The following is a 56,436-nucleotide window of genomic DNA, read 5'->3' as shown; positions in this document are numbered from 1 at the left end:
TTCGACGCCAGCCCCGGCTTGCCCCACACGGTCACGTCCGTCAGCAAGGGGAAACGCTGCACCACCGCGTCGAAATCCACGGCCGGCATGGCGCTCAGCGACAGGCGCGCCAGCTGGTCGAGGCCATGGAATGGCGCCAGGGCGCCGGACAACTGCAGGCGCAGGAAGCGCCCCGCATGCGGGTCGGCGATGCGCAGCGCGGGCGACGGCGCGCCATTCAATATCAGCGTGCTCAAACCCTCGTTCAGGCGCAGCGAGCGCAAGCCTTCGGCATGCACGATAAGGCGGTCGACATTGCTGTTGCTCAAGTCGAGTTCGCTCACCGTCGATGACTGCCACTGCACTTCGTTGATGATGGGGTTGCCGTTGATGTAGGCGGCCAGCGCCGCGCTGCCGTGGCGCGTCTCGATCGCCGTCAGGCAAGGCAGCTGGTCCAGTTCGGACAGGTCGCCCAGCGCCTGCAGGATGCCGTCGCCGATGCGGCTCGTATTCTGGCGCAAGGCCTGGCCACCTATGCGCACTTCCTCGCTCGATGCCGCCTTGAAGCGCTGGCGCCTGGCCGGGTCGACCTGCTCCCAGCGGCGCTGGCGATACAGACTGTCGCCCATGTGCCAGCCGCCGCTGTAACTCTTCACTTGCGTATCCACCAGGGGCGCGATATTGGCCACCAAGGTGTAAGCCCGCGGCACCCTGGCATTGACGAAACTGTGGTCGTGGCGGCGGTTCCAGAAATAGTAATCGCACACCAGCGGGCGCATCGATTGCACGGCGGCCGCATCGGGCAAGGCGTCGCCCGCCCAGTCCAGCTCCAGGACGGCGGCCAGCGGCACCCTGCCGGACGACGCGTCATCCTCGATGGCCGTGACCTGGCAAGCCACATACTGCTGCAGCCTGGACGAAAACACACTGTAAATATCTCCAACCTTGGCAAGCACGCTAATTTCCTTATAGCAAACAATGAGGCCAGCACGATAGCAAAGATTGCCGGCGCGCGGCGTACGCGCCGCCAGGCTGGCTGCCCTGCTCAGTCCGCGTGCAGCTTGTGATGCATGCGGCGCAGCCCCAGCCAGACGGCCGCCGCCACGAACGGCACCAGCGCGCCGACGAGGATTTCCGGATTCACGGGCAGCCCCAGCACCTTGGCCGCCTTGCCCGTGTAGCTGAACAGGCCGATCACGTAATACGAGATCGCCGCCACGGACAAGCCTTCCACCGCCTGTTGCAAGCGCAGCTGCTGCGCCGCGCGGGCGTTCATCGATTGCAGGATTTGCCGGTTCTGCAATTCCTGCACGATACCCACGCGCGTGCGCAGCAAGTCATTCGTATTGGCGATGCGCTGCGCCATCGCTTCCTGGCGGCTGGACATCGCTGCGCAGGTATTCATGGCCGGCGTCAAACGGCGGTCCATGAATTCCTCGACCGTGGGGATGCCCTCGATGCGCTCTTCGCGCAGCTCCTCGATGCGCGCCTTGACGAGGCCCATGTAGGCTTTCGAGGCGGAAAAACGGTAGCTATTGTCGAGCGACAGCTTTTCAATGCGGGCCGCCAGGCGCGTGATGCGGTCCAGCAAAGTTTGCTCGGCCACGCCCTCGTCGCCGGCTCCCGGGGCGTCGTCCGTGTCGACCATGGCGGCGGCCAGGGTGGCCAGTTCGTTCTCGATGGCATTCAACGATGGCGCCGCCTGCATGGCGTAGGGCAAGCCCAGCAAGGCCATCATGCGGTAGGTTTCGATTTCCAGCACGCGCTGCACCAATCGCCCCGACTGCTGCGAGCGCATGCCCGCATCGCGGATGACGAAACGGCTGAAGCCATCCGACTGGATCGTGAAATCGGTCCACAATTCGCCGCCCTGCAATACTTTGCTGCCGGCCAGGGTATTGCCTTCGAACACGCGCGACAAGCCTTGCATGAAAATCTCGGCCGGCTCGGTCGCCTGTTCCAGCACCACGTGGGCGGCCACCATCAGCTTGCCCTTCAAGCCCGCCAGCCATTGCTGCGGCAATTGCGCCAGCGGCATGCGCTCGAACGCCTGCTCCAGGGGCAAGGCCGCACCCGGATGCTCGGCGAAGGTGAACGTGGCAAATTCCGTATGGCATTCCCATTTCAGGCGGAAGCGGCCAAAGTCGTAATAAAAATACTTGGCTTCGGCGGCGGGCGGCGTGACGCCGAAATGCGTGCACAGGGCCGCCAGGGTGGCGTGCTGGGCCGCCATATTCGAGGCACCGGGCGCCGCGCTGTCATCTTTATACACGGCCAGGTGGGTGATCAGCTCGGGGGCATCGAGCTGCAAAAACGGCCGCGAGTGGATTTCCGCAGCCAGCGGCACGCGCAAGGCGTGGTTCAAACTGGAGTTAATCAAGTGCATGATAGCCAAAGGTAAAGTTGCAAAACTGCTTAGACCCGCGCGCGTGCTGATGTGCCCGCAGCGGGGGTCTGATTGTCACAGTGTAACAAAGCAGAAAGCATGCCATCCTTTCCCAGGGCCGCTCATGCTGTTTTGATAAGTCCGCTTGCGCCCTGCCCCGCCCCCTCGCGGCTGCCCAGCCACCAGAAGACGGCGGCCAGCACCACGGCCGAAGCCTGGCCCAGCGCCAATTTAAAAGCGCTGTCGAACAGCAAAGGTGCGACAAAACCGGACACCAGCGCAAACACCAGCATTTGCACGAAATTCTGCAGCGAAGCGGCCAGGCCCCGCATCCGCGGGAAAATGTCGAGCGTGGACATGGTCATGCCCGGCAAGGCCAGCGACATGCCGAACGCGTACAGCATCACAGGCACGACGGCGAACGGGATGCCTGCCGCAAAACAGTGGTTGTAAGCAATATTGATCGCCCCCGTGGCCGCCATGGCCAGCAAGCCCCAGCGCACCAGCACGGCGCTTTTCACCACGTGGGCCAGCTTGCCCGACAGCGCCGAGCCCAGCACCAGTCCCGCCACCATGGGGATGAACATCCAGCCAAACGCCGTTTCCGGCAGATGCAGCAATTCCAGGATGAAATGCGGGGCCGAGGCGATGTACAGGGCAAAACCGCCAAAGGCAAAGGCTACGGCCAGCGAACGCAGCAGGAATGCCCGGTGGCGCAAGGCGAGCCAGTAATTGCGCGCGATGTTGCCTGGGTGGAAAGGCTGGCGATGCTCGACGGCTAAACTTTCCGGCAAGCCTTTCAGGCAGGCCAGCGCCAGCAGCACGGTGACGGAAAAGGTAAAGACGAACGTCGATTGCCAGCCGTAGGCCACGTGCAGCCAGCCGCCGATGATGGGGGCGATGGCGGGCGCGATGCCGAACACCATCATGATATTGGCCAGCATCTTTTGCGCGGCGGCGCCAGCCAGACTGTCGCGCACGATGGCCTGGCCAATCACCCTGCCCGCTCCCGCCGAGGCGCCCTGCATGCCGCGGAAGAACAGCAGCCAGCCAAAGCTGGGCGCGAACGCGGCGCCGATGGAGCCGGCGGCAAAGATCAGCAGCGAGGCGAGAATCACGGGACGGCGGCCGAACGAGTCGGACAAAGTGCCGTAGAACAGGGTCATGAAGGCATAGGCGGCCAGGTAGACGCTCAGGGTCTGCTGCACCAGCACGCTGCTGACGTCGAAATGCGTGCCGATCGCGGGAAACGATGGCAAGAAGGTATCGGTGGCGAACGGACCCAGCATGGCCAGCCCGGCCAGCACCAGGGTCAGGTTTCTGCTCTTCATGCAAGCTCCTGCGCAGCATATGCATATGGGCGGCGCAAGCCGTCGAGGGCCGCCAGCGAGAAGGCGGCAATATGCCGGGCGATGTCGGCGATGCCCGCCTCGTCATAGGTGATCTCCGGCACCACCAGTTCATGCACGATGCGCGAACGGGCATAGAACACCACCTGGCCAATCACGCTGAACACGCATTTCTGCACCACGTCGTCCGGCATGGCCAGCCCCACCACGCCACGGATCAGGCTAGTGAACAGGGCGTGCTGCGGACGCACATTGCGCTCGGCCAGCTTGTGGATGGCCGCCGTCGGTTCGATCAGTTCGCGCGCCACCAGGCGGCTGAACAGCGATGCCGGTCCGGCGCGCAGCATGTCGAAGACCAGCGCTTCAATGGCCAGGCGCAACTGCTCCACGGGCGGCAGCTGCGCCTGCGCACTGGCGGCGGCCACGTCCGCAGCCGAGGCGCGCGCCAGTTCGCGCGCATAGTCAAAGGCGGCCAGATGCAGCTCTTCCTTGCTATGAAAATAATAATTGACCATCGCCACGTTCACCCTGGCCGCTTCGCAGATGCGGCGCACGGAGGTGCTTTTGTATCCATCGTCGGCAAACAGCTCAGCTGCCACTTGCAGGATGCGCGCGCGCGCTGGTTCGTCTTCTTTATCTTCGATCATGCCTTGCCCAATATTTAAACAATTGTTTAATATTGTATCAAACAACTGTTTAATTTTCACGCTGACACAAAAAAGCCCGGCGAGCCGGGCTTTTCATCGAGGTTGCTGCAGGCTTAGTGCTTCATCGCCGGCATCGCGCTTGACGTCGAGGTGGCGCCCAGCGGACGGGCCACGGCGGTCACTTCGATGGTTTCGCGGTGCTTGTCCTCGCCCTCGACGACCAGGGTCAGCGGAATCTTGTCGCCCGCCTTCACCTGGCTTTTGAGGTCCAGCAGCATCACGTGGTAGCCGCCCGGCTTCAGTTCGACGGCTTTGCCGGCTGGCAAGGCGATTTCCTTGATCTGGCGCATGCGCATCATATTATCCGCCATGCTCATTTCATGGATTTCCGCCACGCCCGCCACGGGCGAGCGCACTTCCAGCAGGCGCATGGCTTTCGGCGCCGTGAGCTGCATGAAGGCGCCCGTGGCTTTTTGCTGCGGCACGGTGGCGCGCACCCACGGGTCGCTGATCTGCACGGAAGTCTGGGCAGCGGCGGAGAAGGACAGCACGGTCAGGGCCGTGGCCAGCAGGGTTTTCAGATGGGTCATGATCATTTCCTCGGTAGTTATAAGGTGTATTTCGATTTCATCAGGGTCTTGATGTCTTGCACGCACTCGTCGGCCGTCAACTGGTGTTTCAGCCCCAGGCGCATGCGGCCTTCGGTGTCGAGCACGTAGCTGATGGCCGTGTGGTCCATCGTGTACGAACTGCCGCTCGGCACGCGGCGGTAGAAAACCTTGTAATTGAAGGCCGTCTGCGCCGTGTCCTTCGGGTCCGTGCGCAAGCCCAGGAAGCTGGGGTCGAAGGCGCGCATGTATTCGCCCAGCAGCTCTGGTGTATCGCGCTCGGGATCGATGCTGATGAAGATCACTTGCAGTTTATCGGCATCGGCGCCCAGTTTCTGGCGGATTTCCAGCGCGCGCGACAGGGCTGTCGGACACACGTCCGGGCATTGCGTGAAGCCAAAGAAGACCATCACATACTTGCCCTTGAAGTCGGCGAGGGTGTAGACCTTGCCGTCGGGGCCGCTCAACTTGAAGTCGGGCTTGTAATCGCCTCCTGTCAGGTCGAGGCCGTTGTAATGGGGTTTCGGCGCTTGTTCGCAAGCGGCAAGCGTGAGCAATCCCGCCGTGCCGGCGAGAAGGAAAAGACGACGTTTCATGGCATTCTGGCCCGATGGGCGTAGTGGAGACGGTTAAGACGTGGAAAGCGTGCGTGCTGCGTTCAGGCAGCCGAAGGCGGACCGCGCGGGCTGGCGGCCAGCCACGCGAACGGCGCTTTGGGCGCCTGGTAAAACAATGGCGGATAGTGATCGTGGCCCGTGATGACGGCCAGCGGCGATGCGGACGACGGCGGCAAGCCCACGCTGCCCGCGTGGCTCATGCAGAACGGGCAATGCTCGATGTGGTGCAGCACGGAATCGGTGGTGGACTTGACGGCTGGCGCCAGGTCCGCCTGCGTGTAGACGGCGCCGCTGGCCGAGCAAATGTCGACGGCGGCATTGTTCGCGTTCGCATGCAGCGAGGCAAACGCATACGACAGGGACGGCGACAGCGCATTGAGCAGTATCGCCAGGCAGGCGAACCACATATGCCACTGTTTGCGTTTCAATAAAGATCCCATGGCCCCGATTATAACGGAGTCTGGCTATCCGGGCGCCTGTCCCCGCAGGAACAGGCTGGGGCGCACGCCGGCCACGTCCACGCAGGCGTCGCAAAACGCGGGAATCGAGGCAAAGCCGGAGCCGGCCGCCACCTGTGCCAGGTCGCGCTCGCCGTCTTCTCCATCGGCGTCCGCTTGCGCCGCCGTGTGCAGCGCGTGCGCCAGGCGCTGTTCGCGCACCAGGCTGAGCAATGCTTCGCCCTCGGCAAACAGGCGGGCACGCGCCTTGTGCGGCGTCACTTGCCACAGGGCCGCCAGGCGCGCCGCCGTCCATCTGCCTTGCGGCATAGCAAAAATATGCTGCGCCAGCGCCTGGCTCCAGCGCTTGCCGCCGCCGTGGCCGCCCACCGGCTCGTCGCCCTCCAGCGCCAGCATGAACACGGCCGGCTTGCCCCGCCCCGGCATCACGTCGCAGGCGAAGCGCAAGAAGGCCGGCACGACAAAACTGTCGCCGCTGGCCAGCTTCTTGGTGGTGATTTCATTATGCAAGGTCACAAAACCCTGGCGCACGGTGACGCGCAGCCGGAGCGGAAAGCGCAAGCCCAGCAAGTGCAAGGGATGATCGGAAACGAGTGCCATGCGTCAATTCAATGTCATAAGCCAGCCGCCAGCATGCCATACATCGCGCGCCCAGTCTGTCATCACAGCGACGCCACGCCATAACGGCGCAAGCCATCGAGGTCGACGACGCGGATCGATTGATAGGCGATGCTGATCAAGTTCAACTCGGCCAAATGCCCCAGTGCCTGGTTCACGCGCTGGCGCGAAATGCCGGTCAGCAAGCCGATTTCTTCCTGCGACAGCTCAAGCACGCGGGAGGTGCGCGGGTATAACATGGGGTGGAACAGCTGCGCGATCGCTTGCGCCACCTGCGCGTCGACGGCCAGCAGGCGCTGGTTCTGGATAGTGGCGATGAATTGCCCCATGCGCTCGTTCAGCTGGCGGATGACGAAGGCATTGAAGGACAGGCTCTCGGCCAGCAGCAGATGAAACAGGTCCACCGGCACGAGGATGATGCTCGATGCGCGCACGGCCACCACGTCGTAGCGGCGCAGTTCGCGCTTGAGCACGCTGCCCTCGCCGCTCCAGCCGCCGGCCGGCACGCCGGAAAACGTGGCGCCGCGCCCATCGGCGTTGTAGACGGCCAGCTTGATCAAGCCCGTGTGCACGCCGATCCAGTGCGCCGACGGTTCGCCGCGCCGCGTGATGAAGGCGCCCGCCTCGAAATGCCGGAGCACGCTGCCGGCGCGCAACAGGGCCTGATGCCGCGCATCGAGGGCCGCGAACCAGTCGTGGCTGTCGAGTTCCAGCATTGCAAGGTCTACACTATCGTTGCTATCCATTCCATCCTTCAGACCTGTCACTAAGATGACAGTGATTTTCCAGCGCCGGTGCTATGCTCACCGGTATCAATCCCGAAACAGGGAGCTACAGAATTTTATTTAACAGGAGACAAGCATGACTGCTGATTTCAACACCGGCCTCGGCAAAAACAGCGCCAACTACGCCGCCCTCACCCCGCTCGACTATATCGCCAGGGCAGCCGCAGTATATGGCAATCGCCTGGCAATTGCACATGGCGCCATCCGCCAGACGTGGCGCGAGACCTATGCGCGCACGCGCCGCCTGGCTTCCGGCTTGATCAAGCTGGGCGTGGGCACGGGCGATACGGTCGCCGTGATGCTGCCGAACACGCCCGCCATGGTGGAGGCGAGCTTTGGCGTGCCCATGGCCGGCGCCGTCCTCAATGCCCTCAATATCCGCCTCGACCTGGCCTCGCTGACCTTCATGCTGCGCCACGGCCAGGCGAAAGTCTTGCTGGCCGACACGGAATTTGCCGACCTGGCGCGCCAGATGGCGGCGCAGATTCCCGGCTTGCGCGTGATCCAGGTCAACGACGTGCTGGGCCCCGAAGTCGATGCGTTTTCCGACCTCGACTACGAAAGCCTGCTGGCCGGCGGCGACCCCGATTACGACTGGCAGCCGCCTGCTGACGAGTGGGACGCCATCGCCCTCAACTACACGTCCGGCACCACGGGCGACCCGAAAGGCGTCGTGTATCATCACCGCGGCGCGGCCCTGAACGCCCTGTCGAACATCCTGGAATGGGACATGCCCAGGCATGCCGTCTACCTGTGGACCTTGCCGATGTTCCACTGCAATGGCTGGTGCTTCCCGTGGACCATCGCCGCGCGCGCGGGCGTCAACGTGTGCCTGCGCAAGTTCGAGCCGAAGCTCGTGTTCGACCTGATGCGCGAATTGCGCATCACCCACTATTGCGCCGCGCCCATCGTGCATGCGGCGCTGGCCAACGCGCCCGCCAACTGGCGCGACGGCATCAACTGGACCGTACGCGGCATGGTGGCCGGTGCGCCGCCGCCGGCCGCCATGGTGGCAAAGATCGAAGCCATGGGCTTTGACTTGATCCACTCGTATGGCTTGACGGAAGTGTACGGCCCGGCCGCCATCTGCGCCGAGCAGGATGAGTGGGCCAGCTTGAGCCAGGAAGAACGCGCCGTATTGAAATCGCGCCAGGGCGTGCGCTACCACTTGCAAAGTGCCGTGGCCGTGCTGGACCCGGAAACCATGCAGCCTGTGGCGGCGGATGGCGAACAGATCGGCGAGATCATGTTCCGCGGCAACATCTGCATGAAGGGTTACTTGAAAAATGAAAAGGCGACGCAGGAAGCGTTCGCGGGCGGCTGGTTCCACACGGGCGACCTCGGCGTGATGTATCCGGACGGTTATATCAAGCTGAAGGACCGCAGCAAGGACATCATCATTTCCGGCGGCGAGAACATTTCCAGCGTGGAAGTGGAAGACGCGCTGTACCACCACCCGCAAGTGCTGGCCGCCGCCGTCATTGCCCAGCCGGACGAGAAATGGGGCGAGACGCCGTGCGCCTTCGTCGAATTGCGCGAAGGGGCGACGGTGACGGAAGCGGAATTGATCGCCTTCTGCAAGAACAACCTGGCCGGCTTCAAAGTGCCGAAAGCCATTTATTTCGGTCCCCTGCCCCGCACGTCGACGGGCAAGATCCAAAAGTTCGAATTGCGCAAGCGCATGCAATCGGACAAGGCCATCGACGTCTAGGCTTAACCGCCCTTGCCCGACAGCCACGCCGGCTGCGCCACCGCCAGGCGCGCAAAGCTGGCGATGCTGGCCACGGCGGCAAATCCTGCCGCCAGGCACAGCGCATACGTCGTGCCCCGGCTGGCCGACACCGTGAAGCAGTAGGCGACGAGCGCCGCGCCCGTCGCTTGCCCGATCAGGCGCGAGGTGGCCACCACGCCGCTGGCGCCGCCTGCCCGCTCGGGCGGCGCGCTGCCCATGATGGCTTTCAGGTTCGGTGCCTGGAAGAAGCCGAAACCGATGCCGCACAAGGCCATGCGCCAGCCGATGTCGAACGCGCTCGGATGCGCCGGTATCCACACCAGTGTCAGCAAGCCGCCGGCCAGCGCCGCCAGGCCGATGCCGCCCAGCACGCCCGGAGAATAACGGTCGCTCAGGCGCCCGGCCACGGGCGCCATCACGGCCACCAGCACGGCCCACGGCGTCATCAAGAATCCCGTCTCGACGGGAGAGCGGCCCAGGGTGACTTCAAAATAGAAGGGCAACGAGACGAAGGCCAGTCCCTGCGCGGCAAACGTGCAGATGGCCGTCAGCGACGACAGCAAAAACAGGGGGCGGCGGAACAGGTCGATGGGCAGCATCGGCGCCGCATGCCCCGCCTGGCGGCGCAGCAGCAAGACAAAAAACACCGCCACGGCCACCAGTTCCGGCAGCAAGGTCGAGGCGGCCGCGTGATGGGCAGCATCGCCGAACAGCAAGATGAGCAAGCCGAAGGCGCCCACGTTGTACAGTGCCGTGCGCGCGTCGAGCGTGTGACCGGACAGTTTGGTCGCCGGCAGCATGCGGCTGGCGAGGAAAAAACCAAGCACGCCCAGCGGCACATTGATGGCGAACAGCCACGGCCATGACGCCGTCGCCAGGATCAGCGAGGCGGCCGTGGGGCCAATGGCGAACGCGACGGCCACCACCAGCGCGTTGTTGCCAAACGCGCGGCCCAGCAAATGTTTGGGGTACAGGGCGCGCAGCAGCGCCGTATTCACGCTCATCATGGCGCTGGCGCCGACGCCCTGAAAAAGCCTGGCCGCCACCAGCGAAGGCAAGGACCAGGCCAGCGCGCAGGCGAGCGACGCCAAAGTGAACAGGAACATACCGGAGATAAACACCCGCCGGTAGCCGGCGATTTCGCCGAGGGCCGAAAACGGCAGCAAGGTCGCCACCATGGCCAGCTGGTACACATTCACGATCCAGACGGAGGCGGCCGGTGTCGCGTGCAGCTCGCTGGCGATGGCCGGCAAGGCCGTGTTGGCGATCGCCGTATCGAGCGAGGCCATGCCCACGCCGATGGCCAGCGCCAGCATGGCCCATAGCCGGGCATTCGGCGGCAAGCCGTCCTCGCCTACCATCACGGGTTGCGTGTGCCGCTGCTGCATAAATACACTACCTGTTCATCTAGCTGATCCGGCCAATACACTAGCATGGATGAACGAAAGCTGCAGGCCAGGCAAGCTTACTTCTGGCAATCGATCACTTTAAAATCTGTCGAATAGCAGATGCGCAACTCGCCCGAGTGCTTTTCATAGCCGAGCCAGCGGCCTTTCAGCTGCGGGTTATGCTGCTTCATCCACTGGAACAGCTCATTCTTCGGCATGGTACTGTCCGGCAATTTCAAGGCCTGGAACAGTTCGCGTTCCTTCTCGAAATACTGCTTGGCCGTATCGAAATCGCAGGCGCCATGCTTTTCCCATTCGCCCTGCAGCAAGGCTTCGCCGGGCTGCATGCACATGTACGGCAAAATTTCCGACGGCGCCAGCTTCGGCAGATTGCCCTTGCAGTAACGCGGATGCAGTTCCGTCTTGCGCGGCGGTGTCACGGAAATATCTTCGCAGCTGGCCGGATTGTTCGACTGCGCCCACAAGCCATGGACGATCCAGCCGAAGTGGTTGCTCTCGGCGCACTGGAAGGCGGCCTTTTTCGACACTTCGCCGCGGCGGCGCTGGCTGTCGCAAAAACCGGGCGACCACGACAGCGCCAGCATGAAGTAATCGGTGGGCACCTTCGTGCTTTGCTTGTAGCAGGTGTTTTTCTCGTCCGACGGCTTGACGTCGTAATCGACATAACTGACGTTGCGCGGAATGGCGCAACTGGCGTCGGCCGCGTGGACGGCACCGGCCGACAGACTGAGAAAAACGGCGGCCAGCGCCGGCAGTACAGTTCGCAATTGCATCAGGTTTCCCTTTCAGAATATAAAACGCCGACAACTGAGTGCCGGCGCGGTATCAATCAAACAAGTGGATCAGCAAACCTTGTGCATCCAGCCATGCGTATCGGCGGCCGTGCCATGCTGCAAGCCCAGCAGCGCTTCGCGCAGGGCCAGGGTGACGGCGCCGTTTTCATTGTTGTTGATGGTCATTTCAAAACCATTGGCCTTGGCCACGCCCACGGGCGTGATGACGGCGGCCGTGCCGCAGGCGAACACTTCGGTCATACGGCCCGAGGCGATGTCGTCGCGCCATTGCTGGACGGACAATTTACGCTCTTCCGTCGCATAGCCGAGGTCTTTCGCCATTTCCAGCAGGCTGCGGCGGGTGATGCCTGGCAACAAGGTGCCCGTCAATTCCGGCGTCACGACGGTGACTTTTTCGCCATCCTTGTAGACGAAGAACAGATTCATGCCACCCATTTCCTCGATGAATTCGCGGTGCACGGCGTCGAGCCAGACGACCTGGTCGCAGCCCTTCTCTTGCGCTTGCGACTGGGCCATCAGGCTGGCCGCATAATTGCCCGCGCACTTGGCTTCGCCCGTGCCGCCCGGCGCGGCGCGCACGAAGTCTTCGCTGATCCACACGGTGACGGGTTTCACGCCTTTCGGGAAGTAGGCGCCCGCTGGCGAGGCGAACAGCACGAACAGGTATTCTTCCGATGGACGCACGCCCAGGTAAGGGTCGGTGGCGATCATCAGCGGACGCATGTACAGGCTCTCGCCCGTGTTCTTCGGCACCCAGTTGCGGTCTTGCGCGATCAGCGCGTCGCCCGCTTCCAGGAACAGCTCGACAGGGATGGGCGGCATGGCCAGGCGCGCGGCGCTGCGGTTGAAGCGCTCGGCATTTTGTTCCGGACGGAAGGTCTTGATGCTGCCATCGGGCTGGGCAAACGCCTTGTAGCCTTCGAAGATGGCCTGGCCGTAGTGCAGCGACGAGGCGGACGGATCCAGCATCAAGGGGCCGTAAGCCTTCAGTTCGCCCTGCTGCCACTTGCCGTCACGATAAGGAATCACCACCATGTGGTCCGTGAATATCCGGCCGAAGGCGGGATTGACCATGCGCGCGGCGCGCTCGGCGTCGGACAGGGGGTGGGCGGATGGGGTGACGACGAGATTCGGTGTGGAAGTGGTCATGGCGGCAATGGGAACTAGTGAACAGTATCCCTATTGTAGCGCCTCCAGCGTCCGATCAGGCAAACGAGAATGGCCACCGCCCCGCGAAAACAGGGAGTCATCATTTGCGAATGATTCTCGTTTGCGTTATTATGTCAATCTTCCTTTTTCCCCGCCATGCCTGACGCCCCGCATGGCGGCGCTATCGAAAGCCGCTTCATGACGACCTCCTCCCTTCCACACCCCCTGCCGCGCGCCGGCGCCGACGATGCGACGCAGACTCGTCAGCTTGCCGTTCCGCAACATCGGCGCTGGCACTGGAACGGGAAGCAGCTGTGGTTTCAATTGCACTGGTTCATCGGCATCACGGCCGGCACGGTGCTGGTGATCATCGGACTGAGCGGCGCCACCCTGGCCTTCAAGGATGAACTGCTCGATGTCATGAACCCCGGCGTGCGCCATGTACCCGTGGAAACGCGCGCGCCGCTGACGCCGGCCCAGCTCGCCAGCATTGCCGCAGCCGAACACGGCCAGCGCGTCGCCTCGATCACCATGTACGCCGAAGCGGGCGCGGCGCCCCGGCTGTTTTTCGCGCCGAAGAACGGCCAACGGCGCGGCGAGTCCATTTATAGCCATCCCTACACGGGCGCAACCCAGCCGGCGCTGACGGGCGCGGGCTTTTTCGAGTGGACGGAATCGCTGCACCGCTGGCTGCTGCTGCCCCGCGATCCGGGCCGCCAAGTGGCGGGCGCGTTGGCCCTGTGCCTGCTGGGGCTGGCACTGTCCGGCCTGTACCTGCGCTGGCCCCGCCGCCCGCTGGACTGGCGCACGTGGCTGACCTTCGACCCTGCATTAAAAGGCCGCTCCTTTTTGTGGAATCTGCACGCCGTGGCCGGCACCTGGTGCCTGGTGGTCTATGTGGCGCTGACCCTGACGGGCATTTACTGGAGCTATGACGTGGTGCGCGACAATATCGATGCCTGGGCCGGCAAGCCGCCCCGGACGGCGCAGGCGCCCGGCAAGAAAGGCGCGCCGAAGGAGCCGGCGTCCACCGCCGACATCAGCCTGGCCTGGCACAGCTTCCAGCAGCACGCCCCCGGCTGGACCCTGGCCACGGTGCGCCTGCCCACGCGCCCCGGCGAAGCCGTGCAATTCACGTGGCTGGCCAGCGATGCGCCGCACGAACGGGCGCGCAGCCGCATGAGCATTGCGCCGGCTGATGGCACCGTCACGGAAAACGCACCGTACAGCCAGCAGGCGCTGGGGGCACGCCTCGTCAACATCATTTATCCGCTGCACATGGGCACGTATTTCGGCTTGCCGGGCCGCATCATCGTCACCCTGGCCAGCCTGGGCCTGCCCCTGTTCGCCATCACGGGCTGGATGCTGTACCTGGGCCGCCGCAAGTCCAAGCGAGCTGTACAGGCGCAGCGCGCTCTGCTGGCTGGCAATCCGGGCAAGCCGGACACAGGTTTACCGACCCTGGTGGCCTACGCCAGCCAGTCGGGACAGGCCGAGCGCCTGGCCCTGGAAAGCGCGCGCGCCTTGCAGCAGGCGGGCGTGGCCGTCGACGTGCAGTCGCTGGACCATTTCGATCCCGCGCAATTGCGCCAGTATGAACGGGCCCTGATCGTCGCCAGCACCTTTGGCGAAGGCGAGGCGCCGGACGGCACACGCCGCTTCGCGCGCCTGTTGCAGCACACATCAGGCGCGCCGCTGGCCGGCCTGGCATTCGGCATGCTCGCCCTGGGCGACCGCCATTACGGCGCTTTCTGCGGCTTCGGCCATGCGCTGGAACGGCAATTGCGCGCGCTGGGCGCCACGCCTATCTTCCCGCTGATCGAGGTGGACAAGCACGACCCCGCCGCCTTGGCCGCCTGGTCCACGGCACTGGCCCGTTGCAGCGGCAGCGCCATCGATGCCATCGGCGTGCAGGAAGAAGCGTCGTACGCCGAATGGCGTTTGGCGCGCCGCGTGCTGCTGAACCCGGGCAGCCTCGGTGGCGAACTGCATGAAATCACTTTGATAGGCCCCGCCGATGCTGCCTGGGAAGCGGGCGCGCTGGCGGACATCATCGCCTGCAACGCGGATGGCAGCGAAGGCGACGCGCAGAGTGCCCAGCATGCGCCGCGCAGCTATTCGCTCGCGTCGCTGCCGTCCGATGGCGAACTGCAATTACTGGTGCGCCAGGAACGCCATGCAGGCGAGAAGAACGCCGGGTACGGCCTCTGTTCCGGCTGGCTCACGCGCTTCGCCCCGCTGGGCGCCGGCATCCGTTTGCGCCTGCAAGCCAATCCAGCCTTCGCGCCCGCCCTGGTCGACGTACCCTGCATTTATATCGGCAATGGTTCCGGCCTGGCAGGCCTGCGGGCGCACCTGCGCGCGCGCTACCGGGCGGGACTGGCCCGCAACTGGCTGCTGTTCGGCGAGCGCCAGCAAGCTGTTGACAGCATCTGCGGCGCTGAGTTGCAAGGCTGGCTGGACGCTGGCCACCTGGCGCGCCTGGACAAGGTCTTTTCGCGCGATGGCGGACCAGGCCAGCGCGAATACGTGCAGGACCGCTTGCGCGCCAGCAGCGGCGAGCTGCGCCAGTGGCTGGCGCAAGGCGCCATCGTCTACGTATGCGGCAGCCTGCAAGGCATGGCGGCAGGAATCGATGCTGTACTGCAAGAGGTGCTGGGACAGGAGGGTCTTGACGCCCTGCTGGCGGCCGGACGCTACCGCCGCGACGTGTATTGATCTGCATCAGCCTGCCATCCCTCACCGTCCGGCAATGTGGTCCGCCGCACAGTCAGCGCCGGCCATCGGACTACAGTAGCGGCATGGTGGCATATCCGCGCCGCCCCACCCGTTGTTTGCGAGGCTAGCCATGAAAAACCCCTGGATGAGCATGTACCTGAGCGCCGCCAACCGCGTCGCCAACACGGCGCGCGGCCACGCCACGGCCGCCGTCAAGCGCGAAGCGGCGAAAAATACGCGGCAATTGACGCAAGTGTGGTTCGACTCCTTCCTGCCCGCCGCAGGCAAGCCGCGGCGCAGCCGCAAGGCCAAATAAAGGGCGTAACTGGTGCAGTGCGTCACAGCAACTAGTTGAAGTTTCAATCAGATGAACTAAACTGCAAGCATGGTAGTACATAGGAAGTGACCGGCAGGCGCCGCATCCCCGCGCCGCCGCCGGGACACCGGGAGACGACCATGTTGACGCTCAAAGTGCTGCTCTGCCTTGCCCTGTCGGCCCTGATGCTCGTACCGCTTGTGCTGAGGGATGCGATGCAGACGTCGGCCGGGCAGCAGTTGCAGGTGCCGAATGTCGATGCGCAGGCTCTGTGGGCCCGCTGGCCCAAGCAATAAGACGCGCGGCTGAGGGCAGTTGAACAAGCGCGCCGCTGGCTGCGTTGCTTTGACTTGCCGTACTGGCGTACTGTCTGCATCAAAGACGCCTTGCCAGCGGCGTTTTTCAGCGGCGCTCGGTAACCCGGCGCATCGTTAAACACCGCTTTGTTGCGGGTGGGGATTTGTTCTCTTCGCCGGCGGCTCTCCTGATCCCCTCTTCAGCATATTTTTGATCCAGGTCATGGATTTCGCCCTTCGCTGCGTCCACACTGGAACAGTCCGCTTCGCACCGCGACGGACTTCACCGGGAGCATCGGCATGGGTAAATCGCATTGGAAAGAGGACATGGCGCTGGGCATTCCCGCCATCGACGAGGCGCATGAGGCGCTGTTTCAGGAGCTGGCGCGGCTGGGGCAGTTGAGCGACCAGCATTTCAGCGTGGCGTTTCGCGAGCTGATCGCGGCCGTCGAACGCGATTTCCGCGAGGAAGAGGATTTGATGGAACAAATCGGTTTTCCCTCGCTGGCGAATCACCGCGAACAGCATGCGCGCGTACTCAGCGGCTTGCACCATGCCTGGGCCGCCGTCGATGAAGGCGACCTGGAACAGGGCCGCCATGCGCTGTCGCTGTTGCCGCAATGGCTGATCTTCCACCAGGCCACCATGGACCTGGCCCTGGCGGCGGCGCTGGAACTGGTGCAGCGCCAGCCTAACTAGCTTCTACAGCAGCAGCACCGTCGCCTGCTCGGGCATGACCACGCGGTAGTGTCCCGGGTATTTGTCTTCGCCGTCAAAAATCTTGCAAAACACGGGCTGGTTGATGTCGTTGACGGCCGGCTCGTTCATGGGCAGGGTCGCGATCAGCTGTTCTCCATCCATCAATTGCAAGGCGCTGCCCCGCTCGGCCGCGCAAAATGCCAGCGATTGCACGTCGCTGGCGAACGGCCGCTTGTACCACGGCGTGATGGCCCGCACGGCGCGCCGGGCGTCGTGCAAGACCTGCCCCACGCGCGTGACGTTCCACGCATCGCGCGCCACGGACGGCTGCAGCACGATATTGGCCGTCAGCTCGCCCCTGCCCTTGTTCACCAAAAACGTGCCGTCCTGCGCGGCGATATCATCGTTGAGCGGCACGACAAACACGCCGCCGGCAGACACCTTGATCGGCATGGGGGCGCCATTGCCTTGCAAGGCCACGCGCACATCGTCGATGGTGGCGCTCAGCTTGGCAGGAATCAGGCGCAGGGCCATGACCACGCTGCCGCTCGACACTTGCCACACTTTCCTGGCCGTCAGATAACTTTCACGGTATGCCGTGAACCGCACGTGCGGCGCCTTGGCATCGCTGGTGGCCGTGATTGTCACCGTTTGCGCCGGCAAGCCCTGGTCTGCTGGCGCCGGCACCTCTGGCGCCGATGCCGCGGCACTGGCCGGCGCGGCATCGGCGGCGGGCGGCACGCTGGCGCTGTGCAGCGGCGCGGGAACAGCCGGCGGCGGCGCGTGCTCCTGGGCCTGGCCCAGCGACACGAGACACAACCATCCGGCACAAGCGATCCATGTACGCATGCATTTCTTTCAATGTGGAAAATATTTTGTCAGCGCCTGCATTATCGCAGAAGGCCAGCCCATGCGCCGCCCTTGGCCTGCCTGCACTCCTTTGGTGCACACGCTTGATTATTTAGCAAATATCCCCTATATTGATAATGATTCCTATTCACAAAAAGTGACAGGGATCGCGCGCCTTTCTTTTCCACTGCCCGTCCGCGCCGGGCCTTGCGGTGGAACTGCTATCCAAGCCAGACCCCGGGCCAGCGTTACGCCATCCCCCAGCTACTGCGCAGCTCGCCAGACGAGATAGGAATACTCACGACTAAAAATATCCAGGAAAACAATGCAATCAACGACAGCCTTCTCATTTTCGCGCCAGCCCGCCTTGCGCCCCCTCCCCCGTTTATTACGCATCAGCCTCCTCAGTCTTGCCGCCGGCGTGGCCCTGCCGGCACAGGCCGCCGACGCCAGCGCCGCAGCGGCCGACGTGACCATGCCCGCCGTCACCGTGCTGGGCCAGTCGACCGCGACGACGGAAGGCACGCAGTCGTACACGGCCGGCGAAGCGCGCAGTGCCACGCGCATGGACCTGTCGCTGCGCGAGACGCCGCAATCGGTCAGCGTCATCACGCGCCAGTTGCTCGACGACCTGGGCGCCGTGCGGCTGGACCAGGCGCTGGCGCAGACGACGGGTATCCAGGTGGGGCAGAACGATACGGAGCGCACGCGTTTTTATGCACGCGGCTTCGGTATCAACAATTTCCAGATCGACGGCATGGCGCGCGGCGGCAATGCGCCGCTGCAAGACACGATTTTGTATGACCGCATCGAGGTCGTGCGCGGCGCCACGGGCCTGATGGGCGGCACGGGCGACCCGTCCGCCACCATCAATATGATACGCAAGCGGCCGACGAAGGACTTCCAGGCCAGCGCCGGCCTCATCATGAGCCGCTGGGATGACCAGAGGATCGAGGCCGACCTGTCCACGCCCCTGAACGCGAAGGGCAGCGTGCGCGCGCGCACGGCCCTGACGTGGCAAGAGCGCGATTCCTACCTGGACATGTATCACGAGCGCAAAACGGTGGGCATGCTCATCCTTGAGGCGGACTTGCGTCCCGGCAGCCTGCTGACGGCCGGCATCGACTTCCAGGACAACCAGCCCACGGGCGCGACCTGGGGCGCCGTGCCGTACTGGAATGCGGACGGCAGCCTGGCCAAGTTGCCACGCAACACCAGCCTCACGACGCCCTGGAGCACCTGGGCCAACAAGCAGCACACCATCTTCACGTCGCTGGACCAGCGCCTGCCCGGCAACTGGAATCTGCACCTCGGTTATGCGCGCACGGAAAGCACGAACCGCACCACTGTCGCCTACGCGGGCGGCGGCCATCCGGATCCGGCCACGGGCGCAGGCATGCTCCTGTGGACGGGCGCCTATGGCCCGGGCAAAACCACCAACGACAACTTCGACCTGTACGCCAGCGGCCCGTTTACCTTGCTGGAGCGCAAGCACACGGCCATCGTCGGCTGGAACGGCGGCAACCAGCGCGCCCGCTCGCTGGGCGGCGAGGCGGAAATCAATTACCCGAACTTCGTCCCCGATTACCGCAGCTGGACGGGCAACATCCCCCGTCCCGTCTTCCACCCGGACGGCTCGCACACGGAAACGGTGACGCGCCTGGCAGGCGGCTATGTGGCCACGCGATTGAGCCTGGCCGACCCGCTGCACCTGATCATCGGCGCGCGCAGCAGCACTTACCGCACCGATACGCGCAGCTACGATACGCGCGGCGCGTACACGGGCAGCGGCGACTTCGTGGAAACGCGCAATGAAGTCACGCCGTATGTGGGCGCCGTGTTCGATATCAATAAGCAGTATTCGGCCTACGCCAGCTTCACGCAGCTGTTCAACCCGCAATCGAGCAAGGACCGCAACAACCAGTTCCTGGCGCCGGAAACGGGAGACAATGCGGAACTGGGTATCAAGGGCGAATTTTATGAAGGCAAGCTGAATGCGTCGGCCGCCGTGTTCCATACGAAGAAAAAGAACATGGCCGAGCTGGACCGCGGCGTGCCGTCCGGCTTCTTGCTGCCCGACGGCGGCCAGGCAATGGTGGCCAATGGCGCCGGGGTGACGGCCAAGGGCGTCGAGTTCGACGTCTCCGGCCAGTTGACTCCCGCCTGGGAAGCGAGCGGCGGCTATACCTATCTGCACGCGGCCGAGGCCGATGGCCGCCGCGCCGCCACCACGCAGCCGCGCCATTTGCTGCGCCTGGCCACCAGCTACCGTTTCGATGGCCGCCTGGCCGGTTTGAGGGCGGGCGCCAGCATGACGGCGCAAAGCGCCACCTACAGCGAATCATGGTACGGCCGCCCGCCGTCGGGAACCATCACCGACATTCCGCAAGCGGGCTATGCGCTGGTCAACGCCATGGCCAGCTATGCGCTCAACCGCCACGCCAGCGTGCAGTTGAACGTGAATAACTTGCTCGATAAAAAGTACTACCGCAACGTCGGCTTCTTCGACGGCGTCTTCTGGGGCGAACCGCGCAACATCAGCCTGAGCTTGCGCACGATGTTTTAAGCGCGCCAGTGCGCGGGTGCCGGCAGGGTAAAGCCGTCGAGCAAGGGACCGCCCACGGGCGCCAGCACGGCGGCGACGACTTGCCTGAACGCGCGCTGGCCGGCCGGCAAGTCGCCGCTCGCCAGGCGCAGCGCGCCGTCGAGCTGTCCGGCGATGGCGGGATCGAAGGCCTGCAGGCGGCGGAACAAATGCTTGCCGCCGCCGCTCCATTGCCCCGCCGCGCGCAAGTGCAGGTCGGCCAGCGCTTCATACAGCTGGCAAGCGACGGCCAGCGCCTCGCCCGGGTGCATGCTGTCGACCAGGTCTTCCAGCGCGGTGGTGATGGCGTAGCGGCGGCGCTGCAGGTTTTCCGCGTCGAGCGCGGGCGGCCCGGCCGTGACGAAGGCGTGCGCCAGCGCGTGCAGCTGCGCGTAGGCATCGCCGGCGGCGACGATGTTTTCCCCTTCCACCACCATCATCGCCAGCGGCACCGTGCCGCCGGGCGCATCCATTTCCTTGCAAAAATACGTGAACGTGGCCACGTCGTGCGCGAACAGTTCCACCGTGCGCCCCTCGGCCACGATCGTGTCCCGCCAGGCCCAATCGACGTGGTCGAACAGCAGCAGCAAGTCGATATCGGAACTGGGCGTTTGCCGGCCCGTGGCGAACGAGCCGCCGATGATGGCCGCCACAGCCGTGGGATAGCGCTCGTGCACCAGCCGCTGGGCAATCGCGCGGATGGCGTCGTAGGTGGGGATCGTCGTCAAAGCCGGTGCTCCATGTCGATAAAACACTATCCTACACGCAATACGCAGGCTGCCGCCAGCCTGCTACACTGGCGCCATCTGATCAAGGAACCAGCATGGAATACGACTGCATCGTGGTGCCCTCGCCCGTGGGCGAGCTGACCCTGGTGGCGCGCGGGGAAGCCCTGGCCGCCATCCTGTGGGAAAACGACAAGCCGAACCGCGTGCGCCTGGGCGCGATGCGCGTCGATGACAGCTGTGCCGTGCTGCAGGAAACGGCGCGCCAGCTGCGCGCCTATTTTGCCGGCACGCTGCAATGCTTTGACGTGCCGCTCGATTTTGCCGGCACGCCATTTCAGCAGGAAGTCTGGCGCGCGCTGCTGACGATACCGTATGGCCAGACGCGCAGCTATGGCGAGATCGCGCGCCAGATCGGCCGCCCCGCCGCCGTGCGCGCCGTGGGCGCCGCCAACGGCAAGAATCCCATTTCCATCATCGCCCCCTGCCACCGGGTCGTCGGCGCCACGGGCGAGTTGACGGGCTTTGCGGGCGGCTTGCATGCCAAGGAAACCTTGTTGGCAATGGAAGGCATCGCCCTGTCGAGCGACCGCGAAGCACTGAAGACGGGCCACGCGCGCCGCCGCGCCGTGCAGGTCGATACGGCGCAAGGCTGTTTATTTTAGGCGGCGGCATCGCTTCCGGTGTGGGATACTCACGCCCTCCGCTCAAGCCACCACATCCTATGCCCTACCTTGTCATCGCCTTCTTTGTCGTTCTGTATTTGCTGGCCACCTTCTTTTTCCATATTTCCGCCCTGGTCGCCCTTGCGTATGGCGTGTTGAGCCTCGGCTGTTTCGTGGCCTATGCGATCGACAAGTCGGCCGCCAAAGGGGGACGCTGGCGCACCTCGGAGCGCACCTTGCTGCTGCTGGGACTGCTGTGCGGCTGGCCAGGCGCCGTGCTGGCCCAGCAATGGCTGCGCCACAAGTCCAGCAAGCGCTCATTCCGCGTGCTGTTCTGGATCACGGTCGCCATCAATATCGGCGCTTTCGTGTATTTCAGCATGCATTACGCGGCGCCCGATATCGGCACGGACGTCGCGCCCATCGAGTTATAAGGTTACTCGCCCAGCAGGCGCAGCGATTCGAGCCAGTCCGCCTTCCATTCGCGCAGCAAGGGCTGCGTGGCGAACGCCTTTTTCAGGTGCGCCATCGGCACGCGGTGCACATCGTGCAAGCCGAACGCCAGGGTCACCGGATGCCACAAATGGCTGTTCTTGCCGCCGCGCGAATTCTTGCGCACGCGCGCGCCATCGTCGCCAAAGATGCCCACGCCGCCGGCCATGCCCTTGTCCAGGTCGACCTTGCCCACGCCGGCAAAGGCAATCAAAATCTGCTCGCGCCCCAGGCCCTTCAAGGCGCTGGGCAAGACCACGGGCGCCTTCTCCGCCGTTTCCTCGGCCGGCTGCGGATGCTGCAGCTCCTTGAGTAAACGCAACAGATCGCGCTCCTGGAAGTGCAAGCCATCGAGCGGCACGCGCAAGCCGGGCGCCTTGAGTTCGATAGAAATATTGCTGGAGTCGCGCGTAAAACGCAGCCATACGTCGCCGGCGCCCGAGGCCAGGTGCTGCTTGTCCTCAATGAACACGACGGGCGCCGCATAGCGCGTCACGCCGTCATGGAACAGCTCGCTCCATGCCTCGCTGTAATCGAGCCAGACGTACGGCAAGCCCCCCTGCTCCAGCAAACGCGCCAGGGTCCACGGCGTGCCCGTCTGTTGCGCCAGCCAGGCGCAGGCGTCAAGGGCGGTGGCACGGTACGGCAGGGATAGGGAAGTCATGGCGGTTCCATCGATAAAAAGTGGAGCGCAGTGTAGCAGACGCCGCCCTCCGCCCTTGCGGCAGGCGCAGCGGGCGCGCTGTTTTTGCGCGATGTGCTAGGCTGGAAACATCAGTCCGCGCCATCGCCTACCGGCGACCTGGCGCACCACCGCGAGGGAGTCACCATGCATTCGAGCACCAATGCCGCCACCACACCCGCCCCGCCTCAGGAGCGCGATTCGCCCACGCCGGCCGGCGAAAGCCACGCCGAGGAAATCCTCGATGAAGCGCTGAAGGAAAGTTTTCCGGCCAGTGACCCGATCGCCATTGCCGTGCCAAAACCTGCGCCCAAAACACCGGCCTGAGTTCCATGTCGGTCTCGACCGACCGACCGGTCACCAAGGTCACGCCAGCAATTTGAACACGCGCATGTCCTGCATCATGTTGTCGGCCTGCTCCTGCATGCTGGCCGCTGCCGCCGCTGCCTGCTCCACCAGGGCGGCATTCTGCTGGGTCACCGCATCCATCTGACTGATGGCCTGATTCACCTGTTTGATCCCATCGTTTTGTTCGTGGCTGGCGACGGCGATTTCCCCCATGATGCCTGCAACTTGCTGGACCGAGGACACGATTTGCTTCATCGTGCCACCCGCTTCATCGGCCAGATTGCTGCCAAGCCCGACTTTTTCGACCGACTCGGCAATCAACTGCTTGATCTCTTTGGCGGCACTGGCGGAACGTTGCGCCAGGGCGCGCACCTCCGATGCGACGACAGCAAAACCGCGCCCCAGTTCTCCGGCGCGCGCCGCTTCGACAGCCGCGTTCAGGGCCAGAATATTGGTCTGAAACGCAATGCCGTCGATCACGGAAATGATCTCGACGATACGGTTCGAGCTGTCCTTGATGGAGACCATGGTCGCGACGACACGCTCGACCACCTGCCCGCCCTGCACCGCTACCGCAGAAGCCGACAATACCAGTTGATTGGCTTGCTGGGCGCTTTCGGCATTCTGCTGCACAGTGCTGGTCAACTGCTGCATCGCCGACGACGTTTGCGCCAGTGCACCGGCCTGAGCCTCCGTTCTGGCCGAGAGATCCAAATTGCCAGCAGCAATTTCCTGCGAGGCAGTCGAAATGGTTTCAGTACCGCCACGCACGCGGCTCACCGTATGCCGCAGGCTCTCCGTCATGCTTTTCAGAGCACTCATCAATTCGCCCGGCTCGTCGCGATAGTCGGTCACGATCTGGCTGCGCAGGTCACCGGAAGCGACAATGCGGGCAACGTGCACGGCGTCCTGCAAGGGCCTGGTAATACTTTTGCTGATGAGCACAGCCACCGCAATCGCCGTGCCCAGCGAGAACAGCAGTATCGCCAGCAGCAAGCCGCTCGCCACCGTGATGCGCGCGCCCGAGTCCGCCTCTATCGCCGAGGCGCGTTCGGTGGTCATCTCGACCAGTTGCTTGATGGCCTGCAGATGCTGTGTGTAACTGATCGTCATTTTTTTCATCGCAACAGAGGCGCCAGCCTTGTCCTGCGCCTCTATTGCGGGGATGAACTGTTGCAGTGCCACCGTATAGAAGACATGCGCCGGGGCATGCGCCTTGTTCAGCAACAGCCCGGCGATATCGGCATCCAGTGTCGCGCCCTTCCAGAATGCATGGCGCTCATCGTAATCACGTTTGAGCGTTTTAAATCGTGCGATTAACTGCGCCTGTTCGGCACGATCCTCGGTGGCCAGCAGCTGAAAACTGACCAGATAGGATTCCAGTATGTACTCCGGCGGTGGCAACACGTCCGCTATAAGATCCTTGCTTTGCACTATTTTCTGATAAACAGGGCCGTTCACTTTCCATTCTTGCAGAGTCTTCAACGACCATAGGCCATAGAGGATGAAACCGATCGAAAAGATCACAATCAGCACAGCTAAACGGTGCGTTAGTTTGAGCCCTCTTAGCATACTCATAATGTTTTCCTTGAATTAACTATACTTGCCTCTGGTTCAGCTACCGAGATGACACTGCTCTCGCATGGATGGCAGACGACCATTTGAAGCCAGATTCCTTGCCAAATCGTCACTCCATCTTTATAAGAAGCAACTTATTTTACATCCAGACCTTGCCGATTTAAAGTGAATTTAATAAAAATAAATAAAAACAACGAAAATAAAACGAAATACACAAATTTATTGGTAAATGATATGAAATGTGAAAAGGCAAGTGTTGGCGAATTTTCATGCGTGCAAAGCGGCCCGATCTGCGGACGTACGTCGCGTCGATGACAATGCTGGGAGCGCGCAATGAAAAAACCGTGTGTTCGGCACGGCGCAGTGAAGTTCTACCGGGACGGCGACGAATGCCGTGTTGGGCGTACCACAAATCTATCCTCTTTCACGGCATTCCTATTACCGTATTTGCTTTACTGAAATCCGCGAAAAACCATAAAAATGCCCCGCCGGGCGGCAATGGCAAAACCATTGCAGCGGGCGGGGCAGATCAGATTCAGGCGCGACTAGTTCGGCGTGTCGCGGTACTGCTCGGGCGTCGTGTCGCCATCGGCGACTTCATACCACATCGCATTGAGCACGGCGAACGTCGCCGCCAGGGGAAGACCCAGTATCCAGGCGAAATACCACATAATTATTTCCTTTCTTCAATTCTTAGTAGGCGTGACCGCTGTCGTCGGCAATCGCTTTGCCGTCAACCTTACCCCACAGCACTTTATACACCCACGTCGTGTACGCCACGATGAGGGGGATGAAGACGGCCGTGACGACCAGCATGATGAACAGGGTCATGTGGCTGGACGAGGAGTCCCACACCGTCAGGCTGGCGCGCGGATCGATCGATGAGGGCAAAATGAACGGGAACATGGCCGCGCCCACGCTGAGGATGATGCCGGCGATACTGGCCGCGCTGGCCAGCAAGGCGGGCACTTCGCGGCGCGCGCGCAGCAAGGCGAACGCCAGCAAGGGGCCCAGCAAGCCGGCCGCAGGGGCGATCCAGGTCCACGGGTGGGCGGCAAAATTGGCGAACCAGGCGCCCGCGTGCACTTGCGCCGTTTTCAGCAGCGGGTTCGACGGACCGTCGACGACGACGGCGCTGGTGACGCGGTAGCCATCGCCCCACAGCCACAGGGCCACGCCGGCTGCCGCATACAGCACCACGGTGGCGAGCGCCGCCACGCTGCCGTAGCGGCGCGAACGTTCCGCCACGGCGCCGTCCGTTTTCACTTGCAGCCAGGTGGCGCCGTGCATCACCAGCATGGCCACCGAGACGAGGCCGCACAGCAGGGCGAACGGGTTGAGCAGCGCAAAGAAACTGCCGTCATAGAAGATATGCATGTCCGGCGAGAAACGGAACGGCACGCCTTGCAGCACGTTGCCGATGGCCACGCCGCAGATCAGGGCCGGCACGAAGCCGCCCACGAACAGGGCCGCATCCCAGCGGGCGCGCCAGCGCGGGTCTTCGCGCTTGCTGCGGAATTTGAAGGCCACGGGACGCACGATCAGCGCCACGAGGATGACGAACATGGCCAGGTAAAAGCCCGAGAACGAGACGGCGTACAGCTGCGGCCAGGCGGCAAAGATGGCGCCGCCGCCCAGGATCAGCCACACCTGGTTGCCTTCCCACACGGGACCGATGCTGTTGATGATGACGCGACGCTCGAGGTCCGTCTTGCCGGCGAACGGCAGCAGGATCCCCGTGCCCAGGTCGAAGCCGTCCGTGATGGCAAAGCCCACCAGCAGCACGCCTATCAGCAACCACCAGATCAGGCGCAGGGTTTCATACGAAATCATTTCATGCAAAATCATGGTCTGGCCCTCCTCAGGCGCGTTGAGTATGAATGGCTGCGGCCGCTGGCACAGGGGCCGGCGCCTTCTCTTCCGGCCCCTTGCGGATGGCCTTGAGCATGAGCTTCATTTCGATAATCAGCAGCACGGTGTAGATGGCGGCAAAGCCGGCAATGGTGATCAGCAAGGTCGAAGCGCCCAGGTTGGATACGGCCACGGCCGTTGGCAGCACGCCTTCGATGACCCACGGCTGGCGGCCCACTTCGGCCACGATCCAGCCCGCCTCGATGGCCACCCACGGCAGCGGGATGGCGAACACGGCCACTTTCAGCAGCCAGCGGTGCTTGTCCAGCGTGCGGCGCGTCGACAGGATGAAGAACGTGCCGGTCAACAAGATAAAGAACATGCCCAGGCCCACCATCACGCGGAAGGACCAGAACAAGGGCGCCACGGGCGGCACGGTGTCGAGCGCGGCCTGGCGGATCTGCGCGGGCGTGGCCTGGCGCGGATCGTCGACATAGCGTTTCAGCAGCAAGGCATAGCCCATGGACTGGCCTTTCGATTCGAACATGTCTTTCGCGTCCTGCGGCACGGGGCTGCCCGGCGCCACGCCGCGGATGGTTTGCAGCGCGTCGTACGCCTTGATGCCATCCTGGATCAGCAGCTCGCCGCGGTCGACCAGCTGCTCGATGCCGGGGATTTCCGTCGTCAGCGAACGCGTGCCGATCAAGCCCATCACCATCGGGATATGCACGGCGTAATGCGTCTCGCGCGCTGTCGCGTCGGGAAAGCCGATGGCCGTGAAGGCGGCGGGCGCCGGCTCCGTGGTCCACATGGCTTCGATCGCGGCCAGCTTCATCTTTTGATGTTCGGACGACAGGTAGCCGCTTTCGTCACCGAGCACCACCACCGACAAGGTGGCGGCCAGGCCGAACGAGGCGGCCACCGTCATCGAGCGCTTGGCCAGCTGCACGTGGCGGCCCTTCAGCAAATACCATGCGGAAATACCCAGCACGAAGATGGCCGCCGCCGTATAACCGGCCGACACCGTGTGCACGAATTTCGCCTGTGCCACGGGGTTCGTCAGCACGGCGCCGAAATCCGTCACTTCCATGCGCATGGTCTGCGGATTGAAGGCCGCGCCGACGGGATTTTGCATCCAGCCGTTGGCGATCAAAATCCACAGGGCCGAGAAGTTCGAGCCGATGGCCACCAGCCAGGTGACGATCAGGTGGCCCCGCTTCGACAGCTTGTCCCAGCCGAAGAAGAACAGGCCGACGAAGGTCGCTTCCAGGAAGAAGGCCATCAAACCCTCGATGGCCAGCGGCGCGCCGAAGATGTCGCCCACATAATGGCTGTAATAGCTCCAGTTCATGCCGAACTGGAATTCCATGACGACGCCCGTCGCCACGCCCATGGCGAAGTTAATGCCGAACAAGACACCCCAGAACTTGGTCATGTCGCGCCAGATGGAGCGGTTCGTCATCACGTACACCGTCTCCATGATAGCGAGGAGCACTGACAGGCCTATCGTCAGCGGAACAAATATAAAGTGGTACAGAGCTGTCAGCGCGAACTGCAGTCTGGATAAAGCGACAATATCGAAGTCCATATGATTTCCTTGGTATTTCCCTACTGTGTGTAAACTTGGTAGCTTTCTGATGCGATTCGATTGGTTCCGCCGCCCTCACGCCGGCATGCGGACCGCCTGTGTCTCCAGTCTTCCCTTCATTCCTTAATCTGCGCGCAAGCCCGCCAGCGCCGCCTCGAAGGCTGGCGTGCCACGGCGCGCGTCGCCCACGATGCGGCCATCGCGCAGGCTGACCAGCCGGTCCGCCAGCGCCGCTTCGCGCCGCAAGTGGGTTGCAATCAGCAAGCTGCGCCCTTCGCTGCGCGCGACCAGGCGCTGCAGGACATCGGTCGCCGTCTGCGCATTGAGCGCTTCCGTCGCCTCGTCCAGCAGCCACAAGGTCGATGCATGCAGGAACAGCCGCGCCAGCGCCAACCGGCGCGCCTGGCCGCCCGACAAGCCCAGGCCGCCCTCGCCCAGCAGGGTATCGAGGCCGTCCGCCAGGGCCCGCACTTCCTCGTCCAGGCCGGCCGATTGCAGCGCCGCCCACAGCTGCGCATCGCTGGCGGACGGAGCGGCCAGGCGCAGGTTGTCGCGCAAGCTGTCCTGGAACAGTTCCGTCTTCTGGGTGAACAGACAGGCGCGCGGCGCGCTGACGCTTCCCGACAGCGGCGCCAGCTCGCGCGCGGCGATGGCCAGCAAGGTGGATTTGCCCGCGCCGCTGGGCCCGATCACGGCCACGCGCTCGCCATCCGCGATGTGCAAGGAAACATCATGCAAGATGGCCACATGGCTGCCCGCATGCGCGCCGCTCACGCGTTCCAGGCGCAAGCCCGGTACGGCGTCGACGGGTGGCGAAGGTACAACTTCGCCATTCAGGCGCGGCGCCAGGCGGCGCATGGCCAGCAGCATGCGCCCCGCTTCCAGCGCGCCGCGGCGCAATCCCGCAAACGGTTCCACGGCCGCCAAGGCGATCAGCAAGGCCAGGGCGGCCAGCGGAACACTCATCGTTTGCTGTTCAACCAGTGCGGCCACGGCCAGCAGCATGCCGGCCAAGGTCGCGCTGCCGGCCACGCCATACGCGGCGCCGGCCGCCGTGTCCAGGCGCTGCAGGGCAACATCGGCTTGCGCCAGCGAGCGGTCGATCTGCGCCAAAGCCGCGCACTGGGCGTCGAGGCGCCCCGCCATCACCAGGTCCGTCTGGCCCGCCACCAGGTCGATGGTGGCGGAACGCAGTTTTTCGATGGCGCGTGTACGCACGATGGCGGGACGGCAGGCGCCGCGCGCCAGAAGCCAGCCGATGCCGCCGCCGGCGGCCAGCAGCCACGCGGCCAGGCCCAGGCCCAGCTGCCACTGCATCACGCCCAGCGCCACGCCGGCCAGCAAGGCCACGCACAGGGCCGTGAAGGCGGGTACCAGCAGGCGCAAATACAGCGCTTCGAGCGCGTCGATATCGGCCGTCAGGCGGAACAGCAGCCTGGCGGGCTGGCGCAGCAGGCGGCTGGCCGCTTCCGGGCGCGACCAGCCGCGAAACAATTGCACGCGGATGGCCGCCAGCGCGGCGAACGTGGCGTCGTGCGTGACGAGGCGCTCCGCATAGCGCGAGCCCGTGCGGCCGATGGCCAGCAGGCGGATGCCGGCCGAGGGGCCGAATACGTCGAACAGAATGGCCGTCGAGGCATGCACGCCGGCAATCGAGGTGGCCGTGATGAACCAGCCGGACAAGCCCAGTAAGGCCATGCCGGCCACGGCCGTCAGGGCCGCCAGCATGGCGCCCCCGATCAACTTGCGGGGCTGGGCCAGCAGCAATTGCCGCAGCACGGGATTGGATGCAATCGAGGTTTTCATGCGCGCAGCCCCTGTGTCTGGGCGTCGACAGCCACCGTGCGCTGCAGGCGAGCGGCCAGCACGGGGTCGTGCGTGGCGACGAGCATCGTCTTGCCTTTGGCCAGTGCCAGCAAGGCGTCCGTGACGCGCGCCGCCGTTTCGCTGTCCAGGTGCGCCGTCGGCTCGTCGACCAGCAGCAGGTCCGCATGCGGATGCAGGGCCACGCGGGCCAGGGCCAGGCGCACGGCTTCGCCGCCGGACAAGCCCTGGCCGCCATCGCTGAGCATGACGGCCGGCTGCGCCTGCGCCACGCTGGCCAGGTCGGCCAGGTGCAGCGCCTGCGTCACGTGCGCGGCGTGCGCGGCGTGTGCGCCTGCGCGGCCCAGCGTCACGTTCTGGCTGACGGACGCGGCAAACACGTGGGGACGCTGCCCCATCCACGCCATGCGCTGGCGCACGGTATTGACGGTACTGTCGTTCAGGCGCACGCCGCCGATGCGGATGTCGCCGCCGCCGGCGGGCAGCAGGCCGGCCAGCAAGGACAGCAAGGTGGTCTTGCCCGCGCCGCTGGCGCCCAGCAGGGCCACGTGTTCGCCGGCGCGCACGCTCAAGTCGAAACGGTCGAACACGGGCGCCTCGCCGGGATGGGCAAAGCGCAATTGATGGATATCAATGGCGGGCGCCGCTGCCACCGCCATGGCGGCGGCGGAGACGGCGGCAACCTCCACGCCGGCGCCCGGCAGGGGCACGCCCTCGGCGGCCAGGTCGTGCAGTCCGGCCAGGCCCGCCTCGCCGGCCGCCTTGTCGTGCCAGACGGCGGCCAGTTCGCGCAGCGGCTCGAAGAACGCGGGCGCCAGCAGCAGGATGAACAAGCCCTGTCCCAGGCTCAGCTCCCGGCCCCAGGTGCCGAAATGCAGGCTGCCCAGCAGGGAGAAGCCGATAAAGGCGGCCACCATGGCCACGCCCAGCGCGGAAAACAGTTCCAGCACGGCGGACGACAAAAAGGCGATGCGCAACACCACCATCGTGCGCCGGCGCACGGATTGCGACGAGGCGTCCAGCCGCGCGGCCGTGGCATCGACGGCATCGAGCGCGCGCAAGGTGGCCAGGCCGCGCAGGCGGTCCAGCAAAAAGGCGTTCATGCTGCCCATTTCCACCATCTGCGCGCGGCTGGCCGCCTGCGCGCCCATGCCCACGAGGGCCATGAAGACGGGAATCAGAGGTGCGGCGATGAGCAGGATCAAGGCGGCGATCCACGACAGCGGCGTCACCACGGCGAGAATCACGAGCGGCACGAGCATGACTTTCCAGCGCGCGGGCTTGTAGCGCACCAGATACGGCACGATGGCCTCGGCCTGCTCGGCGATGACGCTGGCCGCCTGGCCCGACTGGGCACGCCGGCGGTCCAGCGGCGAGCGACGCGCCAGCGCCTGCGCCACTTGCCCGCGCAAGGTGGACAGGTGTTCGCGCGCCGCCGCATACATGCGCCGCGCGCCCCACGCTTCGCAAGCGGCGCGCAGCACGCCCAGCAGCAGCACGCCGGCGGCCGGCAACAGGGCCGCGCGCCACGGGGCGCCGTCGAGCATGGCTTGCACGGCCCAGGCCAGCAAGGCCGCTTGCGGCAGCCACAGCAAGGCGGCGCCGCCTTGCGCCAGGCTGGCGGCACGGGGAAGAATAAAGCGGGGCAAGGACAGTGGCGAGGTCGTCATCTTATATTTTTTGAGTTTTCAGAATTTTCTGTAAATTCGATTTTTTGTATAATACTGCGAAACATGACATATATCAATTGACCCTGGCGGTTTGGCGTGAAAAAATTCAGATAATTATGAAAACTCAAAATATCCAAATGACGCCGCTGATCCTGACCTTCGTCAGCCATTTCGGCGAGATGGGCAGCCGCTGGGGCTTTAACCGCACGGTGGGGCAAGTGTACGCCTTGTTGTTTGTCGCGGAGCATCCTTTGCACGCGGATGAAATCGCGGAGCACCTGAGTTTTTCGCGCTCGAACGTGAGCATCGGCCTGAAGGAATTGCAGGGCTGGGGCTTGATCCGCCAGTCGCGCATCCCCGGCGACCGGCGCGAGTATTTTTCCTCGCTGGGCGACGTGTGGCAAATCTTCCGCGTGGTGGCCGCCGAGCGTCGCCGCCGCGAGGTGGCCCCGACCCTGACCGTGCTGCGCGAAGCGCTGCTGGCCCCGGCCACGGAACCGGTGGATCACTATGCGCAGGAGCGCATGCGCGAAATGTATGAACTGGTGGACCTGGCCAACACCTGGTTCGACGACTTGCAGCGCCTGTCGCCCGAATCAATGGCGCAACTGATGAAAATGGGCGCCAAGGTACAAAAGCTGCTCAATGCCAAGGATCGCCTGTTTGGCGTCAGCAACAACAGCGACTGAAGCACCCGCCTCCCCTCCCCCCAAGCCCGAACGCCGCTAGCACAAGCTGGCGCGCCTTGTCACGCTATTTCCTAACGTCATGCTGGCCATCGCTAGCACATCCATACATAGCCGTATGCGATGTTGTCAAGCAAACCAATAGAATTATTAAAATTGTATTAATTTACATCAAGAGTAAGCTTGCATTTGCGTACTCAGTACGCGCAGGAAATAGCAGCTAAAAACGGGCAATGGGATGACTTCCCCGGCAGGCAGGGGCGTATCCCTACACGATGTAGCAACTGTCTCAAGCACAAGGGGATTTTCATGAAAAGCATAAAAAGCATTGCCGTCAAGGCATCCATGCTGGCCGCCATGACCGTACTGGCAAGTGCGGCGCAAGCGGCCACCTGGGTCGATGTGGGACCGGCCAGCGGTTTCGTCATCGCCGGCAGCACCGTCACCTATTCGCCATCACCGGCATTGGAGGTGAAATATTATGACGATAATCTGGTGCCGCAGAGCCCCTCGGACATCCAGGGCTACATCAACGGCGTGTTCAGCAGCAGCCTGGGCGCCGCCGTTTCGTATTGCGACAATGCCACTTCGGGCTGCACTGCCGGCACCACGGCAGGCTTGAGCGGCGGGGTCAATTCCTATACGAGCGCGGCCGCCTATGACTATCTGGCCATCCACTTCGGCCAGGGCGAACTGGTATTCCACTGGGCCGCTCCCGTGGCTGCCGGCACCACCTTCACGGTAGCGGGCCTGCCCAAGGATCTGAGCAACTACAGGGCCTTCATTTCCGCCGTGCCGGAACCTGAAACCTATGCCATGCTGCTCGCCGGCCTGGGTCTGCTGGGCTTCCTGGCACGCCGCCGCCAGGAAAAGTAAGCATCGCCAGCGGCAGCGGCGCACCATCGCCCGCTGCCGCCTTCCATGCCAGCCGCATGTTTACGCCGCGCTTGCGGCGCCAGGCCCACTGTTTACACTATTTTTAGATCCCCCTCGCTATGCTCGACGGCATCAACCGTTGATCGACGAAGGAGATCTCATGCACGAACAACCGTTTCAGCCACGCGCGCGCAGCGTGATCCGCCAGCACCTGCCCGCGCGGGAACGGCTGCGCCTGGCCCGGCTGGCCAACAAAAAAATCGTTTCGGTATGTTCGGCGCTGCTGTGCGCGGCGCCGCTGCTGTATTTGCTGAGCGTGGTGCTGTTTGCGCAGCCGTGAGACGCGCGGCAGGCAAAAGATGAAGAGTGCTGGCAATGCGACAGGCTGTCGCGTGCATGACCAGCATGAACTGGTCCGCCCAGAGGGAATCGAACCCCCATTCACGGTTTAGAAGACCGTTGTCCTATCCGTTGAACGATGGGCGGAAAGGTGCAGCATTTTAGTCTATGCGCGCCAGCAATGCCAAGGCGCCGCACAATAGAAAACGGGCTGTCATTTCTGACAGCCCGCTTATGACTTTGGTCGGAGTACAAGGATTCGAACCTTGGACCCCCTGGTCCCAAACCAGGTGCGCTACCGGGCTGCGCCACACTCCGAAGACAAGATAATAACGCCCCCACCCAATTTCGTCAATTGCCCCAGGCGAATTAGATGGAAATAACTATCGCGCCTCCCCCTGACTTGCGTTTTATGCGGCAACTTTATCCGCAATGCGGCGCGCCATGCTTTCAGCTTTCGCCTTGTCCTTCGCTTCCACCATCACGCGAATCAGCGGCTCCGTGCCGGAAGCGCGGATCAGCACGCGGCCCGTGTCGCCCAGTTCGGCCTCGACCAGTTCCTTCTCGGCCACCATGGCGGCATTTTTCTGCCAGTCGAAACCGGGCGCCACGCGCAGATTGATCAGGGTTTGCGGGAACAGCACCAGTTCGGCCAGGCATTGCTGCAGGCTTTGGCCGCTGCGCTTGAGCGCAGACAATACTTGCAGCGCGGAGACGATGCCGTCGCCCGTCGTGTGGCGGTCCAGGCACAGCAAATGGCCCGAGCCTTCGCCGCCCAGTATCCAGCCCTTTTCCTTCATGACTTCCAGCACGTAGCGGTCGCCCACCTTGGCGCGGGCAAAGCCGATGCCCTGCTGCTTGAACAGCACTTCCAGCGCCATATTCGTCATCAACGTGCCGACGGCGCCGGCCACGGGCCCCGTCGCCAGGCGGTCCTTGACCATGACGTACAACAATTCGTCGCCGTTGTACAAGCGGCCCGTGGCGTCGCACATGATCAGGCGGTCGGCGTCGCCATCGAGGGCGATGCCCAGGTCCGCGCCGTGCTCGACGACGGCTGCGGCCATGGCGGCCGTCGCGGTGGCGCCAAAGCCAGCGTTGATGTTGAAGCCATCGGGCTTGTTGCCGATGGCGATGACTTCCGCGCCCAGTTCATGGAAGACGTGCGGCGCGATATGGTAGGCGGCACCGTGCGCGCAATCGACGACGATCTTCAGGCCGTGCAAGTCCAGCTCGTTCGGGAAGGTGCTCTTGCAGAACTCAATGTAGCGGCCCTGGGCATCGTCGAGGCGCTTGGCGCGCCCCAGCTTGTCCGACGCCACGCAAGCCATGGGCTCGTCGAGCGCGGCTTCGATTTCCAGCTCCAGGCTGTCGGGCAGCTTGGTGCCCTGGCCGGAAAAGAACTTGATGCCATTGTCATGGTAGGGATTGTGCGAGGCGGAAATGACCACCCCGGCCGACAGGCGCAGCGCCCGCGTCAGGTAAGCGATCGCTGGCGTCGGCATGGGGCCGGCCAGCATCACGTCCACGCCGGCGGCCGACAGGCCCGCCTCCAGCGCCGCTTCCAGCATGTAGCCGGAAATGCGCGTGTCCTTGCCGATCAGCACAGTCGGGCGGGTCTTGCCGCCCTGCGACTTGGCCAGCACCTTGCCGGCCGCATAGCCGAGGCGCATGACGAAATCGGGAGTGATCGGAGCCGTGCCCACCAGGCCGCGAATGCCATCGGTGCCAAAATATTTACGCGTCATAAATTTCTCTTTTTGTTGTTTATAATAAAATAAATCTTACAGCTTCAGTGCGCCATGCGCCAGACCTTCAGCGCATCGACGGTTTCGGCTACATCATGCACACGGATAATTTCTGCGCCTTGCGCTACCGCGGCAAGCGCGCCGGCGACACTGCCGGCCAGGCGCTGCTCGACGGGACGTCCCGTCACGGCGCCGATCATCGACTTGCGCGACAGGCCCGCCAGCACAGGCAGGTCCAGCTCGCTGCGCAGCTGGCGCGTGGCGCGCAATAAAGCATAGTTCTGTTCCACCGTCTTGCCAAAGCCGAAGCCGGGGTCGACGCACAGGCGTTCGTGGGCGATACCGGCCGCCGTCAGGATATCGATGCGTTCGCGCAGGAAGTCGATGACTTCGCGCACCACGTCGTCGTATTGCGGCTGGTCCTGCATGGTTTGCGGCACGCTTTGCATGTGCATGATGCACAGCGCGCAATCGCTGTCGCGCACGGCGTCGATGGCGCCGGGCGCACGGAAGCCGTTGATGTCGTTGATCATGTCGGCGCCCGCCAGGATGGCTTCGCGCATCACTTCGGGTTTATACGTGTCGACGGACAGGGGCTTGCCGCAGTCGCGCAAGGCGTACAGCACCGGCATGACGCGCTGCAACTCGTCCTGCAGCGGCAGCGGCGGCGCGCCGGGGCGGCTCGATTCGCCGCCGATATCGATGATGTCGGCGCCGTCCGCAATCATCTGCTCGGCGCGCGAGAGGGCAAATTCCAGGTGCTGGTACTGGCCCGCATCGGAAAACGAGTCGGGCGTGATGTTCAGGATGCCCATCACCAGCGCCTGCGCGCCGGACAGCTTGAAGCCGAAACGGCCGAATTGCAAATAGTGTCGCATGTAAATCTTTGTAGTCGTCAGGAAAAAACTGCCGCGGCAACGAAAAAGGGCAAGGATTGCTCCTTACCCTTCCTTGCCATACCCTTGCGCGCCGCCCGTCAGGGCGACCGTTGTCAGGCTGGTGCCGTCACGTTTGGCGAGATGCCGCCCGTGCCGCTGTCGCCTGGATTGCGGCGTGGCGGAATGACTTTCGGTGGACGCGGCTCCAGGCCGGCCATGATGTCATTGATTTGCTCTGCATCAATGGTTTCCCATTCCAGCAACGCTTTCGTCATCATTTCAACCTTGTCGCGGTTGCTTTCCAGCAAGGTGCGCGCCAAAGCATATTGCTTGTCGAGAATGTTGCGGATTTCAGCATCGACCTTTTGCTGGGTCGCTTCCGAGATGGTCTTGGTGGCGCCACCGAAGAAACCTTCGTTTTCGCTGTCTTCATAGACCATCACGCCCATGCTGTCGGACATGCCGAAGCGGGTCACCATGGAACGGGCCAGCTTGGTGGCACGCGAGAAATCGTTCGACGCGCCTGTGGACATTTGTCCCACGAAAATCTCTTCGGCGATACGGCCGCCGAACAGGATGGAAATTTCTTCCAGCATCTTGTCCTTGTAGGCGGACAAGTTGTCGTGTTCCGGCAACTGCCAGGTCAGGCCCAGGGCCCAGCCGCGCGGCATGATCGTCACTTTATGCACGGGATCGGCTTTTGGCAGCAGCTTGGCGACGACGGCGTGACCGGACTCATGATAAGCCGTATTGCGGCGCTCTTCCTCGCGGATGATCATCGACTTGCGCTCTGGACCCATGTAGATCTTGTCTTTCGCATCTTCGAAATCGATCATTTCCACCAGACGCTTGCTGCGGCGCGCGGCGAACAAGGCTGCCTCGTTGACCAGGTTGGCCAGGTCGGCACCGGAGAAGCCAGGCGTGCCGCGGGCCAGGATATCGGCTTTCACGTCGGTACCGATAGGCACTTTGCGCATGTGCACGTTCAAGATCTGTTCGCGGCCGCGGATATCGGGCAAGCCAACGGAGACCTGGCGGTCGAAGCGGCCCGGACGCAGCAAGGCTTTGTCGAGCACGTCGGCGCGGTTGGTGGCGGCCACGACGATGACGCCGGAGTTCGCTTCAAAACCGTCCATCTCGACCAGCAACTGGTTCAGGGTCTGTTCGCGCTCGTCATTGCCGCCGCCCATGCCAGCGCCGCGGTGGCGGCCGACGGCGTCGATCTCGTCGATGAAGATGATGCATGGCGAATGTTTTTTCGCGTTCTCGAACATGTCGCGCACGCGGCTGGCGCCGACGCCGACGAACATTTCCACGAAGTCGGAACCGGAAATCGAGAAGAACGGCACCTTGGCTTCGCCGGCGATGGCGCGCGCCAGCAGGGTTTTACCCGTGCCCGGAGGACCGACCATCAGCACGCCGCGGGGAATGCGGCCGCCCAGTTTCTGGAATTTGCTCGGGTCCTTGAGGAAGTCGACCACTTCGTTGACTTCTTCTTTCGCTTCGTCGCAACCGGCGACGTCGGCGAAGGTGACGGTGTTGCTGGCCTCATCCATCATGCGCGCCTTCGACTTGCCGAACGAGAAAGCCCCGCCCTTGCCGCCGCCTTGCATCTGACGCATGAAGAAGACCCACACGCCGATCAACAGCAGCATGGGGAACCAGGAAACAAAAATAGTTTGCAGGAAAGACGCTTCCTCGGGCGGACGCACATCGAAATGCACGCCATTGTCGCGCAAGTCGCCGATCAGGCCCTTGTCGAGGCTGGTGGCGGTGGTACGCACCTTGGTGTCGTCCATCAGCTTGGCGGTGATCGACGAACCTTCGATCACGACATCCTTGACGCGCTTGGCTTTGACTTCATCCAGCAAATCGGAATAAGCGATGGCCTTGCTGCCGCCTGTGGCGCCATGACTGTCGAATTGCTTGAACAGCATGAACAACAGCAGCAATACGACTACCCAGATGGCAGATTTGGAAAACATGTTATTCACGAAGACTCCTTGGATGCAGTGCGCATCTCTTTACCTATAGCTAGAAACACGATTTTACTCGCAATAAGCGGGCCGTGCCAAAGCCCGCCGATCCGTGCGCGCGAAAAAACCGCGTTCACGCAAAAAAATGCAGTATAAACAATTTAGGCTTTTATGCCATCAGACGCTACTGCACTTCTCGTTCCCATGTGCGGATTCCCTCTTAAATATCAAGGGCGGGATCATCTTCTTCTACGGCATTTTTCAGCGGATTCTTGATTCCACGGCCCATCAGGAAGATTTCTGACGATTTATCGCGGCTGGCCTTGGGCTTTTTCTGTACCACGACCTTGAATTCAGCGCGGAATTTCTCCACGATCTGGCTAAAACCCATGTCTTTAAAGCATTTCACCAGCAATACGCCAGACGGCTTCAGGTGCAATTGCGAAAATTCGATGGCCAGGTCGATCAGATGTTCCATGCGCGCGGCATCCGCCGTGGCAATGCCCGACAGGTTGGGCGCCATGTCCGACAGGACCAGATCGACCTTGCGGCCTTGCAACACCACTTCCAGCTGGCGCAGCACGCGCGCTTCGCGGAAATCGCCCTGGATGAAGTGGAAATCGGCGATCGGCTCCATTTCCAGCATGTCCAGGCCAATCAGGGTACCATTGACCCCGCCGCCATCCTTGCCGGCCAGCTTGCGCCGCGTGTACTGCGCCCAGCTGCCGGGAGTGCAACCAAGGTCGACGATCACCTGGCCAGGTTTGATCAGTTTCTCGTCTTCATCGATTTCTTTGAGCTTGTATGCTGCCCGGGCGCGGTAGCCCTCTTTTTGCGCCAACTTCACATAAGGATCATTTATGTGGTCGTGCAACCAGTTTTTGTTTAATTTCTTCTTTGCCATTCGCGTAGAATACTGCTTTTAAGGGAATTACTAAATATTATTATGCTAAAACTTACACCCGTAGAGCGCAGCGCACTGCGCGCCGAAGCACACGCGCTGAAGCCTATCGTCATCATTGGCGAAGCGGGCTTGACACCTGCTGTCCTCAAAGAGATCGACCTTGGCCTGGATTCGCACGGCCTGATTAAAGTCCGCGTGTTCGGCGACGACCGCGAAGCCCGCGTCGGAATGTACGATACGATTTGCGGCAATCTCGGCGCCGCCCCGGTACAACATATAGGCAAACTGCTGGTAATCTACCGTCCGAAAAAAGAAGTGGTTAAGGAGAAGGTCAGCGCCGGCAAAGGCATGCGCGAAGTGACCATCGTCAAGGCCAGCGCCAGCGGCACCAAGCGCCCCAGCGTGACGAAAGTCATGATCAAGGGCAATGAGCGCGTTACCGAAGGCGGTTCCATCAAGCGTGCCAAGCCACGTCAGAAAAGCGCCAAGAAAAGCGCACTGGGCAGCAAGTAAGCCTGTTCACCCGGCCACCGCAAGGCGGCCGGGCTTGAAACAAGAAGCGGAGCACGGGATCTTCCCTGCTCCGCTTTTTTATTGCGATCGCGCTGGTCGGATGACGCGGCGCCAGGGCCACGCGTAATCCGACACACACCGCAACAATTACTGCTGCTTCCAGATCAGCACGCCCGCCAGCAGGCTCTGCACGGCAAAGATCACGGTCGACACGCCATGCAGCAGGCCGAAGCGGCTGCGCATGGCCTCGTCCATGAGGCCCGACGGCGCTTGCGCCTTGAGATCGGCCATCAGCGGCGAAATGCCGAAATGGCTGAGCAGCGCGCACACCAGCATGGACAGCACCAGCGCCCCCAGGAGGCGGCGGCGCTTGGGTTCCAGCGCGCCGGGCGCCCATTGCAGCAAGGCCAGCAGTACCAGCGCGCAGGCGATGGACAGCCAGGCCTCGGCGCGGAACATGCTGCCGGCGATGTTACCTGCCAGCACGCGGTCGCTCAGGGTGCCGAACAGGGTGGGCGCCACGATGAAGCCGATGGTCCACAGGCTGCCCGCCCACAGGGTGGCAACGAGGAAGCGCACGCGGCCCAGCATCAGATGTACAGCACTTCCAGGATTTCGTATTCGCGCGGGCCGGACGGCGCCTGCACTTCCACCACGTCGCCGGCGTACTTGCCGATCAGCGCGCGGGCGATCGGGGACGTCACGGAAACCTTGTTCATTTTCAGGTCGGCTTCATCGAGGCCGACGATCTGGTACGTGACTTTCTGGCCCGATTCCAGGTCTTCCAGGTTCACGGTCGAGGCAAACACCACGCGGCCTTCCGCGTCGAGCGCGGTCGGGTCGATGATTTGCGCCGCGCCCAGCTTGCCTTCGAGCTCGGCGATGCGGCCTTCGACGAAGGCCTGGCGTTCCTTGGCAGCATCGTACTCGGCGTTTTCCGACAAATCTCCGTGCGAACGCGCTTCGGCGATCGCATCGATGACGATGCGGCGTTCCTTGGTCTTCAAATGATGCAGCTCTTCCTTCAAGAGTTCTGCGCCGTATTTGGTCAATGGGACTGAGGTCATGTTATCTCTACTATCTGCTAGTTATCGGCGCCGTTGCAGCGTGTTGCCACGCTTAACGGACTTACCAAGTGAAAACCACAGAGGCCGCGCGCTGCTCTGCACGGAACTCTGTGGTTGATAAGCATGCAGTGTACCGCCTAACGGCGGTCACTGCAAATCACACGCGGATTACTCAGCTTGCTGCAGGGTCTTGTGCAGACCTTGCAAATCATACACACGCAACTCATCCAGATGGCGGATGCCTTCGACGGCCGCTTCCGCGCCCGCGATGGTCGTGTAGGTCGTCACGCGCGACGCCAGGGCCGAGGTGCGGATGGCCCGCGAATCGACGATGGCGCTGCGCTTTTCTTCCACGGTGTTGATTACCAGCACGATTTCATGGTTCTTGATCATGTCGACCACGTGCGGACGGCCTTCGATCACCTTGTTCACTGGCGTGACGGCGATGCCGGCGGCAGCGATCACGGCGGCGGTGCCCTTGGTGGCGACCACGGTGAAACCGGACTCGACCAGGTCGCGCGCCACTTGCACGGCGCGCGGCTTGTCCGACGCTTTCACGCTGATGAAGACCTTGCCCGATTTTGGCAGGTTGACGCCGGCGCCCAGTTGCGATTTCACAAACGCTTCGCCGAAGGTCAGGCCAACACCCATGACTTCGCCCGTCGATTTCATTTCAGGGCCGAGGATGGTGTCCACGCCCGGGAACTTGACGAACGGGAACACGGCTTCCTTGACGCTGAAATATGGCGGCACGACTTCCTGCGTGATGCCTTGCGACGCCAGCGACTGGCCGACCATGCAGCGCGCGGCGATCTTCGCCAGTTGCAGCCCGGTGGCTTTCGAGACGAAAGGCACGGTGCGCGAGGCGCGCGGGTTGACTTCCAGCACGTAGACAACGTCTTTCAGCTGGCCGTCGATCTCTTGTTTCTGGATCGCGAACTGCACGTTCATCAGGCCGACCACGTTCAAGCCCTTGGCCATCAGCGCCGTCTGGCGTTTCAGTTCTTCAATGGTTTCCGGCGCCAGCGAGTATGGCGGCAAGGAACAAGCCGAGTCGCCCGAGTGCACGCCAGCCTGTTCGATGTGTTCCATCACGCCGCCGATGAAGGTCGTTTCGCCGTCGGAGATGCAATCGACGTCGCACTCGATGGCGTCGTTCAGGAAGCGGTCCAGCAGCACCGGCGAATCGTGCGAGACCTTGACGGCTTCGCGCATGTAGCGCTCGAGGTCGCGTTGCTCGTGGACGATTTCCATGGCGCGCCCGCCCAGCACGTACGATGGACGCACGACCAGCGGGTAGCCGATTTCCTGCGCCAGCGCCAGGGCGTCGGCTTCCGTGCGCGCGGTGCGGTTAGGCGGCTGGCGCAGCTCCAGCTTGTGCAGCATCTGCTGGAAACGCTCGCGGTCTTCGGCCGCGTCGATCATGTCGGGCGAGGTGCCGATGATCGGCACGCCATTCGCTTCCAGGTCCAGCGCCAGTTTCAATGGCGTCTGGCCGCCGTACTGCACGATCACGCCCACCGGTTTTTCGATGGCGACGATTTCCAGCACGTCTTCCAGGGTCAGGGACTCGAAATACAAACGGTCGGAAGTATCGTAGTCGGTCGACACGGTTTCCGGGTTGCAGTTGACCATGATGGTCTCGTAGCCGTCTTCGCGCATGGCGAGGGCCGCGTGGACGCAGCAATAGTCAAACTCGATACCCTGGCCGATACGGTTCGGGCCACCGCCCAGCACCATGATCTTTTTCTTGTCGGTCGGATTCGATTCGCACTCTTCGTCGTAGGTGGAATACATGTACGCCGTGTCGGTCGAAAACTCGGCCGCGCAGGTATCGACGCGCTTGTAGACAGGACGGATGTTCAGCGCATGGCGCTGCTGGCGCACGGCCGTGTCGGTCGTCTGCAGCAAAAAGCCCAGGCGGCGGTCCGAGAAGCCCTTCTGTTTCAACTTGTACAGGGTGTTCTTGTCCAGGTTTTCCAGTTTCTGCGTATCGAGCCACAGTTCCAGGTCGACGATTTCCTTGATCTGGATCAGGAACCATGGGTCGATCTTGGTCAGCTGGTGTACTTCTTCCAGGGTGAAACCCTGGGCAAACGCGTCGCCCACGTACCAGATACGCTCAGGACCAGGCTCGCCCAGTTCCTCTTCGATCTTTTCGCGGTCCTTGGTCTTTTCGTTCATGCCGTCCACGCCCACTTCCAGGCCGCGCAAGGCTTTCTGGAACGATTCCTGGAAGGTACGGCCAATCGCCATCACTTCGCCGACGGATTTCATCTGCGTCGTCAGGTGGTGGTCGGCGGTCGGGAATTTCTCGAACGTGAAACGCGGGATCTTCGTGACGACGTAATCGATCGACGGTTCGAACGATGCCGGCGTGGCGCCGCCCGTGATTTCATTGCGCAGCTCGTCCAGGGTGAAACCGACGGCCAGCTTGGCGGCGATCTTGGCGATCGGGAAACCCGTCGCCTTCGATGCCAGCGCCGACGAACGCGATACGCGCGGGTTCATCTCGATGACGATCATGCGGCCATCGACGGGGTTGATCGAAAATTGCACGTTCGAGCCGCCCGTGTCGACGCCGATCTCGCGCAGCACCGCCAGACTGGCATTGCGCATGATCTGGTATTCCTTGTCCGTCAAGGTCTGCGCCGGCGCCACCGTGATGGAGTCGCCCGTGTGCACGCCCATCGGGTCGAGGTTTTCGATCGAGCAGATGATGATGCAGTTGTCCGCCTTGTCGCGCACCACTTCCATCTCGTACTCTTTCCAGCCCAGCAAGGATTCTTCGATCAGCAGCTCTTTCGTCGGCGATGCTTCCAGGCCGCGCTTGCAGATGGTTTCGAATTCTTCTTCGTTGTAGGCGATGCCGCCGCCGGAGCCGCCCATGGTGAACGATGGACGGATGATGGTCGGGAAGCCCAGGGTGCGCTGCACGGCCCACGATTCTTCCATCGAGTGTGCCACGCCGGAACGTGCCGAACCGAGGCCGATCTTGGTCATCGCGTCCTTGAACTTGGAACGGTCTTCGGCCTTGTCGATGGCTTCCGGCGACGCGCCGATCAGCTCGACGTTGTATTTTGCCAGCACGCCATTGTTGAACAGGTCCAGCGCGCAGTTCAGCGCCGTCTGGCCGCCCATCGTCGGCAGGATCGCGTCCGGACGCTCCTTGGCGATGATGCGCTCGACGACCGACCAGGTGATCGGCTCGATGTAGGTGACGTCGGCCATTTCCGGGTCCGTCATGATGGTCGCAGGATTGCTGTTGACCAGGATGACTTTATAGCCCTCTTCGCGCAGGGCCTTGCACGCTTGCGCGCCGGAATAATCGAATTCGCAGGCCTGGCCGATCACGATCGGGCCAGCGCCAATAATCAGAATACTTTTAATATCTAAACGTTTAGGCATTTTTCTTTTTCTCCTCCGCAGCCATCAAGTTGATGAAGCGGTCAAACAGGTAAGCAACATCCATCGGGCCCGGCGACGCTTCAGGGTGGCCCTGGAAGCAGAAGGCCGGCTTGTCCGTGCGGGCAAAGCCCTGCAGGGAACCGTCGAACAGCGATTCATGGGTCACGCGGCAATTCGCGGGCAGAGTTGCCGCGTCGACGGCGAAACCGTGATTTTGCGAGGTAATCAAGACCTGTTTCGTTTCCAGGTCTTGCACCGGGTGGTTGGCGCCGTGGTGGCCGAACTTCATCTTCAAGGTTTTCGCGCCGGAAGCGATCGCCATGATCTGGTGGCCGAGGCAGATGCCGAAGGTCGGGATGCCCTTCTCGATCAGTTCCTCGGTCGCCGCGATGGCGTAGTCGCACGGTTCCGGGTCGCCGGGACCGTTCGACAGGAAGATGCCGTCCGGATTCAGCGCCAGGGCGTCGGCCGCCGTCGCTTGCGCGGGCAGCACGGTGACCTTGCAGCCGCGTGCCGTCAGCATGCGCAGGATGTTGCGCTTGACGCCGTAGTCGAAGGCGACCACATGGTATTTCGCGTCGGCGTCGGCCAGCTGGCCATAGCCTTCGCCCAGGGTCCATTCCGTTTCGCGGTATTCATACGGCGCCTTGCTCGATACGACCTTGGCCAGGTCCATGCCGGACAGGCCGGGGAAGGAGCGGGCCAGTTCCAGCGCTTGCGCGGCGGATGGCTCGTTGCCTTGCGTACCGACGAGGATGGCACCGCCCTGCGCACCCTTTTCACGCAGGATGCGCGTGAGCTTGCGTGTATCGACGCCGGCGATGGCGACGATATTTTCAGCTTTCAGGTAATCGGACAAGGAGAGAGTGGAACGGAAACTGGATGCCAGCAATGGCAGATCGCGGATGATGAGGCCGGCGGCGTGTACCTTGGAAGACTCGACGTCTTCCGGATTGACGCCCGTATTGCCGATATGGGGATAGGTCAGGGTGACCATCTGGCGGCAATAGCTTGGGTCGGTAAGGATTTCCTGATACCCGGTCATCGAGGTGTTGAAAACAACCTCGCCCGTGGTATGACCGGCGGCGCCGATCGAAAAACCTTTGAAGATCGTTCCATCAGCAAGCGCTAATATGGCTGGAACGGCAGGGCCAGAAAAAAATGGCGGCAAGGGCAACTCCTGATAAAGTTACCGTAGCTGCGCCACGTCAGACCGACCGCCTAGATACCCGAGCCAGATGCACTCAGGGTGTTTCAACGGTCATTTTGAATGAGGGGATGGGTAGTCGCTACGGTATATGTGTGATTGGCTAAACCTTTGAATTATAACCAAAAGGAAGCTTTTCCACAAGGAAGAAAATATGGATTCCGCTGCATTTTTTTGCGCAGCAGCATAAATCCTGCGCCCCATGAAAAAAGCCGCCCGGCTTGCGCGGGGCGGCTTGCAAAGCAATACCGGTTAGTACTTACACCAAGGCCGCAATGCCGGCCTTGGCGATTTGCGCATCTTCCGCCGACTTGACGCCCGAGACGCCGACGGCGCCCACATAGTGACCATCAAACACGATGGGTACGCCGCCTTCGAGCAAGCCGTCGATTTCCGGCGCGCTCAGGAACGACACGCGGCCGCCGTTGATCATCTCTTCATAGATGCGCGATTCGCGGCGGCCCAGTGCGGCCGTCTTGGCTTTCGATGGGGCGATATGCGACGAGATCGGCGCCACGCCATCCATGCGCTGCAGCCACAGCAGGTGGCCGCCGTCGTCGACGATGGCGATGGTGACCGCCCAGTTATTCTTGACCGCTTCCGCTTCGGCGGCGGCAGCGATTTTCTTTACGTCGTCCAGGGTCAAAATCGGTTTCGATTGCATGGTGCATCCTTATTATGTTGAAACAAAATTGTATACGAAATGAAATGCGCAGCAGCGCCATCGCTTACTGCTCGCGCTTGGCTTTCAGCTTTTGCTTGAGCTGCGCCATGACGGCAAAGGTCGCCTGCTCGCCTGCCAGGATGGCCTGGTTGCGGCTGTTAAAATCGTTGCCCTTCATGGTGCCCAGGCTGGGCTGGATCACCACGTCCGCATCTTTCAATTCGAACTGATTGATGCGCTGGCCCATGATGGCGAAGGTTTGCATGATGACTTCCATCGAGCTGATGGCCTTTTGTGACTCCGTTTGCGACGAAATATTCACGGCGATGATGAAGTCGGCGCCCATGTCGCGCGCAAAGCGCACGGGCACGGGAGCGACAAGGCCGCCATCGACATAGGTGTGGCCGGCAATGGTCACGGGCTGGAACACGCCGGGCACGGCCGACGAGGCGCGCACGGCCATGCCGGTATTACCGCGCTGGAACAGGATCGGCTGGCCATTCTTCAAATCGGTCGCCACCACGCCAAACGGAATCTTGAGTTTTTCCAGCGGCACGCCGCCGACAGCCTTGTTGACATAGCTTTGCAGCGCTTCGCCCTTGAGCACGCCGGACGACTTGCCGAACAGGGGCAAGGCCCAGTCGGAAATGGCCGCCTCGTCCATGTCGAAGGCCATCTTTTGCAAGGTAAAACCGGAATTGCCTGCCGCATACAGGGCGCCCACCACGCTGCCGGCGCTGGTGCCGGTGACGATGTCGGCATTGATGCCCTGCGATTCGAGCGCCTTGATCACGCCGATATGCGCAAAACCGCGCGCCGCGCCGCCGCCCAGCGCCAGGCCGATCTTGATCTTGCGGGGAGCGACGACGGGTTCGGGCGGCGTCAATACTTGGACGGGTTTCGGGGCGGTGGTGTCGCAGCCGGCCAGCGCAAAGGCGGCCAGGGCAAGCAGGGTCAGGCGTTTAGGGAACATGGTGGTGAAGAGAACCGCGCGCGGCAGTGGCAACAAAGGAGAGCCGATTGTAGCGCAAGCGGGGCCACCCGCACTGAAGGCCGCCTTAAATGTTTATAGATAACAATATTGCGAACCGTGCGCGCCACTCCGGCTGCTAGACTGGCGTCTGGCTTCCCACCTCCCCCACCTTCTTTTGGCGACTCATGAAAACAGACCTGTTCCGCCGCATTGCGCACCCATGCTTGTTCCTCGCCGCCCTGCTCGGTGCCGCCGGCGCCAGCGCCAGCCCCATCGCGGAGAAAATGGCGGGCTTTACCTGCACGGGGAAGCTGCAGATTCCCAATGAGGAGCAAGAGCACACGGTCGAGCTCAGCTTCGACGCCCCCGACCGGCACGGGGCGCAAGGCAGCTACCTGATTGATGGGCGCGGCAAAGCGAGCAACTTCTACGGCTGCCGGCAAAGCGGCGACAGCTTGTCGTGCACGTACGACGCGGGGCCGTCCAGCGGCCCGCTGACCATGCGCTTTACCGGCGACTTGGCGCAGGTAAAGGGCGAGTTCAATTCCCCGTTTGAAAACAGCGCCAGCATGCGCTTTTCCGCGCGCTGCCAAAAATCGGCGCCGTAGCGGCGTCCATTCCACAGGCCAAGCGCAGAACCCCCTCCCCCTGGGGATCGCCCCAAGCCCTTCCCACTCAACGAATCACTGAACATGTCCGACGACTATCAACTTTCCGACAGCCGCGCCCTGAGCGTACCGTTTGCGCAACAGTTATCGCAGCATCCTCCCGATGGCGCCCTGGCCTGGCTGACTGCCGTGCTGGGCACACAGGCGCCCGCGCTGCGCGCCTCGAACGCCATCCTGCTGGCCTACACGGGCAATCCTGCCGCCATCGACTGGATCGACGCGCATGCCGGCTCGCCCGTGGCGGGACAATGGGGCGTGGCGGCTGCGCTGCTGGGCACGCCGTGGCCCCGCATCCTGGCATGGCTGCAACGGGGCGGCGCGCACCGGCTGATGGCGCTCGACGCCCTGTACGCCTGCCGCAAGCCGGCCGTGAATATGTCGCCGCTGGAACAGATCGCCGCGCCCGTGCTGGCGCAAGCGCCCGCGCGCGCCGAGCTCGACGACGCACTGGCCGCCTGCCTGGCCGCCTCCGCCACGCCGCGCATCCAGACTGCCATCCACTCGATCAACAAGCATGCGGACGAGATCCTGCGCGGCGGCCCGCGTGGCGTGGCCGTGGCCGACTTGCCGCGCCTGTATCTCGACCCGGCGCCATTCAAGGATGCGCCCGCCATCCTGGCACAGCACGAAACGGTGGCCGCTGGCATGCGGAAAAATTTGCAGAACTTGCTCAAGGGAATACTGTGAGCAGGCAGGCCCTCGTGACGATCGACTTGCGCGATATCACTTCGCCACGCCAGCTGCATGCGGCCCTGGCCGCCGCGCTGGGCTTCCCTGCGTTCTATGGCATGAACTGGGATGCGTTCTGGGATGCCGTCACGAGCCTGGTGGAGATGCCGCAGCAACTGGAACTGGCCGGCTGGCAGGAACTGGAAGCACGGCTGCCCCGCGATGCGGCCATCCTGCGGCGCATCCTGGCACGCATGGCACAGGAAATGCCGAACGAGGCAGTGCACGTGCACTACATGTAAAACGGAAACGCTTGACAGCCCGCCCCAACCTCCCTTACATTAAGTGCATGTCCTCCTTCAAACATTCCTCCCCTTCCCTGCTGTCGCTATCGCGACTACTACTAGCACGCGCATAAGTTTGCCGCATTGCTTCGCCTGGCCACACGCCGGCGTGTTTCAAAAACCCTGGAAGGTTTGATGATGTTTGCACCATCCCCATACGTACACGTAATCCACGCTGCGACCGCCCCTGCCGGCATCGCGGCCGCTCTGCTACCGCTACCGATCGCTTGCCTGGCCTAGTGTTGCGTGGCCGCCCGGCAAGCTTGCGCCACAACCATTGATTTCCCCCTATCTTCAGGAGTACCCGATCATGATGTTGCAAAACCCAGCTTCCAAATACCGCGCCTTCCCTCCCGTCAAATTGACCGACCGTCAATGGCCGAACCAGATCATCAGCAAGCCGCCCATCTGGATGAGCACCGACTTGCGTGACGGCAATCAGTCCTTGATCGAGCCGATGAGCGCGGAAAAGAAACTGCGGTTCTTCGAGATGCTGATCGCCATCGGCCTGAAGGAAATCGAAGTGGGTTTCCCATCGGCATCGCAGACGGATTTCGATTTCGTGCGCAAGCTCGTCGATGAAGGCCGCATTCCGGACGACGTCACCATCATCGTGCTGACCCAGTCGCGCGAAGAGCTGATCCGCCGCACGGTGGAATCCGTCGTCGGCGCCAAGCGCGCCATCGTCCACCTGTACAACTCGGTGGCGCCCGTGTTCCGCAAGGTCGTGTTCGGCATGTCGCGCGAAGAAATCACGACTATCGCCACCACCGGCACCACCCTCGTGAAACAGCTGGTGGCCCAGCATCCGGAAACGGAGTGGGGTTTCGAATACACGCCGGAATCGTTTTCCACCACGGAACTCGATTTCTCCAAGCATATCTGCGACGCCGTCAGCGCCATCTGGAAGCCGACGCCGGCCAACAAGATGATCATCAACCTGCCGTCGACCGTGGAATGCAGCACGCCCAACGTGTATGCGGACCAGATCGAATGGATGTCGCGCAAACTGGCGCGCCGCGATGCCATCATCATCAGCGTGCACCCGCATAACGACCGCGGCACGGCCGTCGCCTCGGCCGAGCTGGCCGTGATGGCAGGCGCCGACCGCGTCGAGGGCTGCTTGTTCGGCAATGGCGAGCGCACCGGCAACGTCGACCTGGTGACCCTGGCGATGAACTTGTACACGCAGGGCGTGCACCCTGGCCTCGATTTCTCCGACATCGACAGCGTGCGCAAGTGCGTGGAAGAGTGCAACCAGCTGCCCGTCCACCCGCGTCATCCGTATGCGGGCGACCTCGTATTTACGGCGTTTTCCGGCTCGCACCAGGATGCGATCAAGAAAGGTTTCGCCAAGCAACAACCGGACAGCATCTGGGAAGTGCCCTACTTGCCGATCGACCCGGCCGACCTGGGCCGCAGCTACGACGCCGTGATCCGCGTCAACAGCCAGTCCGGCAAGGGCGGCATGGCGTACTTGCTGGAACAGGAATACGGCCTGGTCTTGCCGCGCCGCCTGCAGATCGAATTCTCGCGCGCCGTGCAAGCCGTAGCCGACGCCACGGGCCGCGAAATCGCCGCGCAGGATATCCATGAAATCTTCCAGAAGGAGTACCTGGAGCAGACCGCGCCGTACGCCTACGCTTCGCACCGCATGGTGGAAGACACGAGCAGCGACGAGTCCGTGCAGATCGACATCAGCCTGTCGCACCGCCAGACGCCGCTGGCCCTGCAAGGCGGCGGCAACGGTCCCATCGACGCCTTCGTCAATGCGCTCGGTCTCGACATCAAGCTGATGGATTACCACGAACACTCGATCGGCTCCGGCGCCAATGCGCAAGCGGCGTGCTACGTGGAATTGCGCCTCGATAACGGCCCGACCCTGTTCGGCGCCGCCATCGACAGCAACATCGTCACCGCCTCGTTCAAGGCCGTGCTGTCGGCCGTGAATCGCCGCATCGGGCAAACGGAAGCCGAAAAAACAACAACGGCCAAGGTGGCGGCGAGCGCCGTCTAAGGACTGCGTTCCCTCTCGCACAGGAAAAAAAGCGGCATGGCTTGATCGCCGTGCCGCTTTTTCATTTCCGCAAGGCAATTATTGCTGCAAAAGAAGTATCACGCGCCGTATAATCGTTTCATAATAAGACCACCGGGGACAGATCATTAGCTACCGAGGGAATCAGTATGAAATTGACGGATATGAAGATAGGCGCGCGTCTGGGTGCCGGCTTTGGCGTGGTGCTGCTGCTGATGGCAGTGCTGGTGGGAACGGGCCTGTTCCGGCTGGACAAGATCGGCGCGCTCAGCGAGTCCATCATCGAGAAAGACTGGGCCAAGGCCGACGCCATCGCCACCATCCGCAGCACGACGCGTTCGAACGCGGCATTGGTGCTGGAGCTGTTCATCCATGAAGATCCGGCCCGCGCCAGCGCCATCCATGGCGAAATCGATGCCAACAAGGCCACCATCACCGATGCGCTGGCCATCCTCGACCGCCTGATCGTGCTGCCTGAAGGCAAAGAACTGCTGGCCACCCTGAAGCAGCAGCGCAAGGCCTATGTCGTCTCGTTCAGCCAGGCAGACAAGCTGCTGGTGGCGGGGCAGCGCGCGGAAGCGGCCAAGCACGTGCGCGACGATACCCTGCCCGCCCTGAACCAGCTGCAACAGACGGTGAACCGCCTGAATGAAATTCAGCGCGGCGTGGTCGTGCATGGCGGCCAGCAAATCCAGCAGAATATTTCCGCGGCGAATGTGCTGATGGCCAGCCTGGGCACGGCCGCCCTGCTGCTGGGCGTGCTCTTTGCCTGGCGCGTCACGCGCTCGATCACCACGCCGATCGCGTATGCGCTGCGCGTGGCGCAAGCCGTGGCTGGAGGCGACTTGAGCAGCAAGATCGTGGCCGACGGCAAGGATGAAGCGGGCCAGCTGCTGCAGGCCTTGCGCGACATGAATACCAACCTGGCCACCCTGGTGGGGCAGGTGCGCGGCGGCACGGGTACGATTGCCGTGGCGTCGAGCCAGATCGCCAGCGGCAATGCCGACCTGTCGGCCCGCACCGAGGCGCAAGCCAGCGCGCTGGAAGAAACAGCTTCGTCGATGATCGAACTGACGGGCACCGTGCGCAGCAACAGCGACAATGCGCGCCTGGCCGACAGTCTGGCCCGCTCGGCATCGGCCATCGCGCAGCGCGGCGGCTCGGCCATGGCGGAAGTGATCGGCACCATGGACGCCATCAATGCCTCGTCGCGCAAGATCGTCGACATCATCGCCGTCATCGACGGCATCGCTTTCCAGACGAATATCCTGGCACTGAATGCGGCCGTGGAAGCGGCACGTGCCGGCGAGCAAGGCCGCGGCTTTGCCGTCGTGGCATCCGAAGTGCGCAACCTGGCGCAACGCTCGGCGGCGGCGGCTAAAGAGATCAAGGAACTCATTGCCGACTCCGTCACGCGGGTCGGCCAGGGCGCGCAGCTGGTCAGCCAGGCGGGCGCCACGATGGATGAAGTGGTGGCCAGCGTGGGCCGGGTCAGCGCCATCGTCGGTGAAATCAGCGTCGCCAACCACGAGCAGAGCGAAGGCATCGAGCAGATCAATGCGGCCATCATGCAGATGGACCAGACGACGCAACAGAACGCGGCCCTGGTCGAGGAAGCGGCCGCGGCGGCGGCAGCCATGCATGAACAGGCGGGCGACCTGGAAACCCTCGTCAGCCAGTTCAAGCTCGAGCAGAACGCCAGCGCCAAGGCACCGCCCCGCCCTGACGCGCCCGCCGTCCCGCGCCTGCACTAAGTTGCTTATTCCACCTGGCGCGCCAGGCGGATACCGGAAAATTGCCAGCGCGCGCCGGCCGGAAAGAAATTGCGGTAACTGGCGCGCGCATGGCCGGCCGGCGTCGCGCACGACGAGCCGCGCAGCACATACTGGTTCAACATGAACTTGCCGTTGTATTCGCCCAGCGCCCCGGGCGCCGTGCGGTAGCCCGGGTACGGCGCATAGCTGCTGCTGGTCCACTGCCAGCAATGGCCGAACATCTGCCGCAATCCCGTTCCCGAAGCGCCGGCCGCCGGATGCAGCTGCCCCACCTGCATGTCGATGCCCTGCGCCGCCACTTCCCACTCCGCTTCCGTCGGCAGGCGCGCGCCGGCCCAGTGCGCATACGCATCCGCCTCAAACAGGGACAAGTGCGTGGCCGGCGCCTGCGGGTCCAGCGGGCGCAAGCCGAATAAAGTGAATTCCAGCCAGTGGCCCGCCTCGTCGCACTGCCAGTACAGCGGGCAGGTCAGCTGTTGCGTGCGGCCCCAATCCCAGCCTTCGGCCAGCCACCAATGCGCCGTGCGGTAGCCGCCCGCCTCGATGAAGGCGAGAAATTCCCCATTCGTCACCAGCGCGCTGGCCAGTTCGAACGGCGCCACGTATTGCGGGTGGCGCGGCAATTCATTGTCAAAACAAAAGCCGTCGCCCGCATGGCCGATCTGCGCCAGGCCGCCGTCGAAGGCGAGCCAGGCCGTGGGCTGCGCCGCGTGCCGCGCTGGCGGCGCCGCGCTGTCCACCTTATCCAGGTAAGCGGGAAACAGGGCGCTCTGCGCCAGCAAGTGTTTAACGTCCGTCAACAGCAGCTCCTGGTGCTGCTGCTCGTGCTCGAGGCCCAGCGCCAGCAGCATGGTCAGCCGCTCGCGCGCGTCACGCGCCAGTTCGCCCGCCAGCAGGCGCGCGATGCGCGCATCGACGTTGGCCCGGTAAGCGCGCACCTGGGCCATGCCGGGGCGCGTCAGCAAACCACGCTGGGCGCGCGGATGCTTCTCGCCCACGCCATTGTAATACGAGTTGAACAACACACGGAAGGCCGGGTGGAAGGGCGCGAACCCCGCTTCCATGCTTTCCAGGATAAACGTTTCGAAAAACCAGGTGGTATGCGCGAGGTGCCATTTGACGGGACTGGCGTCCGGCATCGACTGGGCGCCGCAATCTTCGTCGGACAGGGGTTCGGCCAGCCGCAGCGAGTGCTGGCGCACTGTATGGTAATGATCGATCAGCATCTTTTTCTTAGTCCCTGATAACCCGCGCGTAGATGACGGCAAACCACTGCTGCGGGTCCGTCCAGACTTGCACGGTGGAAAAGCCCGCCTGCTCCAGCAAGCCGACGAAGGTGGCGCGCGTGTATTTATAACTGTCTTCTGTATGGATGCGTTCGCCTTTCGCGAAACGGCGCTGGCCACCTTTCCAATGGACAACTTGTTCGCTGCGCGCTTCCAGGTGCATTTCGACGCGGTTCTCGTCGGCGTTGAAAAAGCCCTGGTGCTGCCACGCGCGCACGTCGAAGTCGGCGCCGATCAGGCCGTTCACGTGGCGCAGCATGTTCAAGTTGAAGGCGGCGGTGACGCCCAGCGCATCGTCATAGGCGGCGTCGAGGATGGCGTCTTCCTTGATCAGGTCGACGCCGATCAGCAAGCCGCCATCGCCGTCCGCGTTCGCGCGCAGGCGGCGCAAAAAGGCGGTCGCTTGCTCAGGCGCAAAATTGCCGATGGAGGAGCCGGGATAGAAGAACAATCGCCGCGCCTCGCGCACGCTGTCGGGCAAGTCCAGGCGACTGGAGAAATCCAGGCCCAGACCGGTCATCTCGATGTGCGGAAAGCGCTGCTGCAGCCGGCTCAGCGATTCACTGAGAAAATCGTAGGAAATATCCACGGCCACATATTGCGCCGGATGCAGCAGCGGAAACAGGCTGGCGGCCTTGGCGCAATTGCCCGCGCCCAGGTCGATCAGGGTGCTGCCCGGCCCCACGGCGTGCGCGATCTCGGCGCCGTGGCGCGCGAAAATGGCCGCCTCGGTGCGCGTCGGATAGTACTCGGGCAAGGCGCAGATGGCTTCGAACAGTTTCGAACCCAGCGCGTCGTACAGGTACTTGGGCGAAGTCCAGGCATCGCGCGCCAACAGGCCTGCGCTGATCTCGGCTATCGTGACAGGAGTGGCGCTGGCCGCGCTGGCGTTGCTGGCGGGATACAAATCGGACTGCTGTTGCGCAAGTGGCATGGTCATGGGCTGGCGTCGTCAATATGAGGTTCACGAAGGGCTTGCACGGTCAGCCACCGGGCGCGCCGCCCCTGCCGCAGCGGTGTGCGGGCGCCTTGCCGATGACTTTTTTCCATCATAGCGGAATCCGCGCAAGCCAGCCGTGCGGCAGGTAACTTAAGGTCAAACAGCCGGCACGCACATAAAATTGGTATTACCCAGCAAAAATGATAAGGCTGTCGTATACTACACATTGCCGGCCAAACAATCCGCGCCCCTTTGCAATTCCCAGGCCCCCCTCTCCCCCGCGTGCCTCCCTTTACGATAGCCGTTATTAATCAAGATCACCATGCTCGAATTGCGCCATCTGTCGAAGTCCTATGCCCATGCCCGTCCCGTGCTGGCCAATATTTCCTGCCGCTTCAAGGCGGGGGAATTCATCGCCATCATGGGCGATTCGGGCGTGGGCAAGTCGACCTTGCTGAACCTGATCGCCGGCCTCGACACGCCCGATGCGGGTGCCGAAGCGCACCCTATCCTGGTGGACGGCATCGCCATGTCCAGCCTCGATGACGCCGCCGCCACCCGGCTGCGTCGCGCCCGCATGGGCTTTATCTTCCAGGCTTTCCACGTCTTGCCGCACCTGACCCTGCTGCAAAACGTGGCCCTGCCGCTGCTGCTCAACGGACTGCCCCAGGAGCGTGCCGCCAGCATGCTCGAGGCCGTCGGCCTGGGCGGACGCGGCGGCGACTTTCCGCAGCAATTGTCGGGCGGCGAAATGCAGCGCGTGGCGATTGCCCGCGCACTCGTGCACAAGCCGGCGCTGGTGCTGGCAGATGAGCCCACCGGCAACCTCGACCCGGACACGGCGCACAGCATCCTGCAATTGCTGCGCGCCGAAATCAAGGCCAACGGCAGTTGCGCGATCATGGTCACGCACTCGCTGGCCGCCGCCGAAATGGCGGACCGGACCATGATTCTGACGAAAAGCGGCTTACAAAATACAACAACCGTCAACCAAATTGATCAAACAATCAGTTAATTTAACTGACCATCTGTCACAAGTTTTGTTATCGTAGTATTATTGAAAACACTTGCCTGGTTATCAATGTTGTAACGCGAATGTTGTACTAAGTCACCCAGACAGCCGTACTGCGATGACTAACTATAGCCGGGACCGCATAAAAGTGGTCTCGTCCCTTGCATAACCTGAAGGAGGAGTAAATGAACGTTCGGCAAAAGAAGCTGGAAATGATTGAAGCAATGAACCGGGCGCGCGCGCTCGAACCATCGAGTTTTGTGCCCAACAAGCTGCTCGATACCTTGATCGAGAAGTTGAATTTGAAAAATGATGCGGAACTGTGCCGCGTCCTGGAAGTTCAGCCTCCCATCATCAGCAAGATTCGACACGGCAAACTGTCGGTCGGTGCAACGATTTTATTGCGCATGCATGAAAAATCGGACATCACCATCCGCGAACTGAAGGAACTGTCCGCCACGCCAGTCCATTGAACCACCCGCTGTTGTAATGCCATGCCAGGCACCCAGGTCCCCGGCGCCATGAACTTTTGCCATGCAATTCGCGTAGTTCGCTCACCGCACAACATCCGAGCACGATAGCGAAGAGACCCAGCCCAAACCATGCTGACCGTTTCTCTGCCCTTCCCGCTCCAGCCCTCCCAGCTTCTCCCCCTGCATTTCCACACATACTTGATCTGACACAACACGCATGGTCCGCGCAGGCATCAAGGTCAGCTTTTAACCAACGATCCCAGCCGCATGTCCAGCGATCCCCTTGCGCCGCCAGTGCTGCGCCTGACGCTCACGCGCGATCCCCTCGCCAGCGCCGGCGACTGTCCCGCCGCGCCCGGCTGGCACAGCGAAACCCATGTACTGTCGAGCGCGCGCGGCATCGGCAGCTGCCGCAGCGTGCTCGATATCGGCCCGGCCGACGTGGTGCAACTGCTGCTGTGCGACGGCAGTTCGCTGCTGGCAGGCAGCCTGGACCTGCCACGCTACCTGGGGCCGGCCACGCTGGCGCGCGACGGCGCGCCCGCCAGCATCGAAGTGGGGCTGGCCCTGCGCCCGCAG

At 62.9% G+C, this 56,436-nt stretch carries 54 protein-coding genes and 2 tRNA genes (1 of these 56 only partly in view); 21 read left to right on the top strand and 35 right to left on the bottom strand.

Annotated features, from left to right (window positions below; translation table 11 throughout):
• The 9 genes from CBW66_RS22100 to CBW66_RS22060 form a co-directional block, all read right to left on the bottom strand.
• Nucleotides 1-935 carry the 5' portion of a hypothetical protein gene (locus tag CBW66_RS22100; protein ID WP_139841741.1) on the bottom strand. The gene continues 562 nt to the left of window position 1, outside the view, so the window shows 935 of its 1,497 coding nt (coding positions 1-935); it begins with the start codon at nt 933-935; its stop codon lies off the left edge, out of view.
• 89 nt (nt 936-1,024) lie between these two features.
• Nucleotides 1,025-2,365, bottom strand: a complete 1,341-nt coding sequence (locus tag CBW66_RS22095; protein ID WP_086139888.1) for a DUF3422 family protein — start codon at nt 2,363-2,365, stop codon at nt 1,025-1,027.
• A 122-nt stretch (nt 2,366-2,487) separates the two neighbouring features.
• A complete protein-coding gene (locus CBW66_RS22090) occupies nt 2,488-3,696 on the bottom strand; it encodes a multidrug effflux MFS transporter (protein WP_086139887.1) in 1,209 nt (402 codons plus the stop codon).
• Nucleotides 3,693-4,361: a CerR family C-terminal domain-containing protein gene (locus tag CBW66_RS22085; protein WP_086139886.1), complete on the bottom strand. Its 669-nt coding sequence runs from the start codon at nt 4,359-4,361 to the stop codon at nt 3,693-3,695. The genes CBW66_RS22090 and CBW66_RS22085 overlap by 4 nt, the downstream gene beginning before the upstream one ends.
• Before the next feature lie 113 nt (nt 4,362-4,474).
• The gene (locus tag CBW66_RS22080) at nt 4,475-4,951 is read right to left on the bottom strand and encodes a copper chaperone PCu(A)C (protein WP_205701183.1); all 477 of its coding nucleotides are present in this window, start codon (nt 4,949-4,951) and stop codon (nt 4,475-4,477) included.
• 17 nt (nt 4,952-4,968) lie between these two features.
• A complete protein-coding gene (locus CBW66_RS22075; RefSeq protein WP_086142971.1) occupies nt 4,969-5,565 on the bottom strand; it encodes an SCO family protein in 597 nt (198 codons plus the stop codon).
• A gap of 62 nt (nt 5,566-5,627) precedes the next feature.
• Complete coding sequence (locus tag CBW66_RS22070; protein WP_230492267.1) at nt 5,628-6,014, bottom strand: DUF2946 domain-containing protein; 387 nt, start codon at nt 6,012-6,014, stop codon at nt 5,628-5,630.
• Nucleotides 6,015-6,050: 36 nt separating this feature from the next.
• Nucleotides 6,051-6,644 carry a hypothetical protein gene (locus CBW66_RS22065; RefSeq protein ID WP_086139883.1) on the bottom strand — a complete coding sequence of 198 codons (594 nt, stop codon included), beginning with the start codon at nt 6,642-6,644 and terminating at the stop codon, nt 6,051-6,053.
• Nucleotides 6,645-6,706: 62 nt separating this feature from the next.
• Nucleotides 6,707-7,408, bottom strand: coding sequence for a Crp/Fnr family transcriptional regulator (locus CBW66_RS22060; protein WP_086139882.1), 702 nt, complete (start codon nt 7,406-7,408; stop codon nt 6,707-6,709).
• 115 nt (nt 7,409-7,523) lie between these two features.
• Between CBW66_RS22060 and CBW66_RS22055 the strand changes: the two genes are divergently transcribed.
• The gene (locus CBW66_RS22055; protein WP_086139881.1) at nt 7,524-9,158 is read left to right on the top strand and encodes an acyl-CoA synthetase; all 1,635 of its coding nucleotides are present in this window, start codon (nt 7,524-7,526) and stop codon (nt 9,156-9,158) included.
• 2 nt (nt 9,159-9,160) lie between these two features.
• Here CBW66_RS22055 and CBW66_RS22050 read toward each other — a convergent pair whose 3' ends face one another.
• The 3 genes from CBW66_RS22050 to CBW66_RS22040 all read right to left on the bottom strand — a co-directional run bounded on the left by CBW66_RS22050 (nt 9,161) and on the right by CBW66_RS22040 (nt 12,531).
• A complete protein-coding gene (locus CBW66_RS22050; RefSeq protein WP_086139880.1) occupies nt 9,161-10,567 on the bottom strand; it encodes an MFS transporter in 1,407 nt (468 codons plus the stop codon).
• Between the two features lie 77 nt (nt 10,568-10,644).
• Entirely contained in the window at nt 10,645-11,361 is a 717-nt protein-coding gene (locus tag CBW66_RS22045; RefSeq protein WP_086139879.1) for a hypothetical protein, read from the bottom strand.
• A 69-nt stretch (nt 11,362-11,430) separates the two neighbouring features.
• Complete coding sequence (locus CBW66_RS22040; RefSeq protein WP_086139878.1) at nt 11,431-12,531, bottom strand: branched-chain amino acid aminotransferase; 1,101 nt, start codon at nt 12,529-12,531, stop codon at nt 11,431-11,433.
• Nucleotides 12,532-12,729: 198 nt separating this feature from the next.
• On the opposite strand from CBW66_RS22040, the gene CBW66_RS22035 reads away from it, so the two are divergent.
• The 4 genes from CBW66_RS22035 (at nt 12,730) to CBW66_RS22025 (ending at nt 16,560) form a co-directional block, all read left to right on the top strand.
• Nucleotides 12,730-15,249 (top strand): sulfite reductase flavoprotein subunit alpha, encoded by a 2,520-nt coding sequence (locus tag CBW66_RS22035; protein WP_086139913.1) that lies wholly within the window; start codon nt 12,730-12,732, stop codon nt 15,247-15,249.
• A 130-nt stretch (nt 15,250-15,379) separates the two neighbouring features.
• Nucleotides 15,380-15,565, top strand: a complete 186-nt coding sequence (locus CBW66_RS28695) for a hypothetical protein (RefSeq protein ID WP_099408630.1) — start codon at nt 15,380-15,382, stop codon at nt 15,563-15,565.
• Between the two features lie 140 nt (nt 15,566-15,705).
• Nucleotides 15,706-15,861 carry a hypothetical protein gene (locus CBW66_RS29065; protein WP_170933007.1) on the top strand — a complete coding sequence of 52 codons (156 nt, stop codon included), beginning with the start codon at nt 15,706-15,708 and terminating at the stop codon, nt 15,859-15,861.
• 300 nt (nt 15,862-16,161) lie between these two features.
• The gene (locus tag CBW66_RS22025) at nt 16,162-16,560 is read left to right on the top strand and encodes a bacteriohemerythrin (RefSeq protein WP_086139876.1); all 399 of its coding nucleotides are present in this window, start codon (nt 16,162-16,164) and stop codon (nt 16,558-16,560) included.
• 3 nt (nt 16,561-16,563) lie between these two features.
• Here CBW66_RS22025 and CBW66_RS22020 read toward each other — a convergent pair whose 3' ends face one another.
• Nucleotides 16,564-17,409 carry a hypothetical protein gene (locus tag CBW66_RS22020; protein ID WP_139841740.1) on the bottom strand — a complete coding sequence of 282 codons (846 nt, stop codon included), beginning with the start codon at nt 17,407-17,409 and terminating at the stop codon, nt 16,564-16,566.
• Between the two features lie 325 nt (nt 17,410-17,734).
• Between CBW66_RS22020 and CBW66_RS22015 the strand changes: the two genes are divergently transcribed.
• The gene (locus CBW66_RS22015) at nt 17,735-19,975 is read left to right on the top strand and encodes a TonB-dependent siderophore receptor (protein ID WP_086139874.1); all 2,241 of its coding nucleotides are present in this window, start codon (nt 17,735-17,737) and stop codon (nt 19,973-19,975) included.
• Here CBW66_RS22015 and CBW66_RS22010 read toward each other — a convergent pair.
• Nucleotides 19,972-20,721, bottom strand: a complete 750-nt coding sequence (locus tag CBW66_RS22010) for a nucleotidyltransferase domain-containing protein (protein WP_139841739.1) — start codon at nt 20,719-20,721, stop codon at nt 19,972-19,974. The genes CBW66_RS22015 and CBW66_RS22010 overlap by 4 nt on opposite strands.
• Before the next feature lie 95 nt (nt 20,722-20,816).
• Here CBW66_RS22010 and CBW66_RS22005 point away from each other — a divergent pair, with 95 nt between their 5' ends.
• Entirely contained in the window at nt 20,817-21,383 is a 567-nt protein-coding gene (locus CBW66_RS22005; protein WP_086139872.1) for a methylated-DNA--[protein]-cysteine S-methyltransferase, read from the top strand.
• 59 nt (nt 21,384-21,442) lie between these two features.
• On the top strand, nt 21,443-21,817 hold the full coding sequence (locus tag CBW66_RS22000) for a DUF1294 domain-containing protein (protein WP_086139871.1): 375 nt from the start codon (nt 21,443-21,445) through the stop codon (nt 21,815-21,817).
• A gap of 2 nt (nt 21,818-21,819) precedes the next feature.
• Here the strand turns inward: CBW66_RS22000 and CBW66_RS21995 are convergent, their stop codons facing one another.
• On the bottom strand, nt 21,820-22,539 hold the full coding sequence (locus CBW66_RS21995) for a hypothetical protein (RefSeq protein WP_086139870.1): 720 nt from the start codon (nt 22,537-22,539) through the stop codon (nt 21,820-21,822).
• A 165-nt stretch (nt 22,540-22,704) separates the two neighbouring features.
• On the opposite strand from CBW66_RS21995, the gene CBW66_RS21990 reads away from it, so the two are divergent.
• Complete coding sequence (locus tag CBW66_RS21990; RefSeq protein ID WP_086139869.1) at nt 22,705-22,884, top strand: hypothetical protein; 180 nt, start codon at nt 22,705-22,707, stop codon at nt 22,882-22,884.
• Nucleotides 22,885-22,923: 39 nt separating this feature from the next.
• Here the strand turns inward: CBW66_RS21990 and CBW66_RS29720 are convergent, their stop codons facing one another.
• The 6 genes from CBW66_RS29720 to cydD all read right to left on the bottom strand — a co-directional run bounded on the left by CBW66_RS29720 (nt 22,924) and on the right by cydD (nt 31,416).
• A complete protein-coding gene (locus CBW66_RS29720; RefSeq protein WP_276206273.1) occupies nt 22,924-24,483 on the bottom strand; it encodes a methyl-accepting chemotaxis protein in 1,560 nt (519 codons plus the stop codon).
• 545 nt (nt 24,484-25,028) lie between these two features.
• Nucleotides 25,029-25,154 carry a cytochrome bd-I oxidase subunit CydX gene (gene cydX / locus CBW66_RS21980; RefSeq protein WP_070222085.1) on the bottom strand — a complete coding sequence of 42 codons (126 nt, stop codon included), beginning with the start codon at nt 25,152-25,154 and terminating at the stop codon, nt 25,029-25,031.
• A 22-nt stretch (nt 25,155-25,176) separates the two neighbouring features.
• Nucleotides 25,177-26,331, bottom strand: coding sequence for a cytochrome d ubiquinol oxidase subunit II (gene cydB / locus CBW66_RS21975; protein ID WP_086139868.1), 1,155 nt, complete (start codon nt 26,329-26,331; stop codon nt 25,177-25,179).
• 13 nt (nt 26,332-26,344) lie between these two features.
• The gene (locus CBW66_RS21970; protein WP_086139867.1) at nt 26,345-27,922 is read right to left on the bottom strand and encodes a cytochrome ubiquinol oxidase subunit I; all 1,578 of its coding nucleotides are present in this window, start codon (nt 27,920-27,922) and stop codon (nt 26,345-26,347) included.
• A gap of 123 nt (nt 27,923-28,045) precedes the next feature.
• Nucleotides 28,046-29,728: an amino acid ABC transporter ATP-binding/permease protein gene (locus CBW66_RS21965; protein ID WP_086139866.1), complete on the bottom strand. Its 1,683-nt coding sequence runs from the start codon at nt 29,726-29,728 to the stop codon at nt 28,046-28,048.
• On the bottom strand, nt 29,725-31,416 hold the full coding sequence (gene cydD / locus CBW66_RS21960; protein ID WP_086153668.1) for a thiol reductant ABC exporter subunit CydD: 1,692 nt from the start codon (nt 31,414-31,416) through the stop codon (nt 29,725-29,727). The genes CBW66_RS21965 and cydD overlap by 4 nt, the downstream gene beginning before the upstream one ends.
• Nucleotides 31,417-31,553: 137 nt before the next feature.
• Here cydD and CBW66_RS21955 point away from each other — a divergent pair, with 137 nt between their 5' ends.
• The 3 genes from CBW66_RS21955 (at nt 31,554) to CBW66_RS21945 (ending at nt 33,318) form a co-directional block, all read left to right on the top strand.
• Nucleotides 31,554-32,105: a GbsR/MarR family transcriptional regulator gene (locus tag CBW66_RS21955; RefSeq protein WP_170933111.1), complete on the top strand. Its 552-nt coding sequence runs from the start codon at nt 31,554-31,556 to the stop codon at nt 32,103-32,105.
• 306 nt (nt 32,106-32,411) lie between these two features.
• Nucleotides 32,412-32,978, top strand: coding sequence for a PEP-CTERM sorting domain-containing protein (locus CBW66_RS29495; RefSeq protein ID WP_086140842.1), 567 nt, complete (start codon nt 32,412-32,414; stop codon nt 32,976-32,978).
• Nucleotides 32,979-33,138: 160 nt separating this feature from the next.
• A complete protein-coding gene (locus CBW66_RS21945; RefSeq protein WP_086140843.1) occupies nt 33,139-33,318 on the top strand; it encodes a hypothetical protein in 180 nt (59 codons plus the stop codon).
• Between the two features lie 71 nt (nt 33,319-33,389).
• Here CBW66_RS21945 and CBW66_RS21940 read toward each other — a convergent pair.
• The 6 genes from CBW66_RS21940 to CBW66_RS21915 form a co-directional block, all read right to left on the bottom strand.
• A tRNA-Arg gene (locus CBW66_RS21940) sits at nt 33,390-33,464 on the bottom strand.
• A gap of 94 nt (nt 33,465-33,558) precedes the next feature.
• Nucleotides 33,559-33,635: transfer RNA gene (locus CBW66_RS21935), tRNA-Pro, on the bottom strand.
• Nucleotides 33,636-33,727: 92 nt separating this feature from the next.
• On the bottom strand, nt 33,728-35,065 hold the full coding sequence (glmM, locus tag CBW66_RS21930; RefSeq protein ID WP_086140844.1) for a phosphoglucosamine mutase: 1,338 nt from the start codon (nt 35,063-35,065) through the stop codon (nt 33,728-33,730).
• A gap of 44 nt (nt 35,066-35,109) precedes the next feature.
• On the bottom strand, nt 35,110-35,943 hold the full coding sequence (gene folP / locus CBW66_RS21925; RefSeq protein ID WP_086140845.1) for a dihydropteroate synthase: 834 nt from the start codon (nt 35,941-35,943) through the stop codon (nt 35,110-35,112).
• 113 nt (nt 35,944-36,056) lie between these two features.
• A complete protein-coding gene (gene ftsH / locus CBW66_RS21920; RefSeq protein WP_086140846.1) occupies nt 36,057-37,937 on the bottom strand; it encodes an ATP-dependent zinc metalloprotease FtsH in 1,881 nt (626 codons plus the stop codon).
• A gap of 202 nt (nt 37,938-38,139) precedes the next feature.
• Nucleotides 38,140-38,823: an RlmE family RNA methyltransferase gene (locus tag CBW66_RS21915; protein ID WP_070219517.1), complete on the bottom strand. Its 684-nt coding sequence runs from the start codon at nt 38,821-38,823 to the stop codon at nt 38,140-38,142.
• 42 nt (nt 38,824-38,865) lie between these two features.
• Between CBW66_RS21915 and CBW66_RS21910 the strand changes: the two genes are divergently transcribed.
• On the top strand, nt 38,866-39,336 hold the full coding sequence (locus tag CBW66_RS21910) for a YhbY family RNA-binding protein (RefSeq protein WP_010397237.1): 471 nt from the start codon (nt 38,866-38,868) through the stop codon (nt 39,334-39,336).
• 147 nt (nt 39,337-39,483) lie between these two features.
• Here the strand turns inward: CBW66_RS21910 and CBW66_RS21905 are convergent, their stop codons facing one another.
• From CBW66_RS21905 to CBW66_RS21880, 6 genes are all read right to left on the bottom strand, one after another.
• Nucleotides 39,484-39,927 carry a DUF4149 domain-containing protein gene (locus tag CBW66_RS21905; RefSeq protein ID WP_170933113.1) on the bottom strand — a complete coding sequence of 148 codons (444 nt, stop codon included), beginning with the start codon at nt 39,925-39,927 and terminating at the stop codon, nt 39,484-39,486.
• Nucleotides 39,927-40,403 (bottom strand): transcription elongation factor GreA, encoded by a 477-nt coding sequence (gene greA, locus CBW66_RS21900; protein WP_034757428.1) that lies wholly within the window; start codon nt 40,401-40,403, stop codon nt 39,927-39,929. Before greA ends, CBW66_RS21905 begins: the two co-directional genes overlap by 1 nt.
• Before the next feature lie 168 nt (nt 40,404-40,571).
• Entirely contained in the window at nt 40,572-43,811 is a 3,240-nt protein-coding gene (gene carB / locus CBW66_RS21895; protein ID WP_086140848.1) for a carbamoyl-phosphate synthase large subunit, read from the bottom strand.
• Nucleotides 43,804-44,982, bottom strand: a complete 1,179-nt coding sequence (gene carA, locus CBW66_RS21890) for a glutamine-hydrolyzing carbamoyl-phosphate synthase small subunit (RefSeq protein ID WP_086140849.1) — start codon at nt 44,980-44,982, stop codon at nt 43,804-43,806. Before carA ends, carB begins: the two co-directional genes overlap by 8 nt.
• A 295-nt stretch (nt 44,983-45,277) precedes the next feature.
• Nucleotides 45,278-45,682, bottom strand: coding sequence for a heme-binding protein (locus CBW66_RS21885; protein WP_034757420.1), 405 nt, complete (start codon nt 45,680-45,682; stop codon nt 45,278-45,280).
• Between the two features lie 64 nt (nt 45,683-45,746).
• Nucleotides 45,747-46,655, bottom strand: coding sequence for a patatin-like phospholipase family protein (locus tag CBW66_RS21880; RefSeq protein WP_086140850.1), 909 nt, complete (start codon nt 46,653-46,655; stop codon nt 45,747-45,749).
• A gap of 185 nt (nt 46,656-46,840) precedes the next feature.
• Between CBW66_RS21880 and CBW66_RS21875 the strand changes: the two genes are divergently transcribed.
• From CBW66_RS21875 to CBW66_RS21855, 5 genes are all read left to right on the top strand, one after another.
• The gene (locus tag CBW66_RS21875; RefSeq protein ID WP_086140851.1) at nt 46,841-47,263 is read left to right on the top strand and encodes a hypothetical protein; all 423 of its coding nucleotides are present in this window, start codon (nt 46,841-46,843) and stop codon (nt 47,261-47,263) included.
• A gap of 84 nt (nt 47,264-47,347) precedes the next feature.
• Nucleotides 47,348-48,010, top strand: a complete 663-nt coding sequence (locus tag CBW66_RS21870; RefSeq protein WP_086140852.1) for a hypothetical protein — start codon at nt 47,348-47,350, stop codon at nt 48,008-48,010.
• Nucleotides 48,007-48,294 carry a barstar family protein gene (locus CBW66_RS21865; RefSeq protein ID WP_086140853.1) on the top strand — a complete coding sequence of 96 codons (288 nt, stop codon included), beginning with the start codon at nt 48,007-48,009 and terminating at the stop codon, nt 48,292-48,294. The genes CBW66_RS21870 and CBW66_RS21865 overlap by 4 nt, the downstream gene beginning before the upstream one ends.
• A 352-nt stretch (nt 48,295-48,646) precedes the next feature.
• Nucleotides 48,647-50,353, top strand: a complete 1,707-nt coding sequence (gene leuA / locus CBW66_RS21860) for a 2-isopropylmalate synthase (protein WP_086140854.1) — start codon at nt 48,647-48,649, stop codon at nt 50,351-50,353.
• 167 nt (nt 50,354-50,520) lie between these two features.
• The gene (locus tag CBW66_RS21855) at nt 50,521-52,125 is read left to right on the top strand and encodes a methyl-accepting chemotaxis protein (protein WP_170933114.1); all 1,605 of its coding nucleotides are present in this window, start codon (nt 50,521-50,523) and stop codon (nt 52,123-52,125) included.
• A gap of 5 nt (nt 52,126-52,130) precedes the next feature.
• Here CBW66_RS21855 and egtB read toward each other — a convergent pair whose 3' ends face one another.
• Entirely contained in the window at nt 52,131-53,372 is a 1,242-nt protein-coding gene (gene egtB, locus CBW66_RS21850; protein ID WP_086140856.1) for an ergothioneine biosynthesis protein EgtB, read from the bottom strand.
• Nucleotides 53,373-53,379: 7 nt separating this feature from the next.
• Nucleotides 53,380-54,372: an L-histidine N(alpha)-methyltransferase gene (gene egtD / locus CBW66_RS21845; RefSeq protein WP_139841809.1), complete on the bottom strand. Its 993-nt coding sequence runs from the start codon at nt 54,370-54,372 to the stop codon at nt 53,380-53,382.
• 322 nt (nt 54,373-54,694) lie between these two features.
• Here egtD and CBW66_RS21840 point away from each other — a divergent pair, with 322 nt between their 5' ends.
• From CBW66_RS21840 to CBW66_RS21830, 3 genes are all read left to right on the top strand, one after another.
• Nucleotides 54,695-55,387 carry an ABC transporter ATP-binding protein gene (locus CBW66_RS21840; RefSeq protein ID WP_086140857.1) on the top strand — a complete coding sequence of 231 codons (693 nt, stop codon included), beginning with the start codon at nt 54,695-54,697 and terminating at the stop codon, nt 55,385-55,387.
• A 182-nt stretch (nt 55,388-55,569) separates the two neighbouring features.
• A complete protein-coding gene (locus CBW66_RS21835; RefSeq protein ID WP_034757399.1) occupies nt 55,570-55,857 on the top strand; it encodes a hypothetical protein in 288 nt (95 codons plus the stop codon).
• Nucleotides 55,858-56,124: 267 nt separating this feature from the next.
• The coding region (locus tag CBW66_RS21830) for a hypothetical protein (RefSeq protein WP_139843066.1) at nt 56,125-56,436 on the top strand (312 nt) is incomplete at its 3' end.

The sequence above is a fragment of the Janthinobacterium sp. GW456P genome (assembly GCF_002127655.1).
Classification (GTDB): Bacteria; Pseudomonadota; Gammaproteobacteria; order Burkholderiales; family Burkholderiaceae_D; genus Janthinobacterium.
Note: the sequence above shows the minus strand (reverse complement) of the source record. Positions and strands in the feature narration are given on the sequence as shown.

Excerpts from the sequence above, each read along its gene's own strand:
- CBW66_RS22095 (WP_086139888.1), bottom strand. The coding sequence starts at position 2,365 with ATGCACTTGATTAACTCCAGTTTGAACCACGCCTTGCGCGTGCCGCTG.
- CBW66_RS22090 (WP_086139887.1), bottom strand. The coding sequence starts at position 3,696 with ATGAAGAGCAGAAACCTGACCCTGGTGCTGGCCGGGCTGGCCATGCTG.
- CBW66_RS22085 (WP_086139886.1), bottom strand. The coding sequence starts at position 4,361 with ATGATCGAAGATAAAGAAGACGAACCAGCGCGCGCGCGCATCCTGCAA.
- CBW66_RS22080 (WP_205701183.1), bottom strand. The coding sequence starts at position 4,951 with ATGACCCATCTGAAAACCCTGCTGGCCACGGCCCTGACCGTGCTGTCC.
- CBW66_RS22075 (WP_086142971.1), bottom strand. The coding sequence starts at position 5,565 with ATGAAACGTCGTCTTTTCCTTCTCGCCGGCACGGCGGGATTGCTCACG.
- CBW66_RS22065 (WP_086139883.1), bottom strand. The coding sequence starts at position 6,644 with ATGGCACTCGTTTCCGATCATCCCTTGCACTTGCTGGGCTTGCGCTTT.
- CBW66_RS22060 (WP_086139882.1), bottom strand. The coding sequence starts at position 7,408 with ATGGATAGCAACGATAGTGTAGACCTTGCAATGCTGGAACTCGACAGC.
- CBW66_RS22055 (WP_086139881.1), top strand. The coding sequence starts at position 7,524 with ATGACTGCTGATTTCAACACCGGCCTCGGCAAAAACAGCGCCAACTAC.
- CBW66_RS22050 (WP_086139880.1), bottom strand. The coding sequence starts at position 10,567 with ATGCAGCAGCGGCACACGCAACCCGTGATGGTAGGCGAGGACGGCTTG.
- CBW66_RS22045 (WP_086139879.1), bottom strand. The coding sequence starts at position 11,361 with ATGCAATTGCGAACTGTACTGCCGGCGCTGGCCGCCGTTTTTCTCAGT.
- CBW66_RS22040 (WP_086139878.1), bottom strand. The coding sequence starts at position 12,531 with ATGACCACTTCCACACCGAATCTCGTCGTCACCCCATCCGCCCACCCC.
- CBW66_RS22035 (WP_086139913.1), top strand. The coding sequence starts at position 12,730 with ATGACGACCTCCTCCCTTCCACACCCCCTGCCGCGCGCCGGCGCCGAC.
- CBW66_RS28695 (WP_099408630.1), top strand. The coding sequence starts at position 15,380 with ATGAAAAACCCCTGGATGAGCATGTACCTGAGCGCCGCCAACCGCGTC.
- CBW66_RS29065 (WP_170933007.1), top strand. The coding sequence starts at position 15,706 with ATGTTGACGCTCAAAGTGCTGCTCTGCCTTGCCCTGTCGGCCCTGATG.
- CBW66_RS22025 (WP_086139876.1), top strand. The coding sequence starts at position 16,162 with ATGGGTAAATCGCATTGGAAAGAGGACATGGCGCTGGGCATTCCCGCC.
- CBW66_RS22020 (WP_139841740.1), bottom strand. The coding sequence starts at position 17,409 with ATGCGTACATGGATCGCTTGTGCCGGATGGTTGTGTCTCGTGTCGCTG.
- CBW66_RS22015 (WP_086139874.1), top strand. The coding sequence starts at position 17,735 with ATGCAATCAACGACAGCCTTCTCATTTTCGCGCCAGCCCGCCTTGCGC.
- CBW66_RS22005 (WP_086139872.1), top strand. The coding sequence starts at position 20,817 with ATGGAATACGACTGCATCGTGGTGCCCTCGCCCGTGGGCGAGCTGACC.
- CBW66_RS22000 (WP_086139871.1), top strand. The coding sequence starts at position 21,443 with ATGCCCTACCTTGTCATCGCCTTCTTTGTCGTTCTGTATTTGCTGGCC.
- CBW66_RS21995 (WP_086139870.1), bottom strand. The coding sequence starts at position 22,539 with ATGACTTCCCTATCCCTGCCGTACCGTGCCACCGCCCTTGACGCCTGC.
- CBW66_RS21990 (WP_086139869.1), top strand. The coding sequence starts at position 22,705 with ATGCATTCGAGCACCAATGCCGCCACCACACCCGCCCCGCCTCAGGAG.
- CBW66_RS29720 (WP_276206273.1), bottom strand. The coding sequence starts at position 24,483 with ATGAGTATGCTAAGAGGGCTCAAACTAACGCACCGTTTAGCTGTGCTG.
- cydX (WP_070222085.1), bottom strand. The coding sequence starts at position 25,154 with ATGTGGTATTTCGCCTGGATACTGGGTCTTCCCCTGGCGGCGACGTTC.
- cydB (WP_086139868.1), bottom strand. The coding sequence starts at position 26,331 with ATGATTTTGCATGAAATGATTTCGTATGAAACCCTGCGCCTGATCTGG.
- CBW66_RS21970 (WP_086139867.1), bottom strand. The coding sequence starts at position 27,922 with ATGGACTTCGATATTGTCGCTTTATCCAGACTGCAGTTCGCGCTGACA.
- CBW66_RS21965 (WP_086139866.1), bottom strand. The coding sequence starts at position 29,728 with ATGAAAACCTCGATTGCATCCAATCCCGTGCTGCGGCAATTGCTGCTG.
- cydD (WP_086153668.1), bottom strand. The coding sequence starts at position 31,416 with ATGACGACCTCGCCACTGTCCTTGCCCCGCTTTATTCTTCCCCGTGCC.
- CBW66_RS21955 (WP_170933111.1), top strand. The coding sequence starts at position 31,554 with ATGACGCCGCTGATCCTGACCTTCGTCAGCCATTTCGGCGAGATGGGC.
- CBW66_RS29495 (WP_086140842.1), top strand. The coding sequence starts at position 32,412 with ATGAAAAGCATAAAAAGCATTGCCGTCAAGGCATCCATGCTGGCCGCC.
- CBW66_RS21945 (WP_086140843.1), top strand. The coding sequence starts at position 33,139 with ATGCACGAACAACCGTTTCAGCCACGCGCGCGCAGCGTGATCCGCCAG.
- glmM (WP_086140844.1), bottom strand. The coding sequence starts at position 35,065 with ATGACGCGTAAATATTTTGGCACCGATGGCATTCGCGGCCTGGTGGGC.
- folP (WP_086140845.1), bottom strand. The coding sequence starts at position 35,943 with ATGCGACACTATTTGCAATTCGGCCGTTTCGGCTTCAAGCTGTCCGGC.
- CBW66_RS21915 (WP_070219517.1), bottom strand. The coding sequence starts at position 38,823 with ATGGCAAAGAAGAAATTAAACAAAAACTGGTTGCACGACCACATAAAT.
- CBW66_RS21910 (WP_010397237.1), top strand. The coding sequence starts at position 38,866 with ATGCTAAAACTTACACCCGTAGAGCGCAGCGCACTGCGCGCCGAAGCA.
- CBW66_RS21905 (WP_170933113.1), bottom strand. The coding sequence starts at position 39,927 with ATGCTGGGCCGCGTGCGCTTCCTCGTTGCCACCCTGTGGGCGGGCAGC.
- greA (WP_034757428.1), bottom strand. The coding sequence starts at position 40,403 with ATGACCTCAGTCCCATTGACCAAATACGGCGCAGAACTCTTGAAGGAA.
- carB (WP_086140848.1), bottom strand. The coding sequence starts at position 43,811 with ATGCCTAAACGTTTAGATATTAAAAGTATTCTGATTATTGGCGCTGGC.
- CBW66_RS21885 (WP_034757420.1), bottom strand. The coding sequence starts at position 45,682 with ATGCAATCGAAACCGATTTTGACCCTGGACGACGTAAAGAAAATCGCT.
- CBW66_RS21880 (WP_086140850.1), bottom strand. The coding sequence starts at position 46,655 with ATGTTCCCTAAACGCCTGACCCTGCTTGCCCTGGCCGCCTTTGCGCTG.
- CBW66_RS21875 (WP_086140851.1), top strand. The coding sequence starts at position 46,841 with ATGAAAACAGACCTGTTCCGCCGCATTGCGCACCCATGCTTGTTCCTC.
- CBW66_RS21870 (WP_086140852.1), top strand. The coding sequence starts at position 47,348 with ATGTCCGACGACTATCAACTTTCCGACAGCCGCGCCCTGAGCGTACCG.
- leuA (WP_086140854.1), top strand. The coding sequence starts at position 48,647 with ATGATGTTGCAAAACCCAGCTTCCAAATACCGCGCCTTCCCTCCCGTC.
- CBW66_RS21855 (WP_170933114.1), top strand. The coding sequence starts at position 50,521 with ATGAAATTGACGGATATGAAGATAGGCGCGCGTCTGGGTGCCGGCTTT.
- egtB (WP_086140856.1), bottom strand. The coding sequence starts at position 53,372 with ATGCTGATCGATCATTACCATACAGTGCGCCAGCACTCGCTGCGGCTG.
- egtD (WP_139841809.1), bottom strand. The coding sequence starts at position 54,372 with ATGACCATGCCACTTGCGCAACAGCAGTCCGATTTGTATCCCGCCAGC.
- CBW66_RS21840 (WP_086140857.1), top strand. The coding sequence starts at position 54,695 with ATGCTCGAATTGCGCCATCTGTCGAAGTCCTATGCCCATGCCCGTCCC.
- CBW66_RS21835 (WP_034757399.1), top strand. The coding sequence starts at position 55,570 with ATGAACGTTCGGCAAAAGAAGCTGGAAATGATTGAAGCAATGAACCGG.